At 76.0% G+C, this 57671-nt stretch carries 19 protein-coding genes, 1 tRNA gene and 4 pseudogenes (2 of these 24 cut by a window edge); 17 read left to right on the top strand and 7 right to left on the bottom strand.

Annotated features, from left to right (window positions below):
• The 9 genes and pseudogenes from ACOBQU_RS06105 to ACOBQU_RS06065 form a co-directional block, all read left to right on the top strand.
• Positions 1 to 4298: pseudogene (locus ACOBQU_RS06105) on the top strand (type I polyketide synthase) (its annotated part extends 4222 nt beyond the left edge of the window); the annotation flags it as partial.
• Positions 4299 to 8294: pseudogene (locus ACOBQU_RS06100) on the top strand (SDR family NAD(P)-dependent oxidoreductase); the annotation flags it as partial.
• Positions 8295 to 8464: 170 nt separating this feature from the next.
• Positions 8465 to 8611: pseudogene (locus tag ACOBQU_RS06095) on the top strand (hypothetical protein); the annotation flags it as partial.
• Positions 8612 to 8748: 137 nt separating this feature from the next.
• Positions 8749 to 10926, top strand: coding sequence for an acyltransferase domain-containing protein (locus ACOBQU_RS06090; RefSeq protein ID WP_423624866.1), 2178 nt, complete (start codon positions 8749 to 8751; stop codon positions 10924 to 10926).
• The gene (locus ACOBQU_RS06085; RefSeq protein WP_423624865.1) at positions 10923 to 14123 is read left to right on the top strand and encodes an SDR family NAD(P)-dependent oxidoreductase; all 3201 of its coding nucleotides are present in this window, start codon (positions 10923 to 10925) and stop codon (positions 14121 to 14123) included. The genes ACOBQU_RS06090 and ACOBQU_RS06085 overlap by 4 nt, the downstream gene beginning before the upstream one ends.
• 145 nt (positions 14124 to 14268) lie before the next feature.
• Positions 14269 to 18183 (top strand): type I polyketide synthase, encoded by a 3915-nt coding sequence (locus tag ACOBQU_RS06080; RefSeq protein ID WP_423624864.1) that lies wholly within the window; start codon positions 14269 to 14271, stop codon positions 18181 to 18183.
• Positions 18123 to 21278, top strand: a complete 3156-nt coding sequence (locus ACOBQU_RS06075; RefSeq protein WP_423624863.1) for a thioesterase domain-containing protein — start codon at positions 18123 to 18125, stop codon at positions 21276 to 21278. Before ACOBQU_RS06080 ends, ACOBQU_RS06075 begins: the two co-directional genes overlap by 61 nt.
• Positions 21279 to 21378: 100 nt before the next feature.
• Positions 21379 to 22083 carry a class I SAM-dependent methyltransferase gene (locus ACOBQU_RS06070; protein WP_423624862.1) on the top strand — a complete coding sequence of 235 codons (705 nt, stop codon included), beginning with the start codon at positions 21379 to 21381 and terminating at the stop codon, positions 22081 to 22083.
• A gap of 200 nt (positions 22084 to 22283) precedes the next feature.
• Positions 22284 to 23471, top strand: coding sequence for a thiolase family protein (locus tag ACOBQU_RS06065; RefSeq protein ID WP_423624861.1), 1188 nt, complete (start codon positions 22284 to 22286; stop codon positions 23469 to 23471).
• Between the two features lie 62 nt (positions 23472 to 23533).
• Here ACOBQU_RS06065 and ACOBQU_RS06060 read toward each other — a convergent pair whose 3' ends face one another.
• The 3 genes from ACOBQU_RS06060 to ACOBQU_RS06050 form a co-directional block, all read right to left on the bottom strand.
• Positions 23534 to 25543: an MDR family MFS transporter gene (locus ACOBQU_RS06060; RefSeq protein ID WP_423634286.1), complete on the bottom strand. Its 2010-nt coding sequence runs from the start codon at positions 25541 to 25543 to the stop codon at positions 23534 to 23536.
• A gap of 264 nt (positions 25544 to 25807) precedes the next feature.
• On the bottom strand, positions 25808 to 26590 hold the full coding sequence (gene cobF, locus ACOBQU_RS06055) for a precorrin-6A synthase (deacetylating) (protein ID WP_423624860.1): 783 nt from the start codon (positions 26588 to 26590) through the stop codon (positions 25808 to 25810).
• A 33-nt stretch (positions 26591 to 26623) separates the two neighbouring features.
• The gene (locus tag ACOBQU_RS06050; RefSeq protein ID WP_423624859.1) at positions 26624 to 27133 is read right to left on the bottom strand and encodes a DUF309 domain-containing protein; all 510 of its coding nucleotides are present in this window, start codon (positions 27131 to 27133) and stop codon (positions 26624 to 26626) included.
• A 91-nt stretch (positions 27134 to 27224) separates the two neighbouring features.
• Here ACOBQU_RS06050 and ACOBQU_RS06045 point away from each other — a divergent pair.
• Both ACOBQU_RS06045 and ACOBQU_RS06040 read left to right on the top strand, forming a co-directional pair.
• Positions 27225 to 27298 (top strand) — tRNA-Pro (locus ACOBQU_RS06045).
• Between the two features lie 1663 nt (positions 27299 to 28961).
• Positions 28962 to 29684, top strand: coding sequence for an FG-GAP repeat domain-containing protein (locus tag ACOBQU_RS06040; protein ID WP_423624858.1), 723 nt, complete (start codon positions 28962 to 28964; stop codon positions 29682 to 29684).
• 72 nt (positions 29685 to 29756) lie between these two features.
• Here the strand turns inward: ACOBQU_RS06040 and ACOBQU_RS06035 are convergent, their stop codons facing one another.
• From ACOBQU_RS06035 to ACOBQU_RS06025, 3 genes are read right to left on the bottom strand one after another with little or no spacing between them, the layout of a single operon-like run.
• Positions 29757 to 29969, bottom strand: coding sequence for an MbtH family protein (locus tag ACOBQU_RS06035; protein ID WP_423624857.1), 213 nt, complete (start codon positions 29967 to 29969; stop codon positions 29757 to 29759).
• Positions 29970 to 30025: 56 nt separating this feature from the next.
• The gene (locus ACOBQU_RS06030; RefSeq protein ID WP_423624856.1) at positions 30026 to 44905 is read right to left on the bottom strand and encodes an amino acid adenylation domain-containing protein; all 14880 of its coding nucleotides are present in this window, start codon (positions 44903 to 44905) and stop codon (positions 30026 to 30028) included.
• The gene (locus ACOBQU_RS06025; RefSeq protein WP_423624855.1) at positions 44905 to 51513 is read right to left on the bottom strand and encodes an amino acid adenylation domain-containing protein; all 6609 of its coding nucleotides are present in this window, start codon (positions 51511 to 51513) and stop codon (positions 44905 to 44907) included. The genes ACOBQU_RS06030 and ACOBQU_RS06025 overlap by 1 nt, the downstream gene beginning before the upstream one ends.
• Before the next feature lie 1509 nt (positions 51514 to 53022).
• On the opposite strand from ACOBQU_RS06025, the gene ACOBQU_RS06020 reads away from it, so the two are divergent.
• From ACOBQU_RS06020 to ACOBQU_RS05995, 6 genes are read left to right on the top strand one after another with little or no spacing between them, the layout of a single operon-like run.
• Positions 53023 to 53676: a bacilysin biosynthesis protein BacA gene (locus tag ACOBQU_RS06020; RefSeq protein WP_423624854.1), complete on the top strand. Its 654-nt coding sequence runs from the start codon at positions 53023 to 53025 to the stop codon at positions 53674 to 53676.
• Positions 53673 to 54947 (top strand): DUF6421 family protein, encoded by a 1275-nt coding sequence (locus ACOBQU_RS06015; RefSeq protein WP_423624853.1) that lies wholly within the window; start codon positions 53673 to 53675, stop codon positions 54945 to 54947. The genes ACOBQU_RS06020 and ACOBQU_RS06015 overlap by 4 nt, the downstream gene beginning before the upstream one ends.
• 23 nt (positions 54948 to 54970) lie before the next feature.
• A complete protein-coding gene (locus ACOBQU_RS06010; RefSeq protein WP_423624852.1) occupies positions 54971 to 55405 on the top strand; it encodes a nuclear transport factor 2 family protein in 435 nt (144 codons plus the stop codon).
• Positions 55402 to 56283 (top strand): branched-chain amino acid transaminase, encoded by an 882-nt coding sequence (locus tag ACOBQU_RS06005; protein ID WP_423624851.1) that lies wholly within the window; start codon positions 55402 to 55404, stop codon positions 56281 to 56283. Before ACOBQU_RS06010 ends, ACOBQU_RS06005 begins: the two co-directional genes overlap by 4 nt.
• Entirely contained in the window at positions 56280 to 57095 is an 816-nt protein-coding gene (locus ACOBQU_RS06000) for an AzlC family ABC transporter permease (RefSeq protein WP_423624850.1), read from the top strand. Before ACOBQU_RS06005 ends, ACOBQU_RS06000 begins: the two co-directional genes overlap by 4 nt.
• Positions 57092 to 57409 (top strand): AzlD domain-containing protein, encoded by a 318-nt coding sequence (locus tag ACOBQU_RS05995; RefSeq protein WP_423624849.1) that lies wholly within the window; start codon positions 57092 to 57094, stop codon positions 57407 to 57409. The genes ACOBQU_RS06000 and ACOBQU_RS05995 overlap by 4 nt, the downstream gene beginning before the upstream one ends.
• Here ACOBQU_RS05995 and ACOBQU_RS05990 read toward each other — a convergent pair.
• Positions 57402 to 57671, bottom strand: a pseudogene (locus tag ACOBQU_RS05990) (BTAD domain-containing putative transcriptional regulator); it runs 2705 nt beyond the window's last position. The gene ACOBQU_RS05995 and the pseudogene ACOBQU_RS05990 sit on opposite strands and share 8 nt — an antisense overlap.

Below are 57671 nucleotides of genomic sequence, written 5' to 3'. Positions count from 1 at the left end.
TCGACGGGCACGGCACCGTCCTGGTGACCGGCGCCTCCGGCGTCCTGGGGCGCGTCGTGGCCCGCCACCTGGCCGCCGCCCACGGCGTACGGCGGCTGCTGCTGGTCAGCCGCCGGGGCGCCGACGCCCCCGGTGCCGCCGAACTCGCCGCCGAACTCAAAGAGTTGGGTGCGACCGCCCGCTGGGCCGCCTGTGACGTGGCGGACCGGGACGCCCTGGAGCGCGTCCTCGCCGACGAGGTGCCCGCCGGGCACCCGCTGCGCGGCGTGGTGCACACCAGCGGCGTCCTCGACGACGGCACCCTCCCCGCGCTGACGGCCGAGCGGCTCGCCGCGGTGTTCCGGCCCAAGGCCGACGCGGTGGTCCACCTGCACGAGCTGACCCGCGACGCGGACCTCACCGCGTTCGTCGTGTTCTCCTCGGCGTCCGGCACCTTCGGCGCCGCGGGCCAGGGCGGCTACGCGGCGGCGAACGCCTTCCTCGACGCGTTCGCCGCCCAAAGGCGCGCCCAGGGGCTGCCCGCGCTGTCCCTGGCCTGGGGCCTGTGGGCCGACGCCAGCGCGATGACCGGCCGCATGTCGGACGCCGACCGCGACCGGCTGCGCCGCTCCGGCGTCCGCGCCCTGAGCGCCGACGACGGCACCGCCCTGCTCGACGCGGGCCTCGCCACCGGCCTGCCCGTCGTCGTCCCCGCACGGCTCGACCTGGCCGCCGTCCGCGCGGGCGCCGCCACCGACGGCGTCCCCGTGCTGCTGCGCGCCCTGGTGCCGCCCCCGGCCCGGCGCGCGGCGGCAGCCGACGACGAGAGCGGCGGCAGCGCCCTCGCCCGGGAACTCGCCGCGCTCACGCCGGACGACCGCACCGCGAAGGTCCTCGACGTGGTGCGCGCCCAGGCCGCCGCCGTCCTCGGCCACACCCAGGCCACCGCCGTCGAACCGGGGCGCGCCTTCCGTGACGTGGGCTTCGACTCGCTCACCGCTGTCGACCTGCGCAACCGCCTCGCCCGCGTCACCGGCCTTCGGCTGCCCGCGACCCTCGTCTTCGACCACCCCTCGCCGCGGGAGCTGGCCGCGCACGTCGCCGCCCGGCTCACCGGCCGGGACCGCCCCGCCCGCCCGGCCGCGCGCCGCCCGGCCGCCGCCGACGAGCCGATCGCCATCGTCGCCATGGCGTGCCGGTTCCCGGGCGGCGTGGCGGGCCCGGAGGACCTGTGGCGCCTGGTCGAGCGAGGCGGCGACGCCGTCGGCCCGTTCCCCGCCGACCGCGGCTGGTCCCTCGACCCCGGCCCGTACGCGGCCGAGGGCGGATTCCTGCGGGACGCCGCCGCGTTCGACGCCGACCTGTTCGGCATCAGCCCGCGCGAGGCCGTCGCCATGGACCCGCAGCAGCGGCTCCTCCTCGAAGCGTCCTGGGAGGCCCTGGAGCGCGCGGGCCTCGACCCGACGGCCCTGCGCGGCAGCCGCACGGGCGTGTTCGCCGGGCTGATGTACCACGACTACACGACGCGCCTCGGCACCATCACCGACGACATCGCCGGATACCTCGGCACCGGCGGGTCCGGCAGCGTCGCCACCGGCCGCATCGCCTACACCTTCGGCTTCGAGGGGCCCGCCGTCACCGTGGACACGGCCTGCTCGTCGTCCCTCGTGGCGCTGCACCTGGCCGCGCAGGCGCTGCGCGGCGGCGACTGCGACCTGGCGCTCGCGGGCGGCGTCACCGTGATGTGCTCGCCCAACGCCTTCACCGAGTTCCGCCGCCAGGGCGCGCTCGCCGCCGACGCCCGCTGCAAGCCGTTCGCCGCGGCGGCCGACGGCACCTCCTGGGGCGAGGGCGCGGGCGTCCTCCTCGTCGAGCGCCTGTCGGACGCCGAACGCGCCGGACACCGCGTCCTCGCCGTCGTCCGCGGCTCCGCCGTCAACCAGGACGGCGCCTCCAACGGCCTGACCGCGCCCAACGGCCCCGCCCAGGAACGCGTCATCCGCCAGGCCCTCGCGGGCGCCCGCCTCACCCCCGCCGACGTCGACGCCGTCGAGGCCCACGGCACCGGCACCACCCTCGGCGACCCCATCGAGGCGGGGGCCCTCCTCGCCACGTACGGCCAACAGCGCCCCGCCGAGCGGCCGTTGTGGCTCGGCTCGGTCAAGTCGAACCTGGGCCACACCCAGGCGGCGGCGGGCGTCGCCGGGGTCATCAAGATGGTCATGGCGCTGCGCCACGGCGTGCTGCCCAAGACCCTGCACGTCGACGCGCCCTCACCGCACGTCGACTGGGCGTCGGGCGCGGTGGAACTGCTCGACGAGGCCCGCCCCTGGCCGGACACCGGGCGCCCCCGGCGGGCGGCGGTGTCGTCCTTCGGCATCAGCGGCACGAACGCGCACGTCGTGCTGGAGCAGGGGCCCGAAGTGCCGGGCGGCGAGGCGGTGTTGGCGGCGACCGGGCCGGACGGCGGTGCGTCGACGGCGGCGACCGCCTCCGCCGCGGCGGCGGCCTCGGGCGCGCTTTCGGCGACCGCTCCCGGCGCGCTGACCACGGCCACCGCCGACTCCCCGGCCCCCGCCGCCGAGACCCCGTACGCCCAAGCCCCCGACTCCGAGGCGCCCAGCGCCGAACTCCCTTCGCCAGCCCGCCCCTTGCCCCTCCTGGTCTCCGCCCGGAGCGGCCCCGCCCTGCGCGCCCAGGCCGCCGCCCTGCGCGAGCGCCTGGCCGCGGCCCCCGGGCCGGACCTGGTGGACGTCGCCCACTCCCTCCTCGTGACCCGCGCCGCCCTCGACCACCGCGCGGTGGTCATCGGGGGCGACCGGGACGCGCTGCTCGGCGCGCTCGCCGCCGTCGCACGGGGCGAGGAGACGCCCGGCGCCGTCGAGGGCGTGGCCGGTGACCCCGGCCGGACGGTGTTCGTGTTCCCCGGTCAGGGCGCCCAATGGACGGGCATGGCCGCCGAGTTGTGGCGGTCCGCGCCGGTGTTCCGGGAGCGCCTGACCGCGTGCGCCGAAGCGCTCGCCCCGTACGTCGACTGGTCGCTGACGGACGTCGTACGCGACGCCGCTGGCGCCGGAGCCGACCTGGAGCGGGTCGACGTGGTGCAGCCCGCGCTGTGGGCGGTCATGGTGTCGCTCGCCGAGCTGTGGCGGTCGTACGGAGTGGAGCCCGCCGCCGTCGTGGGCCACTCGCAGGGCGAGATTGCCGCGGCCGTCGTCGCGGGCGGCCTGTCCCTGGCCGACGGGGCCCGCGTGGTCGCGCTGCGCAGCCGGGCCCTGACGGCGATCGCGGGCCGGGGCGGCATGGTCTCCCTGGCGCTCGCGCCGCCCGCGGCCGAGGCGCTCCTCGCGGACCTGGACGCCCGGGGCGCGGGCGGGCTGTGCCTCGCGGCGGTCAACGGGCCCGCGTCCGTGGTGGTGTCGGGCGACGTCGCCGCCGTCGACGCGCTGCTCACCCACTGCGAGCGGACCGGCGTCTGGGCCCGCCGCGTCCCGGTGGACTACGCCTCGCACTCGCCGCACGTCGAGGCGGTGCGCGAGCGGATCGCCCACGACCTCGCGGACATCCGCCCGCGCACGGGCCGCGTCGCCTTCCTGTCGACCCTCACGGGCGGCTTCCTGGACACCGCCGGTCTCGACGCCGCGTACTGGTACCGCAACCTGCGCGAGCCCGTCCGGTTCGAGCCCGCCGTAAGGGAGTTGATCGCCCAGGGGCACGGCGCGTTCGTCGAGGCCAGCCCGCACCCCATGCTCACCGCGGGCATCCGGGACGCCCTGGACGACACCCCCGGCACCACCGGCGCGGCCGTCGGCTCGCTGCGCCGCGACCAGGGCGGCCTGGGCCGCTTCCTGACGTCGGTCGCGCAGGCGTACGCCCACGGGGTCGCCGTCGACTGGGCGGCGGCCTGGGCGGGCCGCGCGCCCCGGGTCGTCGACCTGCCCACGTACGCCTTCCAGCGGCGCAGGTTCTGGCTCACGGCGCCCACCGGCGCCGGTGACGTGACCGCCGCGGGCCTTGACCGCGCCGGACACCCGCTCCTCGGCGCCCGCGTGGACCTCGCCGACGCGGGCGAGACCGTCCTCACCGCCCGCTGGTCCCTCGACACCCACCCCTGGCTCGCCGACCACACCGTCGGCGACACCGTGGTCGTACCGGGCACCGCCTTCCTGGAAGTCGCCGCGCTCGCCGGGGCCGAGACCGGCCGCCCGCACGTGCGCGAGCTGGTCCAGGAGCGGCCCCTCGCCCTCACCGGCGGCACGGCCGCCCGCGTCCAGATCCGCGTCGCCGCCGCCGACGAGGACGGCACCCGCGCCCTCGCCGTGTACGCGCGCCCCGACGACGCGCCCCCCGAAGAGCCCTGGTCGTGCCACGCCCGCGGCACCCTCGCCGAGGCGGAGGCGACGAAGCCGCCCACGCTCGACGGCCCGTGGCCGCCCCCGGGCGCCGAGCCCGTCGACCTGTCCGCGTTCTACGACCGGCTCGCCGACGCGGGCCTCGTCTACGGCCCCCTGTTCCAGGGCCTGCACACCGCCTGGCGGGTCGGGGACGACATCGTCGGCGAGGCCGCGCTGCCCGACGACGACCGCGCCGACGCGGACCGCTACCTCGCCCACCCCGCCCTCCTCGACGCCGCCCTGCACACCTGCCTGCTGCGCGCCGGTGACGGCGGCCCCGGCCGGGCCGCCATGCCGTTCGCGTGGAACGACGTGTCCCCGCACGGGCGTTGCGGCCCCGAGGTGCGCGTCCGCGTGTCGCCCGGCACCGCGAACGACGTCACGGTGACGGTCGCCGACGCCGACGGCACCCCCGCCCTGACGATCCGCTCACTGACCGCCCGCCCGGTCGACACCGGGCCCCCGAACGGCGGGCGGCACACCTGCCTGTACCGCCTGACCTGGGTGGAGCCACCCACCGCGAGCGGCACCGCACCGGGCACCTGGGCGGTCATCGGCGACACCGCCCTTGACCTGCCCGCATCCGCCGAGCGGTACGCCGACCTGCCCGCCTACCACACGGCGACCGCCTCCGGCGCGCCCGTACCGGACGCCGTGCTGGTGGAGGCCGCCGCGTACGGCGATGACACCGCGGCCGCCCACGACGGGCACGGCGCGGCCGCCCGTGCCCGGGAGCGGACCTGCCGGGCACTGGAACTGCTGCGCGCCTGGCTCGGCGACGAGCGGGGCGGTGCCGCGCGGCTCGTGCTCGTCACCCGCGGCGCCCTCGCCGCCGCCGACGGCGACCCGGCGGTCGACCCGGGCGCGGCGGCGGTCTGGGGCCTGGTCCGCTCGGCGCAGGCGGAGCACCCGGGCCGGTGCGTGCTCGTCGACGTCGACGGCCACCCGGCGTCGACCGCCGCGCTCGCCACCGCCCTCGCCCTGGACGAGCCCCAACTGGCCCTGCGCGCGGGCCGGATCCTCGTACCCCGGCTCGACCGCGCCCCCACGGCCGACGGCGGTGAGATGGCCGACGGCGGTGAGACGGTGTGGGACGCCGACGGCACCGTCCTGGTGACCGGCGCGTCCGGCACCCTCGGCCGGGCCGTCGCCCGGCACCTGGCCGCCACGCACGGCGTGCGCCACCTGCTGCTCGCGAGCAGGCGCGGCGGCGAGGCCCCCGAGGCGCCCGCCCTCACCGCGGACCTCGCCGCGCACGGCGCGCGGGTGACGTGGGCGGCGTGCGACGTCGGCGACCGTGACGCGGTGGCCGCGCTGCTGAAGTCGGTCCCCAACGCGCACCCGCTGACCGGTGTCGTGCACACCGCCGGTGTCCTCGACGACGGCGTGCTCGCGGCGCTGTCCCCGCAGCGCGTGGACCGGGTGTTCCGGCCGAAGGCCGACGCCGCGCTGCACCTCGACGAGCTGACCCGCGGCACGGAACTGACGGCGTTCGTGGTGTTCTCCTCGGCCGCCGCCACGCTCGGCAGCGCGGGCCAGGCCAACTACGCGGCGGCCAACGCCTTCCTGGACGCCCTCGCGCAGCGCCGCCGCCGGGCCGGGCTGCCCGCCGTGTCGCTGGCCTGGGGCCTGTGGGCCGAGACCAGCGGCCTGACGGCCGGGCTCGACGGCACGGACCGCGCCCGCATGGCGCGCTCCGGCCTCCAGGGCCTCAAGCCCGAGGACGGCCTCGCCCTCTTCGACGCGGCCCTCACCAGCGGCGAACCCCTGCTGCTGCCCATGCGCCTGGACCCGGCGGCGCTGCGGGCGCGCGGTGAGGCGCTGCCGCCGGTGCTGCGCGGCCTGGTGCGGGCCCCGGCCCGCCGGGGCGGCCGTGCGGCGGGCGCCGCCGCGCTGCGCCGCCGCCTCGCGACCCTGCCCGAGCAGGAGCGGAACCGGCAGCTCACCGACCTGGTCAGGGCCGAGACCGCCACCGTCCTCGGCCATGGCGACGCCGAAGAGGTGGGCCGCGAACGGGCCTTCAAGGACCTCGGGTTCGACTCCCTGACCGCCGTGGAGCTGCGCAACCGGCTCGCCGCCGCGACCGGCCTGCGCCTGCCCCCACGCTCGTCTTCGACCACCCCACGCCCACGGCGCTGGCCGCCCGCCTCGCCACCGAGTTCGCCTCCGCGTACGAGGAGGAGGGCGCCGGGAGCGCCGACGTGGAGCGGCGGGTGCGGGACGCCCTGGCCGCCGTCCCGCTCGCCCGGCTGCGCGACGCGGGCCTGCTCGACGCCCTGCTCGACCTCGCGGGCCGCCCCGCCGAGGCCCCGGCGGCCCCCGTCGACGGGGCCGGTGGTGGTCCCGGCGGCCATCCCGGCGGCGACGCGGGGCCGGGCGCGATCGACCGGATGGACGCCGAGGGGCTGCTCGCCCTGGCACTCAACAACGCGCACAACGCGCACAACGCGCACAACGCGCACAACGCGCACAACGCACACGGCGCGGACACCGCGGATCACGCGGGCGGCGCCGACTACGCGGACCTCGTGGTGCCGCACGCCGAGACGGAGGAGCACGATGCCGGTAGGTGACCAGCAGCTCATCGAGGCGCTGCGGACCTCGCTCAAGGAGGTCGAGTCGCTGCGCGCCCGCAACCGCGAGCTGGTGGCCGCGGCCCACGAGCCGGTGGCGGTCGTGGCGATGGGCTGCCGCTTCCCCGGCGGCGTCCGCTCCCCGGAGGACCTGTGGCACCTGGTGGCCACCGGCACCGACGCCGTCTCGGCCTTCCCCGCCGACCGGGGCTGGGACCTCGACGCGCTCTACGACCCCGACCCCGACCGGCCGGGCCGCACCTACGCCGTCGAGGGCGCCTTCCTCGACGACGCCGCCGGGTTCGACGCGGACCTGTTCGGCATCAGCCCGCGCGAGGCCGCCGCGATGGACCCGCAGCAGCGGCTGCTCCTGGAGACCGCGTGGGAGACGTTCGAGCGAGCGGGCGTCAACCCCGCCGCCCTGAAGGGCGAGCCCGTCGGCGCCTTCGTCGGCTCCGTCCTCATGACCCAGGGCGGCACCGCGGCGGCCAGCGAGGACACCGAGGGCCACCAGATGACCGGCGGCGCCGCCAGCGTCCTGTCCGGGCGCCTCGCCTACGCCTTCGGCCTCGAAGGCCCGGCGATCACCGTCGACACCGCGTGCTCCGCGTCGCTCGCCGCCGTGCACCTGGCGGCGCAGTCGCTGCGGCAGGGCGAGTGCACGCTGGCGCTGGCCGGGGGAGCGGCGGTGCTCACCACGCCGGGCATCTTCGTCGAGTTCAGCAGGCAGCGGGGCTCGCGCCCGACGGGCGGTGCAAGGCGTTCGCGGCGGCGGCGGACGGCACCGGCTGGGGCGAGGGCGTCGGCCTCGTCCTGCTGGAGAAGCTGTCGGACGCCCGCCGCAACGGCCACCCCGTGCTCGCCCTCGTACGCGGCTCCGCCGTCAACCAGGACGGCGCGTCCAACGGCCTGTCGGCGCCCAACGGCCCCTCCCAGGAGCGCGTCATCCGCCAGGCCCTCGCCGCCGCCCGGCTCTCCGCCGACCTGGTCGACGCCGTGGAGGCGCACGGCACCGGCACCACCCTCGGCGACCCCATCGAAGCGGGCGCCCTGCTCGCCACGTACGGCAGGGGCCGCCCCGCCGACCGGCCGCTGTGGCTGGGCTCCATCAAGTCCAACCTCGGCCACACGCAGGGCGCCGCGGGCATCGCCGGGTTCATCAAGACGGTCATGGCGCTGCGGCACGGCGTCCTGCCGAAGACCCTGCACGTGGACGAGCCGTCACCGCACGTCGACTGGGAGGCGGGCGCGGTGCGCCTGCTCACCGAGGCCCGCCCCTGGCCGGACACCGGGCGCCCGCGCCGCGCCGGGGTGTCCTCCTTCGGTATCAGCGGGACCAACGCGCACGTGATCCTGGAACAGCCGCGCCCCCAGGACGGCCCGGACGGGCGGGGCGGACCAGACACGCGGGGCGAGCGGACCAGCACGGAACCGGCGGGACCGCTTCCGCAGGCCCCCGCGCCCGACCCCGCGCCCACCCCCGTACCCACACCCACACCCACCCCCGTACTCGTACCCGTGACGATCTCCGCCCGAGGCGAGCAGGCCCTGCGGGAGCAGGCCCGGCGGCTCGCCGACCACGTACGGGACCGGCCCGACGCGCGCCCCGCCGACATCGGCTGGTCCCTCGCGACCTCACGCGCCACCCTCGACCAGCGGGCCGTGGTGTGGGCCGCCGACCGGGACGCGCTGCTGAGCGGTCTCGGGGACCTGGCCGACGGGCGCCCGGGGCCGGTCCTGGGCGCCGCGGCCGACGGGGGCTCGCCTTCCTCTTCTCCGGGCAGGGCAGCCAGAGCCCCGGCATGGGGCGCGAACTGGCCGAGGCGTTCCCGGTGTTCGCCGCCGCGCTCGACGAGGCCGCCGAGCACCTGGACCCGCTCCTCGACCGGCCGCTGCGCGACGTCATGCACGCCGCCGACGGCACCCTGACGGCCGCGCTCCTGGAGCGGACCGCCTTCACACAGCCGTGCCTGTTCGCGTACCAGGTCGCGCTGTTCCGGCTGCTCACACACTGGGGGCTCACGCCGGGCCTGCTGCTGGGCCACTCGATCGGCGAACTGGCGGCGGCGCACGTCTCCGGTGTGCTGTCCCTTCAGGACGCGTGCGCGCTGGTCGCCGCGCGGGGCCGCCTCATGGAGGAGGTGCCCGACGCGGGGGCGATGGTCGCGGTGCGGGCCACCGAGGCGGAGGTGCTGCCGCAGGTGGCGGCGTACGCGGACGAGGTGGCCGTCGCCGCCGTCAACGGCCCGGAGTCCGTGGTCCTGTCCGGCACCGAGAGCGCCGTCCTGGAGATCGCCGCGCACTGGCGGGACCAGGGCCGCAAGACCCGGCGCCTGCGGGTGAGCCACGCCTTCCACTCGCCGCACATGACCCCCGTCCTCGACGCCTTCGGCGACGTCGCCCGCAAGCTCACCTTCCACCCGCCGCGCATCCCGATCGTCTCCGACGTCACCGGGGACATCGCCACCGCGGACGAGCTGTGCTCACCGGAGTACTGGGTGCGCCACGCGCAGGCGACCGTGCGGTTCCACGACGGGGTGCGCCGCCTCGTCGCGGAGGGCGCCCGGACACTCCTGGAGGTCGGCCCGTCCGGCACGCTCACCGCGCTCGCCCAGGACTGCCTCGCCGACGCGCCGCGGGGCCGCGGCACGGCGGTGATCCCGGTCGCGCGGTCCGCGCGGCCCGAGGCCGACACCGCGCGGGTGGCGGTGTCCGAGGCGTTCGTCCACGGCGCCGGGGTCGACTGGCCCGCGTTCTTCACCGGCACCGGCGCCCGCCGCGTCGACCTGCCCACGTACGCCTTCCAGCGGCGCCGCTTCCCATGGAGCGCGACGACCGCCGAGGCCGACGTCGGCGCCGTCGGCCTCGCCCGGCTCCAGCACCCGCTGCTCGGCGCGGCCCTGCACCTCGCGGACGCCCAGGGCCTCGCCCTGACCGGGACGCTGACCCGGCGCACCCAGCCGTGGCTCGCCGACCACGTGATGCTGGGCACCGCCCTCGTGCCCGGCACCGCCGTCGTCGAACTCGCCCTGCGCGCCGGTGCCGAGGCGGGCTGCCGACGCCTGGCGGACCTCACCCAGGAGGCGCCGCTCGTGCTGCCCGACCGGGGCGCCGTCCACCTCCAGGTGCGGGTGGCGCTCCCCGGCGACGACGGGCACCGCGCGGTCGGCGTGTACTCCCGTCCCGAGGACGCCGCCGCGGACGAGCCCTGGACGTGCCACGCCCGCGGCACCCTCGCCCCGGACACCGCCGCCGCCCCGCCCGCCCCCGGCGCGGCCTGGCCGCCGCCCGGCGCCGAGCCGCTGCCGCTCGACCGCTTCTACCCGCGCCTGGCCGCCGCGGGCTTCGCCTACGGGCCCGCGTTCCAGGGCCTCACCCGGGCCTGGCGGCACGGCGACGAGGTGTACGCGGAGGTGACGCTGCCGGAAGCGGCACGCTCCGGCGGCCATGACCTGCACCCCGCGCGGCTCCACCCGGCGCAGCTCGACGCCGCCCTGCACGCCGCCCTGCTCGCCGGGGACGGCCCGGACATCGGGGCGTCCCGGGTGCGGATCCCCTTCGCCTGGCGCGACGTGTCCCTCCACGGGCCGGGGGCGCCGTCCCTGCGGGTGCGGATCGCCCCGGCCGGGACCGACGCGGTGTCCGTCGCCCTGTGGGACGCGCACCACACCCCCGTGGCGTCCGTCGGCTCCCTGGTCACCCGGCCCGTCTCCGCCCGCCACCTGCGGGCCGCCCGCACCCACGAAACGCTGTTCCACGTCGACTGGACCCCCGCTGCGCCCGCCCCCGCGGCCGCCGCCGCGCGCCGCGCCGTCCTCGGCGACCGGGACACGGCCGACCTGCTCGCCGCCCACGCGTACGCCGACCTCGGCGCCCTCCAGGCCGCGGTCGACGCGGGCGGGCCGGTGCCGGACCTGGTGCTCCTGCCCTGCCGCGGCGGCCCCTCCGGGACGGCCGGGCGGGCGCCGCGCGCGCCGTGACCGCGGCCGTGCTCGACACGCTGCGCGCCTGGCTCGCCGACGCCCGGCTGCGCGAGGCCCGGCTCGCCGTGGTGACCCGCGGGGCCGTCGCCGTCGCTGCGGGTCACCACGGCGAGCCGCAAGCCGACCCGGCCGCCGCCGCGGTCTGGGGCCTGGTGCGCGCCGCGCAGGCCGAACACCCGGGGCGGTTCGTCCTCGCCGACACCGACGGACGCCCCGAGTCGACCGCCGCGCTCGTCGACGCGCTGGCCGGTGACGAGCCCCAACTCGCCCTGCGCGCACGCGAGACGTTCGTGCCGCGCCTGGCCCGCGGCGTCCCGGCGGGCACGCTGGTGCCGCCCCCGGGCACACGGGAGTGGCGGGTCGACCTGGCCCCCGGCGGCACCGTCGACGACCTGGTCCTCACGCCCGCCCCCGAGGCCGCGGCGCCCCTCGCGGCGGGCCAGGTCCGGGTCGCGGTCCGCGCGGCCGGGCTGAACTTCCGCGACGTCGTCATGGCCCTCGGCATGGTCGCCGACCAGCGGGCCCTGGGCGGCGAGATCGCGGGCACCGTCACCGAGGTCGCCCCCGACGTGACCGGACTGGCCCCCGGCGACCGGGTGTTCGGCCTCGCGTCGGCCTGCCTCGGCCCGGTCGCGGTCGCCGACCACCGCCTCCTCGCCCCCATCCCCCGGGACCTGACGTGCCCTCAGGCCGCTTCCCTGCCCGTCACGTTCCTCACCGCGTACGAAGGCCTGGTGGACCTCGCCGACGTACGACCGGGGGAGTCGGTGCTCGTGCACGCGGCGGCGGGCGGCGTCGGCATGGCCGCCGTGCAGCTCGCGCGGCACTTGGGCGCCGAGGTGTACGCCACGGCGCACCCCGCCAAGTGGGACGCCGTGCGGGCGCTCGGCGTCGACGACGCGCACCTCGCCTCGTCCCGCACTGACGCCTTCGAGGAGCGGTTCACCCGGGCGAGCGGTGGCCGGGGCGTCGATGTCGTCCTGAACTCCCTGGTACGGGAGTTGGCGGACGCGTCGCTGCGCCTGGTGCGGCCGGGCGGCCGGTTCGTCGAGATGGGCAAGACCGACGTCCGGGACGCGGCCGAGGTCGCGGCGCGCCACGACGGCGTCGCCTACCGGGCGTTCGACCTCATGGACGCCGGTGTGGAACGGGTCGCCGAGATGCTCACGGCCCTGGTCGCGCTGTTCGAGCAGGGCGCGCTGCGGCCGCCGCCGGTGACGACGTGGGACGTGCGGCAGGCGCCCGCGGCCTTCCGGCACCTCGCCCAGGCCCGGCACGTCGGCAAGGTCGTCCTCACCGTGCCGCCCGCCCTGGACCCCGAGGGGACCGTCCTGGTGACCGGCGCGTCCGGGGCCCTCGGCACGGAGCTGGCCCGGCACCTGGTGCGGGCCCACGAGGTCCGCCACCTGCTCCTCGCCAGCCGCCGGGGCCCCGCCGCGCCCGGCACGGCGGAGCTGGTGGCCGAGCTGACCCGCGCGGGCGCGGCGAGCGTGCGGCCCGTGGCGTGCGACGTGGGCGATCGGGCCGCCCTTGCGGACCTGCTCGCGTCGGTCCCGGCGCGGCACCCGCTGACCGCCGTGATCCACACCGCGGGCGTCCTCGACGACGGTGTCCTGGACGCCATGACCCCCGACCGCCTCGACGCGGTGTTCCACCCCAAGGCCGACGCCGCCTGGCACCTCCACGACCTGACCCGCGACCAGGACCTCTCCGCGTTCGTCCTCTACTCCTCGGCCGCCGCCACCCTGGGCTCCCCGGGCCAGGCCAACTACGCCGCCGCCAACGCCGCCCTCGACGCCCTCGCCCACCACCGCCACGCCCAGGGCCTCCCCGCCACCTCCCTGGCGTGGGGCCGCTGGACCGGGGCCGGGGGCATGGGGGACCGGCCGGGGGCACCACCGGGCGGCCGGGCCCTGGCGGACCCGGCCGCGGACGGGAGCCTTCCGGCCGCGGACGGGTCAGGGTCCCTGGGCGCGGGCTCCCCGGCGGGTGGGGCGGCGGCGGGCCACGGCTCGGCCGACCACGGCTCGCTCGACTGCGACCCGATCCCTCAAGGCTCGGCCCCTCAAGGCTCGGCCCCTCAAGGCTCGGCCCCTCAAGGCTCGGCCCCTCAAGGCTCGGCCCCTCAAGGCTCGGCCCCTCACGGCGCGCCGGGACCGACCGTGAACGGGCGGGCCCCGGCCCTGGTGGGGGAGGGCGCGGATGGCCACGAGGCCGCCGGGCCGGGACCGGCGGCGGCGGACCCGCCGGGCCAGCCCTCGCCCGCGCGCGACGCGACCGCGCCGGAAGCGACCGTGCCGGGGGCCACCGCGCCGGGGGCGACCGTGCCGGAAGCGACCGCGAGCGGCACCGCCGGGCCCGGCCCCGTCAGCGCGGGCGCGGCGGAAGGCCGTACGGCCGGAGGGCGCCCGCCCGCGCGGAGTCAGGCGGGGCCCGTCGGCGGGGCGTCGGTGGGGGGCTTCGGGCAGCGGGGGCTGGCCGTCGACGAGGGGCTCGCGCTCTTCGACGCCGCGCTGGCCGCCGGGCATCCGCACTGGGTACCGGCCCGCCTGGACCCGGCGGAGCTGGGCGCCGCCGCCGACCAGGGCGCGCTGCCCCCGCTGCTGCGGGGCCTGGTCCACGACGCCCCCGCGGCCCAGGGCGCCGGGCCCGGCGCCGTCGACGCGCTGCGGGAGCGGCTTGCCGCCCTCGGCCCCGAGGAGCGCTCCGCGGCCGTGCGCGACCTGGTGCGCGCGCAGATCGCCGCGGTCCTCGGGCACGCCACGCCCGCGACCGTGGACCCCCAACGCCCCTTCCAGGACCTCGGCTTCGACTCGCTGACGGCGGTGGAGCTGCGCAACCGCCTGGGCGGCGCCACCGGTCTGACCCTGCCCACCACGCTGGTCTTCGACCACCCGACCCCGGCCGCGCTCGGCGACCACGTCGAGGCCGAGCTGCTGTCCGGCCTCGGCTCGCCCGTCGACTCCGCGCTGACCCGCCTGGACGACTGGGCGGAGCGGCTTGCGGCGGCCCCGCTCGACGACGGCGACCGGCGGCGCGTCGCCGACCGGCTGCGCGCCCTCGCCCAGCGGTGGAGCGGGACACCCGCCCCCGCCCCGGACGCCCGCACGGGCACGAGCGTCGCCGACGACCTCGACCGGGCGACCGACGACGAGGTCATCGACTTCATCAGCACGGAACTGGGCATCTCCTGACCCCGCAGCGCCCCGGACGCGCCCCGACCCCTCCCTGCCGCCGCGACCTCCCCAGACTTCCCGACACTCCGAACTCCCGACGCTCCGACGCTCCGACGTCACGGCGCCCCGCCGCCGTGACGACGTCTCGACGAGGTGGACTCACATGGTGACGGACGACCAGATCCGGTACTTCCTCAAGCGGGTGACCGCCGATCTGCACGAGACCCGCGGCCGCCTGAGGGACCTCGAGGAGGCCGCGGCGGAGCCCGTCGCGGTGGTGGCCATGGGCTGCCGCTTCCCCGGCGGCGTCGCGTCGCCCGAGGACCTGTGGCGGCTCGTCGCGTCCGGCCGCGACGCCGTCACCCCGTTCCCCGACGACCGCGGCTGGGACGCCGACCGGCTCTACGACCCGGACCCCGACCGGCCGGGGACGACCTACGCCCGCGAGGGCGGCTTCCTCGCCGACGTCGCGTCGTTCGACGCGGGCCTGTTCGGCGTCAGCCCGCGCGAGGCGCTCACCCTCGACCCGCAGCAGCGCCTCCTCCTGGAGGTCTGCTGGGAGACCTTCGAACGCGCCGGGCTCACCCCGGCCTCCGTACGCGGCAGCCGCACCGGCGTGTTCGTCGGCACCAGCAGCCAGGAGTACGCGCTGCTCCTGAACGCCGCCCGCGAGACCTTCGAGGGCTACTCCACGGGCATCCTCGCCAGCGTCCTGTCCGGGCGGCTCGCCTACGCCTTCGGCCTCGAAGGCCCCGCGCTCACCGTCGACACCGCCTGCTCGGCGTCCCTGACGGCCCTGCACCTGGCCGTGCGGGCGCTGCGCCAGGACGAGTGCTCCCTGGCCCTCGCGGGCGGCGCGTCGGTGATGACGACGCCCAGCATGTTCGTCGAGTTCAGCAGGCAGCGGGGGCTCGCGCCCGACGGGCGGTGCAAGGCGTTCGCGGCGGCGGCGGACGGCACCGGCTGGGGCGAGGGCGTCGGCCTCGTCCTGCTGGAGAAGCTGTCGGACGCGCGCCGCAACGGCCACCCCGTGCTCGCCCTCGTACGCGGCTCCGCCGTCAACCAGGACGGCGCCTCCAACGGCCTGACCGCGCCCAACGGCCCCGCCCAGCAGCGGGTGATCCGCGCCGCCCTCAAGGACGCCCGGCTGTCCCCGGCCGACGTGGACGCCGTCGAGGCGCACGGCACCGGCACCACCCTCGGCGACCCCATCGAGGCGCAGGCGCTCCTCGCCACGTACGGCAGGGAGCGCGCGGACGGACAGCCGCTGTGGCTCGGGTCGCTCAAGTCCAACGTCGGCCACACCCAGGCCGCCGCCGGGGTCGGCGGGATCATCAAGACGGTGATGGCGCTGCGGCACGGCGTGCTGCCGCCGACGCTGCACGTGGACGAGCCGACGCCGCACGTCGACTGGTCCTCGGGCGCGGTGGAGCTGCTGACTCGGGCCCGCGACTGGCCGGACACCGGCCGCCCGCGCCGCGCCGGGGTGTCGTCCTTCGGCATCAGCGGGACCAACGCCCACGTGATCCTGGAACAGCCGGACACCGACCCGTTCCCCGCACCCGCCGCGGGCCCGCCCGCCGCCGACGCCCGCGCGCTGGTGCCCTGGCTGGTCACCGCCCGCACCGAGCGCGGCCTGCGCGACCAGGCGGCCCGGCTGCGCGACCACGTGCGGGCCCGCCCCGACCAGGCACCCGCGGACATCGCCCACGCGCTCCTGACGACCCGCACCGCCTTCGACCACCGCGCCGTCGTCCTCGCCGACGACCGGGAGGCGTTCCTCACCTCCCTCGACGCGCTCGCCGGGGGCGTCAGCGGACCCGGGGTGGTGACGGGCACGGCACGGGACCCGGGCGGGCCGGTGTTCGTCTTCCCCGGCCAGGGCGCCCAGTGGCCGGGCATGGCCGCGGACCTCTACCGGGACGCGCCGGTCTTCCGCGACCGGCTGCGCGAGTGCGCCGACGCCGTCGCCCCGTACACGGACGTCCCGCTCGTCGACGTCGTACGCGGCGTCGACGGCGCCGCGTCCCTGGACCGCGTGGACGTGGTCCAGCCCGCGCTGTGGGCGATGATGGTCTCCCTCGCGGCGCTGTGGCGGTCCTACGGCGTGGAGCCGGGCGCCGTCGTGGGCCACTCCCAGGGCGAGATCGCCGCCGCGTGCGTCGCGGGCGCCCTGACCCTGGACGACGGGGCGCGGATCGTGGGCCTGCGCTCCCGCCTGGTGCGCGAACGGCTCGCCGGGAGCGGCGGCATGGCCTTCCTCGCCCTCCCCGAGGACACCGCCCGCGAGCGCCTGGCCCGGTGGGGGCCCCGCCTGTCCGTCGCCGCCGTCAACGGCCCCGCGTCCGTCGTGGTGTCGGGCGAGTCCGAGGCCCTGGACGAGCTGCTGCGCGCCGCCGAGCGGGACGGCGTGCGCGCCCTGCGCGTCGCGGTGGACTACGCCTCGCACTCGGCGCAGGTGGAGACCCTGGAGGCCGAACTCCTCGCGGCCCTCGACGGAATCGCGCCCCGCCCCGCGGAGATCCCGTTCTTCTCCACCGTCACGGGCGGCCCCGCCGACACCACCGGCCTCGACGCCGCCTACTGGTACCGCAACCTGCGCCGCACCGTCCGCTTCGGCCCGACCGTGCGGGAACTCCTCGTGGCCGGACACCGCACGTACGTGGAGCTGAGCCCGCACCCGGTGCTCGCCGTGTCCGTGCAGGAGATCCTCGAAGACGGCGCGGGCGCCGAGGGCGGCACCGTCCTGACGTCGCTGCGCCGCGACGAGGGCCACCTGCGGCGCTTCCTCACCTCCCTCGCCGAGGCCCACGTCCAGGGCGTCGCGGTGGACTGGTCGGCGTGCGTCGGCGCGGCGGCCCGTCCGGTGGAGCTGCCCACGTACGCGTTCCAGCGGCGCCGCTACTGGCCGGACGGGCCGACGGCCACGGGCCCCGCGCAGGAGGGCGACGACAGCGCGGCCGCCCTGTTCCGGCAGCGGCTCGCGGAGCTGCCCGAAAGCGGCCGGGAGCGGCTTGTCCTGGACACGGTGTGCGAGCACGCCGCCGCCGTCCTGAACCGCGGTGGCGCCGCGGGGATCGACGCCACGCAGGCGTTCACCGACCTCGGCTTCGTCTCCATGACGGCGATGGAGCTGCGCAACCGGCTCGCCACCGCCACCGGCGTGCGCCTCGCACCGGTCGCGGTGTTCGACCACCCCACGGCGGAGCGCCTTGCCGCGCACCTGCTCACCCTCCTGACGGGCAGTCAAGAGCGGTACGCCGAGCCGGAGTCGGCGGCGCCGGTCGTCGCCGACGAGCCCATCGCCGTCGTCGCGATGGGCTGCCGCTACCCCGGCGACGTGGCCTCCCCCGAGCAGCTGTGGGACCTGGTCGCCGCGGGGCGCGACGCGACCTCGGCGTTCCCCGCCAACCGCGGCTGGGACACGGACGGCCTGTACGACCCGGAGCCGGGCCGCCCCGGGCGCACCTACGTCCGGCACGGCTGCTTCCTGCACGACGCCGACCGGTTCGACCCGCTCCTGTTCGGCATCAGCCCGCGCGAGGCCCTGGCGATGGACCCGCAGCAGCGCCTGCTGCTCGAAGTGGCCTGGGAGGTCGTCGAGCGCGCCCGGCTCGCCCCCGATTCCCTACGGGGCAGCCGCACCGGCGTGTTCGTGGGACTCAGCGGCCAGGACTACCTGTCGCTGCTCGCCGCGGACCCCGACGGCGGCGCGGGCCACCTGATGACCGGGACCTCGCCGAGCGTCGCCTCCGGCCGGATCGCCTACGCCTTCGGCCTCGAAGGGCCCGCGGTGACCGTCGACACCGCGTGCTCCTCGTCCCTCGTCGCCCTGCACCTGGCGGTGCAGGCGCTGCGGCAGGGCGACTGCGCGGCGGCCCTGGTGGGCGGGGCCACGATCCTGTCCACGCCGGGCGCGTTCGTGGAGTTCAGCCGCCAGGGGGCGCTCGCGCCGAACGGGCGGTGCAAGGCGTTCGCCGCCGCGGCCGACGGCACCGGCTGGGCGAGGGCGTCGGCATGCTCCTCGTCGAACCCCTGTCGGCGGCCCGGCGCGCGGGCCACCCCGTCCTCGCCCTGATCCGCGCCACCGCCACCAACCAGGACGGCGCCAGCAACGGCCTGGCCGCGCCGAGCGGCCGCGCCCAGCAGCGCGTCATCCGCCAGGCCCTGGCCCACGCCGGGCTCGCCCCCTCCGACGTGGACGCCGTGGAGGCGCACGGCACCGGCACCACTCTCGGCGACCCCATCGAGGCCGAGGCCCTGCTCGCCACATACGGCAGGGGGCGGCCCGCGCACGCACCCCTGTGGCTGGGCTCGCTGAAGTCCAACGTCGGCCACACGGCGGGCGCGGCCGGGGTCGGCGGGGTCATCAAGACGGTGATGGCGCTGCGGCACGGCGTGCTGCCGCCGACGCTGCACGTGGACGAGCCGACGCCGCACGTCGACTGGTCCTCGGGCGCGGTGGAGCTGCTGACTCGGGCCCGCGACTGGCCGGACACCGGGCGCCCGCGCCGCGCCGGGGTGTCGTCCTTCGGCATCAGCGGGACCAACGCCCACGTGATCCTGGAACAGGCCCCGGAGCCGGACCGCGCACCGGAGGCCGAGGGGCAGCCCCCGCGCCCCGCCGACACCCTCCCCGCCGTCCCGTGGATCCTCTCCGGAAAGACCGCGGACGCGCTGCGCGAACAGGCCGCCCGGCTGCGGGAGTTCCTGGCGGAGCGCCCCGGCCTCGCGCCGGTCGACGTCGCCCGCTCCTTGGCGGCCACCCGCGCCGCCCTCGATCACCGCGCGGTGGTCATCGGCGATGACCGGGACGCCCTCCTCGCCGCCCTGGCCCGCGTGGCCGAGGACGCCTCGGAGCCGGGCGCGATCCGCGGCGCGGCCACCGCGCGGGGCCGCCTCGCGCTGCTGTTCCCCGGGTGCGGCGATCAACAACACGGCCTGGTACGGGAGTTGGCGACGGGCGTGCCGGTGTTCGCGGCGGCGATGCGCGAGGTCGGCGCCGCGTTCGCCGCGCTCCTGGACCGGCCGGAGCGGGACGTCCTGCCCCCGGCCGGGGAGACGTCCACGGACCCGGTCCTCGCGGCGGGCGCGCGGTTCGCCGGGGAGGTGGCGCTGTTCCGGCTCCTGGAGCACTGGGGGGTCGCGCCCGGCTTCCTCCTCGGGCACGGGTCCGGTGAGGTGGCCGCCGCGCACTGCGCGGGCGTGCTGTCCCTGGCCGACGCGGCGGCCCTGGTCGCCGCCCTCGCCGAGAAGGCCCCGGACGGCGAAGCGGGCGACACCCTGCGCCGGACCGTCAAGGACCTGACGTTCCGCCCGCCGACGCTCCCCCTCGTCTCCGGCCGCACCGGCAGGGCCGCGACGCCCGAGGACCTGGCGTCCCCGGAACACTGGGCGCGCCCGGCCGGGAGCGCGGCGTCCACCGCCGACGCCGTACGCGGGCTCCTGGCCCAAGGGGCCACTGAACTCCTCCAGTTGGGCCCCGACCAGGCGCTGGCGCAGACGGCCCGGCAGTGCCTCGCCGAAACCGGCCAAGCCGCCGGAACCGGCCAAGCCGCCGGAACCGGCCAAGCCGCCGGAACCGGCCAAGCCGCCGGAACCGGCCAAGCCGCCGGAACCGACCGAGCCGCCCAAACTGGCCAAGCCTCCGCAGCCGCTGAAGCCGTCGGAGCCGTCGAAGCCCCCGCCGCCGCACTCCTCGTAACGACGCACGACGAACCGCACCCCGCCCCGCTCTCCCCGTCGGCCGCCCTCCTCGCGGCCCTGGCCCGGCTGCACGTCAGGGGCATCCCGGTGGGCTGGCGGCGGATGCTCGCCGACCGGGGAGCGGACCTGGTGGAGCTGCCCACGTACGCCTTCCAGCGCCAGCGGTACTGGCCCGAGACGGCCGGGGGCCTGCCGCTCGGCTCGGCGGCCCGGCCCGCGGGCGGCACGGACGAGCGCGGAGCCGAGCGGAGCCGGGAGTTCCGGCGGCGCCTGGCCGAGGCGGCGGGGGACGACGCACGCGCGCGGCTGCTCGCCACCCTGGTGCGCACGCACGTCGCCGCGGTGCTGCGGCTGCCGGACGCGGACGCCGTGCCGGACGAACAGCCGCTGCCCGAGCTGGGCTTCGACTCCCTGACCGCGGTGGACCTGCGCAACCGCGTCGGCGCGGACACCGGCCTGCGCCTGCCCCCGGCGCTCGTCTTCCAGTACCCGACCGTCACCGCGCTGGCCCGCCACCTCGCCAAGGAGTGGGCGGCGGCGGATCCCGCCGACACGGAGGACGCCACCGACCCCGACGGCACCGCCGAGGAGCGGCGCACGCTCGGACCGCTGCTCGCCCGCGCCAGCGCCCTCGGCCGCACGGACGAGTTCCAGGAACTGGTGCGCGGCATCGCCCGGTTCCGCACCGTGTTCGACACGCACGACGCCATCGGCTCCCCGGAGCGCCCCGCACCGGTCCGGCTCGCGCGCGGCACGGGCGCCGCGCGGCTGCTGTGCTTCCCGACGTTCGCGGCGGGCGCGGGCGCGGCCCAGTACGCGCGGCTCGCCGCCGCGTCCGGCGGCGCCCATGACGTGTGGGCCCTGCCCGCGCCCGGCTTCGCCTGGCGGGAGCCGCTGCCCGCGTCCGTGGACGCTCTCGCCCGCCTCCAGGCGGACGCCGTCGAACGGTGCGCGGACGGCGCGGAATCCGTGGCGCTGCTCGGCTACTCGGCGGGCGGCTGGATCGCCCACGCCACCGCGGCGGAACTCCAGGCGCGCGGCGCCGGACCCGACGCGGTGGTCCTCCTCGACAGCTACTGGCCCGACAGCCCGATGATCCCCCGCCTGCACGCCCGGATCGAACGGGCGCGCGCGGCGGGGGAGCCCACCGTGCTCGGCCCCGGCGAGGCGGGCGACGACGCGTACCTCACCGCCCTCGCGCACTACGCCGGGCTGTTCCGGGCCTGGACCCCGCCGGAGACCGGTGTGCCGACGCTGCTCGTGCGGGCGGCACGCCCCGCCGTCGACGACCCGCCGGACGACTGGCGGGCGCGCTGGCACCTGCCGCACAGCGCCGTCGAGACGTCCGGTACGCACTTCACCCTCGTACGCGAGGACAGCGCCGCCGCCCTCGACGCGGTCCGCGCCTGGCTCGCCGGACTCCGCCCGGACCGCGCCGCCGCGTCGGCTCCGCCGGGTGAACACTGAGAGCAGCCACGGCACTTGAGGAAGCCCGGGGCTCCTGGGAGGCGCGGAAAACGCCCCCGGCGCCTCGACCGCGGGCACCGCAAGCGACGACCCTAGGAGCATGATGACGCCCCACGGCACCAGCGACCCCACGCCGCTCGACCACCTCGACCAGGCCGTCGTCGACGGACAGGCCGGATACTCGAAGCCATTCCTCCTCAGCCTCTACGACCTCGCCGTGTACCGGGGCACCGCGCCCCTGCTGTGGCGCTGCCCGCCCGCGGTCTCCCGGCGGCTCTACGACACCAGCGTCGGCGAGCGCCACGCGGACATCGGCGTGGCCACCGGCTACCTCCTCGACCACGCCCACTTCCCGGTGCCCGACCCGCAGATCACCCTGGTCGACCTCAACCCCGACTCCCTGGCCCGCGCCGCCCACCGCATCCGCCGCTACCGGGTCAGCACGGTCCGCGCCAACGTCCTGGAGCCGCTGCCCCTGCCGCCCGGCTCCCACGACTCGGTGGGGATGAGCTATCTGCTGCACTGCGTGCCGGGCAGCCTGAAGGAGAAGGGCGTCGCCCTCGCGCACGCGGCGGCCGTGGTCCGGCCCGGCGGCACGGTCTTCGGCGCCACCGTGCTGTCCGGCGGCGTCCCCGTCTCCGCCGGGGCCCGTCGGGCCATGCGGTACCTGAACAAGAGGGGCGACTTCCACAACGCGCACGACACCCTCGACGACCTCCGTGACCAACTGGAGCGGCACTTCGCACGCCACGAGCTGACCGTGCACGGCTGCGTCGGCGTCTTCCGCGCCTGGACGGCCGCCTGACGTCGGCGCCGGGACGCCCCGCGTGACGTCCGCACCTGGCTGGCTCCTCCTGGCGTCCGCGCCCGGACGGCCGCCCGGCCTGTGAGCCTGGACGGTCGCCCGAGCCGCACGTACACTCCGAAACTAGCAGCGCTAATTAAGTGCTGGCGGTGCCGGTCGCCGACAGTGCTCATCACACCGCTCACGCTTCGGAGTAGCCCGTGCGCACCGTCCACTTCGCCGCCGCCCGCCGCACCCCGATCGGCAAGCTCAGGGGCGCCCTGTCCACCGTACGGCCGGACGACCTCGCCGCCACCGTGGTGCGCGGGCTGCTCGGCGACGCGCCCGGGCTCGACCCGGCCCGGATCGACGACGTCTACTGGGGCGCGGCCAACCAGGCGGGGGAGGACAACCGGAACGTGGCCCGGATGGCCGTGCTCCTCGCCGGGCTCCCCGAGTCCGTGCCCGGCGCCACCGTGAACCGGCTGTGCGCCTCCGGGCTCGAAGCCGTCACCCTGGCGGCCCGCACCATCGCCGCCGGTGAGGCGGACGTCGTGGTCGCGGGCGGCTCCGAGTCGATGAGCCGCGCCCCCTTCGTCCTGCCCCGCCCCGACGAGGCGCTGCCGCACCAGCTGGCGACCGCCGACACCCGGCTCGGCTGGCGCCTGGTCAACCCGAGGATGAAGGAGCTGCACGGCCTGCTGTCCATGGGGGAGACCGCCGAGGAGGTGGCGGCCCGCCACGGCGTCTCCCGCGAGCGGCAGGACACCTTCGCCCTGCGCAGCCACCAGCGCGCCGCCGCCGCCCGCAAGAACGGCCACTTCGACGCCGAGCTGCTGCCCGTCACCACCCCCGACGGCACGGTCGTCGACGCCGACGAATGCGTCCGGGAGAACACCTCGTACGACAAGCTCAGCGCGCTGCGCCCGGTCTTCCGCGACGGCGGCACCGTCACGGCGGGCAACGCCTCGCCGATGAACGACGGCGCCGCCGGGCTGCTGCTGGTCAGCGAGGAGGCGCTGCGCGAGTTCGGCCTCACCTCGCTCGGGCGGTACGCGGCCGGGGCCAGCGCGGGCGTGCACCCGGACGTGATGGGCCTCGGCCCGGTGCCCGCGACCCGCAAGGCGCTCGACCGGCTCGGCTGGTCCCTCGCCGACGTCCAGGAGGCCGAGTTCAACGAGGCGTTCGCGGCCCAGGCGCTGGCCTGCGTGGACGCCCTCGGCATCGACCCGGATCTCGTCAACCCCGACGGCGGCGCCATCGCCCTCGGCCACCCCCTCGGCTGCTCCGGCGCCCGCATCCTCACCACCCTGCTGCACCGCATGCGCCGCACCGGCGCGCGCCGCGGCCTCGCCACGATGTGCGTGGGCGTCGGCCAGGGCAGCGCGCTGCTCGTCGAGCGGGACTGAGCCCGGCCGCCGCGCGGAGAATCGGCGGAGGGCGAACCACCGGATGGTGAACGGCTGTTGCCCTACGCCGGGGCGGCGGCCCGCCCCGTGGCGGGCGCCCGCTCCAGGGTCAGCCCCTGCGCCAGGTCCTCCGCGAGCAGCTTCTTCGCGATCGCGTCGACCGCCGCCCGCAGCTGCCGCTCGTCGTCGCCGCCCGCGGGCCGGTCGCCGTCCTTCGCCAGCTCCTCGGTGAGCCAGCGCGTCCACTCCCGGCCGATCACCTCGGCCTCGCGTCGGCCCGCCGCCGTGTGCTGGAACATCGTGCCCGTCCGGCTGAGGTAGCCCTCCTCCACCATGCGGTCGAAGACCGGCACCAGCACCTCCGGCGGCAGCTGGCGCCGGGCCGCGATCAGGTTGAGGTTCGCGTGCCCGACCAGCCGGGTGAACAGGGCGACCTGCATCACCGCCCAGGCGCCCGCCATGTCCAGGCGCGTGTCCGACCCGGCGATGACGGCCCGCGCGGTGCTCCGGTCCTTGCGGCGCAGGATGTTGCCGACGGCCAGCTCCAACAGGCGGGCCGAGTCACCCGTCGACGACGGCGACGCGAAGCCCTCACCCAGGTCGGAGGAGCTCATCCGGGCGCTGTCGCGCAGCTCCACCTGCTTCAGGAACAGGGCCACCACGAACCCGATCAGCGCCACCGGCACCGTCCACAGGAAGACGGTCTGGAGGGTGTCCGCGTACGCGTCGACGATCGGCCCGGCCGCCGCCGACGGCAGCTCGTGCAGCCCCTCCGGGCTCTGCGCCGCCTTGGAGACCACGTCCGGCGGCGCGGCCCCGGTCCTCGCCGCCTCCGCGACCCCGTCCCGCAGGTTCGGCGCGAGCGTGTTCGCGTAGATCGTGCCGAACACGGCCGTGCCGAAGGAGCTGCCGAGCGTGCGGAAGAACGTCACACCGGACGTGGCGGTGCCGAGGTCCGCGTACGCCACGGTGTTCTGTACGGCGATGGTGAGCACCTGCATGCACAGGCCGATGCCGGTGCCGAGCACGAACATGTACAGCGACTCCAGCCAGGCGCTGGTGCCGCCGCCCATCAGCGACATCAGGAACAGGCCGAGCGCCATCACCAGGGCGCCCACGATCGGGAAGATCCGGTAGGTGCCCGTCCGGCTCACCACGTTGCCGCTGAAGACCGACGCGATGAGCAGCCCGGCGACCATCGGCAGCGTCCGCACGCCGGAGATCGTGGCGGAGTCCCCGTCGACGTACTGGAGGTAGGTCGGCAGGAACGTCATCGCGCCGAGCATCGCGAAGCCCACGATGAAGCTCAGCACCGAGCACACCGTGAACACGGGGTTCGCGAACAGCCGCATCGGCAGCATGGGCTCCGCCGCGCGGGTCTCCGCCCAGCAGAAGCCCGCGAGCGCGGCGAGGCCGCCCGCGAACAGGCCGATGATCACGCCCGAGCCCCAGGCGTACTCGTTGCCGCCCCAGCTCGTGGCGAGGATCAGCGCGCTGGAGCCGATCGCGACGAGCGCGATGCCCAGGTAGTCGATGACCGGCCGGGACGCCGACCGCACCGACGGGATCGTGCGGGCGGCGGCCACCACGACGAGGATCGCGATGGGCACATTGACGTAGAACGCCCAGCGCCAGGTCAGATGGTCGGTGAACAGCCCGCCGAGCAGCGGTCCGACGACCGTGGACACACCGAAGACCGCGCCGATCGCGCCCTGGTACTTGCCGCGCTCCCGCAGCGGGATGACGTCGGCGATCAGCGCCATCGCCGTCACCATCAGACCGCCCGCGCCGATGCCCTGCACCGCCCGCCAGGCGATGAGCAGCGTCATGTTCGTCGCCAGGCCGCACAGGAACGAGCCGGTGATGAACACGACCGCCGACACCTGGAAGACGACCTTGCGCCCGAACAGGTCGCCGAACTTGCCGACCAGGACCGTCGCGACCGTCTCCGCCAGCAGGTACGAGGTGACGACCCACGACATGTGCGCGGCGCCGCCCAGGTCCGACACGATGGTCGGCAGGGCCGTGCCCACGATCGTCTGGTCGAGCGCGGCGAGCAGCACGCCCAGCATGATCGTCACGAAGACCACGTTGCGACGGCGCCGGTCCAGCACGGGAGGCCCGGGGGCCGGGGCGGTCGCGGAGGCGTCGGTAACGGTCACAGGGACACCCTCACACCGCTGCCCGGCCCGTGCATGCGGGGCCGTCCGGTCCGGTGACGGCCCGGTGGGGGGCGCGGGGCGGTGACGGCCTGGAGGAGGGCGAGGGGCGGAGGCGGCCCGGCGGAGGGCGCGGGGCGGAGGCGGGGCGCGGCGGGCGGAGGACGGGGGCGGGGCTCAGGCGTCGTCGCGGCGCCGCAGCAGATAGGTGTCCATGATCCACCCCTTGCGCTCCCGCGCCTGTTCCCGCAGCCGCTCGATGCGCGGCGCGGCCTCGGACACCGGCCCGGAGGCGAGGATCTCGTCGGGCGTGCCGATGTACGCGCCCCAGTAGATGTCGATGTCGTCCCGGTCCGCGTACCGCTGGAAGGCCTGCCGGGCGTCCAGCATCACCACCACGTCGTCGACGCCGTCGGGGATGCCCTCGTCGGCCAGGCGGCGGCCGGTGGTGATCTGGAAGGGGCGCGCCACCCGGTTCAGGCCGACGCGGTGCCGGGCGGCGAGCGCCGACACGCTGCTGACGCCCGGTACGACGTCGTAGTCGAACGCCACCCTGCCGTGCCCGAGCACCTCCTCCAGGATCGCGATCGTGCTGTCGTACAGGGCGGGGTCGCCCCACACCAGGAACGCGCCGGTCCCGTCGTCGCCCAGCTCGTCGGTGATCATGCGCTCGTAGACCTCGGCGCGCAGCCGCCGCCAGTCGTCGACCGCCGACGCGTACGCCGTGCCGCCCGCCGACCGGTCGCGGTCGCGCGGCGGGTCGGTGGCCTCGACGACGCGGTAGGCGCCGTCCGGGCGGTGCGCGTCGAGCATGCCCCGGCGCAGCTCCACCAGGTCCGCCTTCTCCTCACCCTTGTCGAGGATGAAGAACACATCGGTGTCCTTCATCGCCTTGACCGCCTGGAGGGTCAGGTGGTCCGGGTCGCCCGCGCCGATGCCGATGACATGAATCTTTCGCACCCGGTGAGTGTGCCACCCCGCCCCCGGCGCCGCTCAGGGGGCCAGGGTGGGGGCCGCCGCCACCGGGTCGAGCGGCACCTCACCGCCCTCCACGCGGCGGGCCAAGTCCTCCGCCCACGCCGCCAGTTCCGGTACGCCGATGCCGTACGGCCGCGCGCGGCCCGGCGCCGCGTCCGCCCACGCCACGACGGCGGCCGCGCCCCGCCGCAGCAGCCGGGCCCCGCCGGTGGCGTTGCCGCGCGCCGCGTGCGTCAGGCCCACGGCGAGCTGGGCCAGCCCCTTCCACAGGCCCCGCTCCTCCTTTGGCCCCGACTTCCAGGCGTCCTCGAAGACCTCGTGTGCGTGGAAGGGCCGCCCCGCGTCAAGCAGCGCCTGCGCCTCCGCGACGCTCCGCTCCGGCGTCCGCACCACGCCCTCCGGCTGCCGCGCCACCCCTTCGGCGCCGTACGGCAGCGGCCGCCCGAGCCCGTCCCGGGGCCGCGCGTTCCGCGCCCGCCCCTCCGCGTCCCGATCCCGCCCGTCCGCTCCCGGCACCTCACTCATGCCCCCATTGTCCCGCCGCGTCAGAGCACCCGCAGACGTGCGGTAGAGTTCTACCTGCGTGATCACGCGGAACACACCGCGCGAACCGCACCGGGACGTGGCGCAGCTTGGTAGCGCACTTGACTGGGGGTCAAGGGGTCGCAGGTTCAAATCCTGTCGTCCCGACGGTGCAGTGACAGACGAGAGGGGTCCTTCGGGACCCCTCTCGCCCGTTTCCCGGCTGGCCGTCGTACGAGGTCGCGCGAAACGCTGCCGCTCGGGACCAGCCGAGCCGCCCGACGACAGTCTCCGAACCCGAAGCCGGTTTTGCCTTCGGCTTCCGCTTCCGCTTCGACTTCCACGCCCGCGCATTGCGGTGCCGCACGTGCGGTCGCTGACGTCGGGTGCGGTGACGGGCGGTCAAGACGGTGAGCCAGCTCTCCGTGACCACTCGACGCGACGGCCGCCGCGACCGGATCCAGGGCCTGTTCGCGCCCGGGACCGAGCGCACCGGCCATACCGCCTACGCGGGCGAACGGGCCGTCACCAAGCGCGTTGCGCCCCGCTGCGGGCCAACCGGTTCGGCCCGCCTGCGCCGACGGGAGCCTGAACGCAGTTGCCGGGTTGGGGGGCAGGGCGGCTGGCCGAAGCTGGGGGAGCCCCCTGTTGCTTGTGCTGCTCCTCAGCGCTGCCGTGCTCGCGCCCATGGGTCTGCTGCCGCCGCACGACCGGGGGGACTGCCCTGCGGGGCCACGTCGGTTGGCGCGCCTGCGTGCGGTTCGCCGCGGGCGTCTTCGGCCGCTGGTTTCGCGGTACGGGACCTTGATGCGGCCTTCGTGCCCGCCGTCCCCTTCGGCCCGGGGCCTGCGTCACGGTCGGCCGACTCCTCTACTACCACGTGAGCTGCCGTGATGAACGAGCGCCGACGTCGCCTGCCCCGCCGCTGCCCTCGCCCGCCGAACTCCCCCTGAGCGGGCCCGCTTCCACCTCGCCTCAACAAGGAAGCCAAGCCCGCTCAGCTTAGGCCACGGTGGGCCGCCTGCTCCGTGGCTGGGGCGTCATCAGGAGACGGGAGGAAGGGCCGACAGGAATGGGTTCGCCGCGTTCGTGGGAGCACCCCCGCACGCGCGGGGACCGCCCGACCGAGGCGGCGACGTCGACGGTGCGGCTGGGACCACCCCTGCACGCGCGGGGACCACCTGGCCCTTGTGCTTCGGGTTGGGCAGCACGGGGGCACCACCCCCGCACGCGCGGGGACTACTCCTCGCGGGCGGCTACTCGGAGGACCGGTACGGGACCACCCCCGCACGCGCGGGGACTACACGAGCTGACCAGGCGCTTTAGCGGCGAGGTGCCTGGTTTTCGCTTAGTTTCAGAGAAACGGACATTTCCCTCCCCCTTGGCCTTGGCCTTGGCCCTGGCCCTGGGGCTTGGTCGTGTCGGACGAGTCGTCAGTCAGTATCCCTAGGGAGCCAACCGGGGGGCCAGCGGTTCAGGTGAGCCCGGCCGTGGTGGTGGCCTTTCCGAGGGGGGCCGTTGCGGTTGGGCGGGACGACGACGCCGCAGACGGCGAGGGTGGCTGGCCGCATGTCGCCCAGGGCCAGGCGGTGGGCGGCCCGCGCGGCGGTGGGGCTCGGGGGCGCCGTGTAGGCGCGCGGCCCGGCCAGGCGCTCGGCGGTCGAGGCCTCGGGGCGTCCCAGGGCGGCGTTCCAGGCGGGCCGCATCGGCGCTGGTCAGAGGGGGCGTACGCGTTCCAGCGTCCCGGGATTTCGGGGATGGGTGGTGGGTGCAGGGATCGGGGGCACACGCTGGGGTGGTGTTCGTTCTCCGTCAACTGAGGAGTTGCCTTATGGTTCGTCAGCGTTCACGTGCGATTGCCGTTTCGGGTGCGGCCCTCGCCGCCTTCGCCCTGGCCTTTACCGCCACCGGCACCGCAACCGCCACCGCCACCGCCCACCAGGCCAGCGCCGCCGGGTGTCTGGCCGGGCCCACCACCCTGGTCGGGGACCTCGACGGTGACGGGCGGCCCGACAAGGTCGTCAACCCGGGGCACACCGGGACCAAGATGACCGTCCAGTGGGGCACCGCCAGCGGCGGCTTCGGTACCAAGCACGCCGTCAGCGAGCTCGTCGGCACCCGGCAGGGCGAGGTCACCACGGCCGCGGTCGCCGACTTCCAGAACGACGGCAGGCTCGACCTCGTCGTCAACATCGTCAAGCCGTCCGGCGGGGACGACCCCGCCACGGCCCGCGTCGCGGACTATCGCCCCGGTCCGCTCAAGCGGACCAACCTCACCTCCGCCCACCCCCGGCACCTGGACATCGGCGACTCCAGCGAGGCCCGCCAGCTCCGCGTCGCGGACTACGGCGGCGACGCCTACCCGGACCTCGCCATCCTCAGCAACGCCGGGGACGGCGTCCTGGAGCGCAACGTGCGCCTGTCGAAGGCCGCCAGCGGCCCGGGCAAGTACAACGCCGACGACGAGCGGAAGTACGGCGACTGGGGCACCCCGGCCGAGCCGCCGTCCATGCCGAGCGACGGGTGGAGCCACTTCTACAAGGCCTGCTCCTGACGGCGGGACACAGCGACGGCGGGTGCCCGGCACGGCTCAGCCGTGCCGGGCACCCGTGCGCATACGGCTGCGTCAGCCCGCCATCGCCTCGCGGAGGCTCCTCGGCCGCAGGTCGGTCCAGTTCCGCTCGACGTACTCCAGGCACTTCTGGCGCTCCTCGGCGCCGAACACGACGCGCCAGCCCTCGGGCACGTCCGCGAACGCGGGCCACAGCGAGTGCTGCTCCTCGTCGTTCACCAGGACGTAGAACGTGCCGGTCTCGTCGTCGAAGGGGTTGGTGCTCATGGGGGTTCGCTCCTCGGTGTCGTCTGTGTTGTGAGGTTGCTTGGTCGTGCGGTGTCTCACGGTTCCAGGTGCTGGTTGATCACCTGGCAGACGCGGGACGCCGGGTCGGGGTCGGTGAGGCCCATGTGGGTGGCCTCGATGTCGTACGCGTGCACGGTGCCCTGGACGTGGGGCTCCCACAGCGGGGCGTACGAGTCCTGGGGGCTCAGCGTGGCGTTGAAGAACAGCAGGTCGCCGCGGTAGTCCCGGGGCTGGGCGAAGTCCCGTACCAGCCTGGCGTGTTCGACCATCAGGGCCGCGCCGTTCTCGATGAGGGCCTTGCGGTCGCCGTCGTCCTCGCCGCCCGGGAGATAGCCCGCGAGGAAGTCGCGGGCCTCCGCCGGGTCCACCTCCAGGGCCAGCTCGGCGAGCAGCGTGCTCGGCGCCGAGTCCAGGACGGCGACGAACGGCACGTGGTGGCCCCGGCGTTGCAGCTCGGCGGCGATCGCGTGCGCCAGGGTGCCGCCGATGGAGTGGCCGACCAGGTGGAACGTGCCGTCCGGCTGGACGGCGAGGATCTGCTCCACGTAGTCGAGGACCATCGCCGCGAACGTCTCCGGCAGCGGCGAGCCGTCGAAGCCCCGCGCCTGGATGCCGTACGCGGGCCGGTCCCCGAGCTGGCCCGCCATGCCCAGGTACGACCACGACAGGCCGCTGCCCGGGTGGATGAACCACACCGGAGCGCCCTCGCCCCCGGCCCGCAGCGGCAGGACCACGCCGTACGGGTCCGTGGGGCCGGTCGCCGACACGCCGGACGTCAGCGCCCCGGCGAGGGCCGCGACCGTCGGGGACTCGAAGACGAGCCGTACCGGCAACTCCGCGCCCAGCGTCCGGCGCACCCGGCTGACCAGGCGCGTCGCCGCAAGGGAGTGGCCGCCCAGGTCGAAGAAGCTGTCGTCGACGCCGACCGTGGCGACGCCGAGGACATCGGCGAACAGCTCCGCCAGGACCTCCTCCTGCGGGGTGCGCGGCGCCACATAGGCGCGCGCGGCGGTCAGTTCGGGCTCGGGCAGCGCCCGGTAGTCCAGCTTGCCGCTGGGGTTCAGCGGCAGCCGCTGAAGGGTGACGAACGCGGCGGGCACCATGTGCGCTGGCAGCCGGTCGGCGGCGTACGCGCGCAGCGCGGCGTGGTCCACCGCGTCACCGGCGGCGGGCACCACGTGGGCGACCAGGCGCTTCGCGGTGTCCTGCGCGCCGCCCCTGGCGGTCACCACGGCCTGCGCGACGGCGGGGTGGGCGACCAGGACGGCCTCGATCTCGCCCGGCTCCACGCGGAAGCCGCGGATCTTCACCTGGGCGTCGGCGCGCCCGTGGAACACCAGGCGGCCCTCAGCCGTCCAGGCCACCACGTCACCGGTGCGGTACATGCGCTCACCGGCCGGTCCGAACGGGTCGGCCACGAACCGCTCCGCCGTGAGGCCGCCCCGGTTCAGATAGCCCCGGGCCAGCCGGTCACCGGCGATGTACAGCTCGCCGGGCACGCCGGGAAGGACCGGGCGCAGCGCCGCGTCGAGCACATACAGGCGGGTGCCGTCCAGCGGGCGGCCCATCGGGACGACCTGGCCGATCTCGTCGGGTGCCGTCATGCGGTGGGTGGCGGCGGCCATGGTGGCCTCGGTGGGGCCGTAGCCGTTGACCACCGCGATGCCCGGCGACGCGGCCATGATGTGCTCCACCGCCGCCGGGGACACCACGTCGCCGCCGGACCACAGCTCGCGCACGCCCGCGAACGCCTCCGGCTGCTCCTCGGAGATCACCTTGAACAGTCCCGCCGCGAGCAGCACCGACGTCACCTCGTGCTCGGCCACGACCCGGGCCAGCGAGGCCGCGTCCAGGCGGCCGGGCGGCGCGACGACGAGGGCGCCGCCCCGCAGCAGCGAGACCCACAGCTCGTAGGTGGAGGCGTCGAAGGCCTGCGCGGAGTGCAGCAGCACCCGTTCGTGCGCGTCGGTGTCGAAGCCCCGGTCCGTGGCCAGGCGCACCAGGCCGCGGTGGGTGACGCCGACGCCCTTGGGCCGCCCGGTGGAGCCGGACGTGTACATCACGTACACCAGCTGGTCCGGGTGGCCCGCCCGCGGCGCGTCGAGCGGCGCCGCCGCGGCGATCTCCGCGGCCGTGTCCGGGGCGTCCAGGACGAGCCGCGGGCAGTCCGCGTCCGGGAGCGCGGCGGCGGTCGCGGAGTCCGTCACGACCAGGGCGGGCGCGGCGTCCGCGAGCATGTACGCGAGCCGGTCGGCCGGGTAGTCCGGGTCGAGCGGCAGATAGGCGCCGCCCGCCTTGACGATGGCGAGGACCGTGGTGACCTGGTCGGCCGAGCGGGGCAGGGCGTAGCCGACCACCGCGTCGCGGCCCACGCCGCGGGCGGCCAGGACCCGGGCGACCCGCTCGGCGCGCTCGTCCAGCTCCCGGTAGGTCAGCCGCCGCTCGCCGTCGACGAGGGCGGGCGCGTCGGGCGTCTCGGCGACCCGGGCGGCGAACAGCTGGTCCACGGTCCGGTCGTCGGCCGTGACGCCGGTGTCGTTGAACTGGCGCAGCAGCAGGTCGCGTTCGGTTCCGGCGAGGACGTCGACGCGGCTGAGCGGCGTGTGCGGCTCGGCCACCAGGCGCCCCACCAGGCGGACGAACCGCTCGCCGAGGGCCTCGGCCGTCGACCGGTCGAACAGGTCGGTGGCGTACTCCAGGGCGCCCACCACGCCCTGGCCCGGCAGCTCGGCCAGGTTGAAGGACAGGTCGTACTTCGCGGTGCCGTTGTGGACCGCCTCGAACTCCGCCTCCAGGCCGGGCAGTTCGATGGGCGTGCGGTCGAAGTTCTGCCAGGCGAACACCACCTGGAACAGCGGCGAGTACGCCGTCGACCGCTCCGGCCTCAGGATCTCCACCAGGCGCTCGAACGGCACGTCCTGGTGGTCGTACGCGGCCAGGGACTTCGCCCGGACCTGGTCGACGAGGTCCGTGAAGGAGGCCCCGCCCGCGAGCCGCGCCCGCAGCACCCAGGTGTTGACGAAGAAGCCGACCAGGTCGGTGAGGCCCTCGTCGGTGCGGCCCGCGATCGGCGAGCCGATGGTGACGTCGTCCTCGCCGCTCAGGGCGCCCAGCAGCACCGCGAGCGCCGCCTGGAGCACGATCGACGCGGTCGCGCCGCGCTCCCGGGCCAGCTCCTCCACGCGCGCCACCACGTCCGGCGCCAGCGGCGGCAGGTCGACCGCGTCGCCCCGGTAGCTCGCCCGCTCCGGGCGCGGCCGGTCGGCGGGCAGGTGCAGCGGCTGCGGCACCCCCGCCAACTCCTCGCGCCAGTAGCCGAACTGGGTGGACAGCAGGCTGCCGGGGTCGTCCTCGGAGCCCAGCAGCTCCCGCTGCCACAGCGCGTAGTCGACGTAGCTCACCGGCAGTTCGGCGAACGCCGGGGACCGGCCGTCGCGGCGGGCCGCGTACGCGGTGGTCAGATCGCGGAACAGCGGCGTCATCGACGAGCCGTCACTGGCGATGTGATGGGTCATCAGGGCCAGGACGTGGTCGTCGTCGGCCACCCGCAGCAGCACGGCCCGCACCGGGATCTCCCGCGCCAGGTCGAAGCGGTGGGCCGAGAACGCGGCGATCGCCGCGCGCACCCCGTCGGCCGGGACGTCCTCCACGGGCACGTCCAGGCGCACCTCGGCGGCGGGCAGCACCCGCTGGTAGGGGGTGCCGGTGTCGTCCTCGGCGAACACCGTGCGCAGGCTCTCGTGCCGCACCACCACGTCCCGCACGGCCGCCGCGAGCGCGCCGGTGTCGAGCGCGCCGCGCAGCCGCAGCGGGAACGGCGTGTTGTACGTGGCCGAGGGGCCCTCGAACCTGTCGATGAACCACAGCCGCTGCTGGGCGAAGGACAGCGGCACCCGCTCCGGGCGCGGCTCGACCCGGGCCAGCGGCGTCCGCACCCGCCCGCCGCCGCCCAGGTGCGCGGCCAGCTCGGCGACGGTGGGCGAGGAGAACACGACCCGGATGGGCAGCTCCGCCCCCAGTTCCGCGCGGACCCGGCTGACGAGCCGCGTGGCGAGCAGCGAGTGCCCGCCGAGGTCGAAGAAGTGGTCGTCGATCCCGACCCGCTCGACGCCGAGGACATCGGCGAACAGGCCCGCGAGGACCCGCTCCTCGGCGGTGCGCGGCGCGCGGTAGGCCGCCGTGCCGGTCAGCTCCGGCGCGGGCAGGGCCCGCTGGTCGAGCTTGCCGTTCGGGGACAGCGGCAGCCGCTCCAGGGTGACGAACGCCGACGGCACCATGAACTCCGGCAGCCGCTCCGCCACGAACGCCCGCAGCTCGGCGGCGCTCGGCGCGGCGCCAGCGGCCACCGTGTAGGCCACGAGCTGCTTGCCGCCCGCGCCGCCGCGCGCGACGACCGCGGCCTGCGCGACGCCCGGGTGGGCGGCCACCGCGGCCTCGACCTCGCCGGGCTCGACGCGGAAGCCGCGGATCTTCACCTGGGAGTCGGCCCGGCCCACGTACGCGAGGAGTCCTTCGGCGCTCCAGCGGGCCAGGTCGCCGGTGCGGTACATCCGCTCACCGGTCGGGCCGAACGGGTCGGCGACGAAGCGCTCGGCGGTCAGCGCCGGGCGCCCGTGGTAGCCGCGGCCCACCCCGGCGCCCGCCAGGTACAGCTCGCCGACGGCGCCCGGCGCCACCGGGTTGAGGCCCGGGTCCAGGACGTAGGCGCGCAGGTTGCCCAGGGGGCGGCCGATGGGCACGCCCGCGGTGTACGCGCGGTCCTCGGCCAGGGTGTGCGCGGTGACGTAGTACGTCTCGCTGGGGCCGTAGCCGTTGACGACGCGGGCGTCCGGCCAGAGGGCGCGGACGCGCTCCACCAGGGCGGGCGGCAGCGCCTCACCGGCGAACACCAGCGACTTGGGTGCGATCCGGTCACCGAGCTGGTCGACGAGTTCCGCGAACGCCGACGGCACCGAGCTGATCACGTCGATGTCCCAGTGGTCCCGGTCGGCGAGCGCGAGCACGTCGCGGACCAGTTCCACCGAGCCGCCGGTGGTGAGCGTGGCGAACAGCTCGAAGGCGGCCACGTCGAAGCCGATCGACGTGCTGGCCAGCATCTTCCAGCCCCGGTCCACGCCGACCGCCGTGACCAGGCCGTGCAGGGCGTTGGCGACGTTGGCGTGGGTGATGCCCACGCCCTTGGGCAGGCCCGTCGAGCCGGACGTGTACACCTGGTACAGCAGGTCGCCGGGCAGCAGCGGCCGGGTCCGCTCGGCGTCGCCGAGGTCGTCGTCGGCGTACGCGGAGACATCCGTGGCGTCCAGGAGCAGCCGCTCGGCGGGCGCGTCGGCGGGCAGCACGGCGGCGGCGCCGGAGTCCGTGACGATCAGCGTGGGCTCGGCGGTGGCCAGGATGTGCGCCAGGCGCGTGCCCGGGTAGCCCGGGTCGATCGGGACGTACGCGGCGCCCGTCTTGAGGACGGCGAGGAGCGCCACCACCAGGTCGGGGGTGCGCGGCAGGACCACCGCGGCCAGGCGGTCCGCGCCGATGCCGCGCCCGGCCAGGTGCCGGGCGAGCCGGTTGGCGCGGGCGTTCAGCTCCGCGTACGTCAGGCGCTCGCCCTCGTGGACCACCGCGGTGGCCTCGGGGGTGCGGGCGGCCTGCTCCTCGAACAGGGCGATGACGGTCCGCTCGGGCACCTCCGTGGCGGTGGCGTTGAACTCCCTGAGCACCAGGTCGCGTTCGGCCTCCTCCAGCAGGTCCAGGCGGGGCAGCGGCGTGTGCGGGTCGGCGGCGAGCCGGGTCAGGACGCGAGCGAGCCGCGCGCCGATCCGCTCGGCCTGCTCGGCGGTGAACAGGCCGTCCTGGTACTGGAGCGCCACCCGCAGGTACGGGTCGGCCATGCCGAACACCGCGAGCGGGTAGTGGGTGCCGTTGGACGGGCGGATACCGGTCACGGCGACGCCCGCCTCGGCGTGCGCGTCGGCCATGCCCTCGCGGTCCACCGGGTACGACTCGAAGACCACCATGGTGTCGAAGAGCGTGCCGAGGCCCGTGGCCTCGTGGATCTCGCTGAGGCCGTGGTGATGGTGGTCCATCAGGGCGGCCTGCCGCTCCTGGAGGGCGGCGAGGACCTCCGCGAGCGTGGCGCGCGGCGAGAACTCCACCCGCACGGGCAGCGTGTTGATGAACAGGCCGACCATGTCGTCGGACCCCGCCACCTGCGGCGGACGGCCGGAGACGGTCGCGCCGAACACCACGTCCTGACGCCCCGTCAGCGCGCCGAGCAGCACGCCCCAGGCGCCCTGGAGCAGCGTGTTGACGGTGACGCCCAACTCGCTCGCGCGCACGGACAGCTGGCGGGACACCTCGGGGTCGAGGGGCACGTCGAGCTGGCCGAGCCCGGTCTGCTCACCGGCGGGCGCGGCGCTCGCGGCGGGCGCCAGCATCGTCGGCTCGTCGAGACCGGCCAGCTCCGCCGCCCAGGCGCGGGCCGCCGCCGCGCGGTCCTGCCGCCCGAGCCAGTCCAGGAAGTCCCGGTACGGCCGCACCCGGGGCAGCGCCGAGACGTCGCCGTCCGCGGCGTACCCGCGCAGCAGGTCCTTCAGCAGCAGCGGCAGCGACCAGCCGTCGAGCAGCGCGTGGTTGGCGGTGAGCACCAGCTCCGCGCGGTCGTCGGCCATCAGGACCAGGGTCATCCGCAGCAGCGGCGGCACGGCCGGGTCGAAGTGCGCGGCCAGGTCCCCGGCGAGCAGCCGCTCGAACCGCTCCTCCCGGTCGCCCCGCGGCACGTTCCGCAGGTCCACGGCCAGCCACGGCAGCGCCACCCGGCCCAGGACGAGCTGCACCTGCTCGCCCGACGAGCCGGTGGCGAACGCGGTGCGCAGGTTGGCGTGCCGGTCCAGCAGGCCCTGCGCGGCGGCCCGCATCCGCTCCGCGTCCACGGCGCCGGTCAGGTGGAACACGAACTGCATGTGGTACGCGTCGAAGGACACGTCCGCCAGCATGCTGTGGAACAGGATGCCGGACTGCGTCGCGGTCAGCGGCCACACGTCCTTCAGGCCCGGGTAGCGCGCCTCCCAGCGCTCCAGGTCGCCCTGGGTGACCTCGACGAGCGGCACGTCCGACGGGGTCAGGCCGCCCGCGCCCGGCGCGGCCGCGTGCCGGGCCAGGCCCTCCAGGGCGGTGCGCCACAGCTCCGCCAGCTCCCGCACGTCGTCCGCGGCGAGCAGCCCGGCGGGGAAGCCGAACTCGGCGGTCAGGCGCGGCCCTTCGGCGGAGTCCAGGACGTACGCGTTGATCTCCACGGACGCGAACGCGGGCATGTCGGCGTCCAGGCCGACGGCCAGGTCCTGGGCGTCGGGGGACAGCGTGAAGCCCAGGCCCCGCAGCGACTGAGGCATGTCCTCGGTGGTGAACCGGCCCAGGTAGTTGAAGGTGATCTGCCCGTCCCCGCGGCCCGCGAGGGCGTCGGCGGTCGCGGCGTTGAGGTGGCGCAGCAGGCCGTAGCCGATGCCCTTGTCGGGCACGGCGAGGAGTTGCTCCTTGACCGCCTTGACGGCGGCACCGGCGGCCGGTCCGCCCGCGACGGCGTCGGCCAGGTCGCAGCCGCCGACGTCCAGGCGGACCGGGTACACGCTGGTGAACCAGCCCACCGTGCGGGACAGGTCGGCGCCGGGCACGGCGCCCTCCTCGCGGCCGTGGCCCTCCAGGCGGACCAGCGCGGACGTCTCGTCGACGCCGCGCCGCGCCCGCCAGGTGGCGAGCGCCAGCGCGAGGCCGGTGAGCAGGCCGTCGTCGACGCCGCCGTGGAACGCGGCGGGCACCGCCGTGAGCAGCGCCTCGGTGGCGTCCGCGGGCAGGCCCACCTCGACGGTGTCCATGGTGGCGCGCGTGTCCACGGCCGGGTCCAGCGGCCGGGACCCGAGCAGCGGGTCGGGGCCCTCGACGACGGACCGCCACAGCTCCAGCTCCGCCGCCCGCTCGGGGCGCGCGGCCTCCTCGACCAGGGCGTGCGCCCACTGGCGTACGGAGGTGGAGACCGGCGCGAGCACCGGGGTGCGGCACTCGCGGACCGCCGCCCAGGCCTCGGCGAGGTCGGGCAGCAGAATGCGCCAGGACACGCCGTCGACCACCAGGTGGTGCAGGACCACGATGAGGCGCCCCGCGGTGTCCGGGCCCGCGTCGAACCACACGAACCGGGCCATGGCGCCGGACTCCGGGTCCAACTCGGCGGTGGCCGCGTCGAGTTCGGCGGTGGCGGAGCGCCGCCACACCGGGTCGCCCCAGGCGCCGTCGCACGCCACGCGGCGGACCAGGGCGGCGGCGTCGACCGTGCCGGGCGCGGCGACCTCAAGGCCGGGCCCGGCGTCCTGCTCGGCGGTCACCAGCCGGGAGCGCAGCACGTCGTGGTGGTCGAGGACCGCCGCGAGCGTCGCCGTGAGGCCCGCCTCGTCGATGCCCAGGGGCAGGTCCACCACCATGGCCATCGAGAACCGCCGGTGCCCGCCGTCCCGCTCCAGGAGGTAGCGGGCGACCGGCAGCAGCGGCGCGAAGCCCACGCCGCCGCCGTCGATCTCCGCGAGCACCGGCACGGCCGCACCGGACGCCTCCGCCGCCTCGGCGAGGCGGGCCACCGTACGGCACTCGAAGATCTGCCGCGGCGTCACCTCCACGCCCAGCGCGCGGGCCCGCGACACCACCTGGATGGAGCGGATGGAGTCGCCGCCGACGGCGAAGAAGTCGTCGTCCGCGCCGACCCGTTCCAGGCCCAGGACCTCCGCGAACACCGCGGCGAGCGCCCGCTCGGCGGCCGTCGCGGGCTCCCGGTACCGCCCGCCGGTGAACTCCGGCTCGGGCAGGGCCGCCTTGTCCAGCTTGCCGTTCGGCGTCAGCGGCAGCCCGGGGAGGACCACGAACGCCGACGGCACCATGAACTCGGGCAGCCGGGACACCGCGAACGCGCGCAGCTCCTTCACGGACACACCGGCCGTGAGGTCGATGTCCGCCGCCTGCGTGCCCGCGGGCACCACATAGCCGACCAGCTGCGCGGCGCCCCGGTTCTCCCGCACCACCACGGCCGCCTGCGCGACCCCGGGGTGTTCGGCGAGCGCCGACTCGATCTCGCCCGGCTCGATGCGCAGGCCGCGCACCTTCACCTGGTCGTCGCTGCGGCCCAGGTACTCCAGCTGCCCGTCGGCGCCCCGGCGCACCACGTCACCGGTGCGGTACATCCGCGAACCCGCGGGACCGTACGGGTCGGCCGTGAAGCGCCCCGCGGTCAGGCCGGGGCGGCCCAGATAGCCGCGGGCCAGGCCGGGGCCCGCCACGTACAGCTCGCCCGGCGAGCCCGGCGGCACCGGCGTGAGCCGGTCGTCGAGGACAAGGAGGCGGGTGTCGACGACGGCCGTGCCGATGGGCACACCGGCCCCGGTCAGGGGCGCGCTCGCCGCCGCGCACACGGTGGTCTCGGTGGGCCCGTAGGCGTTGATGAGGCTGCGTCCGGGCGCCCAGCGGGCGGCGAGCGCGGGCGGGCAGGCCTCGCCCGCGACGCTCAGCACGCGCAAGTCGGTGAGGGCGCCCGGCGCGTCGTCGGGCAGGGTGCCCGCCACGCTCGGCGGCAGCGTCACATGGGTGACGCGCCGCTCGGCGAGCGCCCGCGCCAGGTCCTCGCCCACGATCCGCCCGTCGCCCGGCACGACGAGCGTCGCCCCGGTCGCGAGGGCCATGGCCAGCTCCCAGAACGCCGCGTCGAAGCTCGGGGACGCGGTCGCCAGGACCCGCGCGTCCGCGGTGACCTCGAAGCGGGCCTCATGGGTGGCGCTGAGCGCGGCCAGGCCCGTGTGCGTGACGACCACGCCCTTGGGGCGGCCGGTGGAGCCCGACGTATAGATGACGTACGCCGGGTGGGACGGCTCCAGCGGCACGGCCGGGTCGGTGCCCGGCTGCTCGCGCCACGCCTCGGCGACCTCGGGCGCGTCAACGGCGACGACGTCGGTGGGCAGGCCCTCGGGGAGCCGCCCGGCCGCGTCCCGGGTGCTCAGCAGCACGGCGGGGGCCGCGTCGCCGACCATGTACGAGATCCGGTCGGCCGGGTAGTCGAGGTCCACGGGCAGATAGGCGGCGCCCGCCTTCAGCACGCCGAGCACGGCGGCGACCTGGTCCGCGGAGCGCGGCAGGGCCACGCCGACGCGGGACTCCGGGCCGATGCCGCGCGCGCGAAGCCAGTGCGCGATCCGGTTCGCCCGCTCGTTCAGCTCCGCGTACGACCACGTCACCGCCGCGGACTCCACGGCGGGGGCAGCAGGCGCGGCCTCGGCACGCGCCCGGAACAGCGCCGGGAACGTGGTCGGCGCGACGTCGAGCCCGGCCGTGGCGTGCCCGCCGAGCAGTTCACGGCGCTCCTCGGCGCTGAGCAGGTCGGCCTGGCTGAGGCGGCGCGAGGGGTGGACGACGGCGGTGGCGAGCAGACGGCGCAGCCGGTCCACGGCGGTGGCGATCGTCGCCGCGTCGAACAGCTCGGTGGAGTACTCGGCGGTGATCTCGACGCCCGCGGGCCGCGCGCTGTCGGTGAAGGTCTCGCTGAGGCTCAGGACGAGGTCGCAGCGCGAGGTGCCGGTGGCCGCGCCCTCGGCCTGGATGCGCAGGCCCGGCAGCTCGAACGGGGCGCGCTCGGTGTTCTGCAGGACCAGCACGATCTGGAACAGCGGGTGGTGCGACGTGGAGCGCTCCGGGCTGAGCTTCTCCACCAGCGAGTCGAACGGGATGTCTTGGTGGGTCAGGGCGGCCAGGCCCGTCTCGCGCACCCGGCCGAGGAGTTCGGCGAACGTGGGGTCCCCGGAGGTGTCCGTGCGGATCACCTGGAGGTTCACGAACATGCCGACGACGTCCCTCAGGGCCTCGTCGGTGCGGCCCGCGATGCCGCTGCCCAGCGCGATGTCGTCGCCCGCGCCGAGCCGGGTCAGCAGCCCGGCCATCGCCGCCTGGAACACCATGAACGGCGTGGCGCCGTGGGCGCGCGCCAACTCCACGACGCCCTGGTGCAGTTCGGCGTCCAGCTCGAAGTGCAGCAGGTCGCCGCTGTGGTCGAGGACGGCCGGGCGCGGCCGGTCGGTCGGCAGCGTGACGCGCTCGGGCAGCCCCGCGAGCTGCTCGCGCCAGTACGCGTACTGCTCGCTGAACAGGCTCTGAGGGTCGTCCGCCGAGCCGAGCAGCTGGTGCTGCCACAGCGTGTAGTCGGCGTAACTCACCGGAAGCGGCTTCCAGTCGGGCGCGGCGCTCTGGGAGCGGGCCGTGTAGGCGGTGGCCAGGTCGCGGGTGAGCGGCGCCAGCGAGAAGCCGTCGGCGGCGATGTGGTGCATCAGCAGGACGAGCACCGCGTCGGCCGGGCCCGAGCGCAGCAGCCAGGCCCGCACGGGCAGGTCCGTGGCCAGGTCGAAGGCGTGCCGCGCGGCCTCGGCGACGGCCGCCGCCAGCGCGTCGGCGCCCCCGGACCCCTCGGCCCCTTCGGCCGCGAGCTGCCGCTCGGTGAAGGTGAAGGCGGCGCGGGCCCGCTCCGGGTCCAGGACGTGCTGGTAGCTGGTGCCGCCCGCGGTCGCCGGGAACACCGTGCGCAGCGCCTCGTGCCGGGTGACGAGGTCGTCGAGGGCGGCCCTGAGGGCCCGCGCGTCGAGGTCCCCGGTGAGCCGCAGCACGAGCGGCATGTTGTACGTCGCCGAGGGGCCCTCCAGCTGGTGCAGGAACCACAGGCGCTGCTGGGCGAAGGACAGCGGCAGCCGCTCGGGCCGCTCGGCGGCGGGCACCAGCGGCGGCCGGGTCCGCTCGCCGCCGTCCGTTCCGTCGAGGTGCGGCGCGAGCGCGGCCACCGTCGGGTGGGTGAACAGGGCGCGCAGCGACACCTCGACTCCGGCCGCCTTGCGGACGCGGCTGATGAGCCGGGTCGCGAGCAGCGAGTGGCCGCCGAGCGCGAAGAAGTCGTCGTCGATGCCCACCCGCTCCAGGCCGAGGACCTCCGCGAACAGCGCGCACAGCAGCTCTTCGCGCTCGGTGCGCGGGGCCCGGCTCGTGGCCTGGGCGGCGAAGTCCGGGGCGGGCAGCGCCCGGTGGTCGACCTTGCCGTTGGCGGTCAGCGGGATCGCGGGGATGGCCACGACGGACGCGGGCACCATGTGCGCGGGCAGCCGGTCCGCCAGATGGGCGCGCAGCGCGGCCGGGTCGCTGTCGCCGCCGTCGGCGGGGACGACGTACGCGACGAGCCGCTTGCCGCTGTCGTGAAGGTCGGCGCGGGCCGTGACCAGGGCCTGGGCGACGCCCGGGTGGGCGGTGAGGGCGGCCTCGACCTCGCCGGGCTCGATGCGGAAGCCGCGGATCTTGACCTGGGCGTCGGCGCGCCCGTGGAAGACGAGGTGCCCCTCGGCCGTCCAGGCCACCACGTCACCGGTGCGGTACATGCGCTCACCGGCGGGCCCGAACGGGTCGGCCACGAACCGCTCGGCGGTCAGGGCGTGCCGGTGCAGATAGCCGCGGGCCAGGCCCGTGCCCGCCAGGTACAGCTCGCCCGGGACGCCGGGGAGCACCGGCTTCAGGGCGCCGTCGAGGACATAGGCGCGGGTGTTGTCGAGAGGGCCGCCGATGGGCACCGCGGAACCGGTGCGCCCGGGGGCGGTGACCTTGTGGGTGGCGGCGGCCATGGTGGCCTCGGTCGGCCCGTAGGCGTTGACGACGGCGGTGCCCGGGCAGGCGTTGAGGACCCGCTCGACGGCGGCCGACGGGACGACGTCGCCGCCGGACCACACCTCGCGGACGCCGGTGAAGGCCTCCGGCAGCTCGTCCGCGACGACCTTGAACAGGCCCGCCGCCACCAGGAGTCCGGTCACTTGGTGGTCGGCGACGAGGCGCGCGAGGCCCGTCGCGTCCAGGCGGCCGGGCGGCGCCACGACGACGGTGCCGCCGCGCAGCAGGGGGATCCACAGCTCGTAGGTGGAGGCGTCGAAGGCCTGCGCGGAGTGCATCAGGACCCGCTCGTGCCCCCCGCCGTCGAAGCGCCGGTCGAGCGCCAGGTGCACCACGCCGCGCTGGGTGACGCCGACGCCCTTGGGCCTGCCCGTGGAGCCCGAGGTGTACATGACGTACGCGAGCTGGTCGGGGTGGTGCGTCGGCGTGGCGGTGGCCTGCGCCGTCTGGTCCGGGGCGTCCAGGAGCAGCCGGGGGCAGTCGGCGTCCGGGAGCACGGCGGCGGTGGCGGTGTCGGTGACGACCACCACGGGCGCGCTGTCCTGGAGCATGAAGGCCAGGCGCTCGGCGGGGTAGTCCGGGTCGAGCGGCAGATAGGTGCCGCCCGCCTTGAGGATGGCGAGGACCGTGGTGACCTGCTCCAGGGAGCGGGGCAGGGCCAGCGCCACGATGGCGCCCGCGGTCACGCCACGGGCGGCCAGCAGCCGCGCGATCCGCTCCGCGCGCTCGTCCAGCTCGCGGTAGCTGAGCCGCCGTTCGCCGTCCACGACGGCCGGGGCGTCCGGGGTGCGCGCGGCCCGCTCGGCGAACACCTCGGGGATCGTCCGGGGGTCCGCGTCGACGGCGGTGTCGTTGAAGCGGCGCAGGACCAGGTCCCGCTCGTCCGCGTCGAGGACGTCCGCGAGGGCGACGGGCCGCGCCGGGTCGTCCACGAGCTGGCGTACGAGGCGCAGATAGCGGTCGGCGATGGCCTCGGCCGTGGACCGGTCGAAGAGGTCCGTGGCGTAGCCGACGTAGATCTCCACGTCCCGCGCGGCGGTGTCCGCGAAGAAGTGGAACTCCAGGTCGAACTTGACCGTCGCGGTGGCCAGCGGCTTGAACGAGGCGGTGACGCCGGGGAGTTCGAACGCGATGGTGCCGCCGTAGTCCCAGGTGAACACCGTCTGGAACAGCGGGTGGTAGGCGGTGGAGCGCTCCGGGTTGAGGATCTCCACCAGGCGCTCGAACGGCGCGTCCTGGTTGTCGTACGCCGCCAGGGCCTTGCCCCGCACCTGGGTGAGGACCTGCTCGAAGGAGGGGCGGCCCGACAGGTCGGTGCGCAGGCCCCAGGTGTTGACGAAGAAGCCCACCAGGTCGGCGAGTTGCGGGTCGGGGCGGCCCGCGATGGTGGCGCCCACGGTCACGTCGTCCCCGGCGCCGAGCTGCTGGAGCAGCACCGCGAGGGCGGCCTGGAACACCATCGGCGCCGAGGCGTCCGCGCGCAGCGCCAGCGCCTCGACCCGGGCCAGCAGCTCGGGGCCCACGCTCAGGCGCACGCCGTCGCCGCGGTGGCTCGCCACCTCGGGGCGGGGCCGGTCGGTGGGCAGCGGCAGCGGCTGCGGGACGGCCGCCAGCTCGGTGCTCCAGTAGGCGAGCTGGGGCGCGAGGACCCCGTCCGGGTCGTCGTCGAGCAGCTCGCGCTGCCACAGCGTGAAGTCGGCGTACTGCACCGGCAGTTCGGGCCAGTCCGGCTCGCGGCCCGCCGCCCGCGCGGTGTACGCGGTGGCCAGGTCGCGGGAGAGCGGGCCCATGGACTGGCCGTCGCCCGCGATGTGGTGCACGAGCAGCAGCAGGTGGTGCTCGCGCCGCCCGGAGCGGAACAGGGTGGCGCGCACCGGTATGTCCTCGGACAGGGTGAAGGTGGTGGCGGCGGCCCGTGTGACGGCGGCGTCCAGGTCCTCGGGCGCCACCTCGACCAGCGGTACGTCCAGGGTGAACTCGCCGGGCTCCAGGATGTGCTGGGCCGGGACGCCGTCGGGGGTCTCGGCGAACAGGGTGCGCAGGCTCTCGTGGCGGGTGACCACGTCGCGTACGGCGGCGGTGAGCGCGACCGCGTTCAGGTCGCCGGTCAGGCGCACCAGGAAGGGCACGTTGTAGGTGGCCGACGCGCCTTCGAGGCGGTCGACGAACCACAGGCGCTGCTGTGCGTAGGACAACGGGATCATTACTTGCCACTCCTGTTCATCCTGCGCAGACGGGGGCGGCCGGTGGTGGCCGCGGCTTCCTTCACCGTGTGCGACAGTTCAGCGATCGTGTGTCGGTCGAAGACGGCCCGGATGGGCACGCGGACGCCGAGCTTGTCGGCGATGAGGCCGGTCAGTTGGGTGGCGAGCAGGGAGTTGCCGCCGAGCGCGAAGAAGTCGTCGTCGATGCCGACCTTCTCGACGCCGAGGACCTGCGCGAACAGCCCGGCCAGGGTCTCCTCCCGCGCGGTGCGCGGGGCCCGGTAGGCGGTGCCGTGGAACTCGGGGGCGGGCAGCGCGGCCGTGTCCACCTTGCCGTTGGCGGTCAGCGGCAGCGCGTCGATGGTCAGGAACGCCGCCGGGACCAGGTACTCGGGCAGGGCCCGCGCCAGGTGCGCGCGCAGCTCTTCGGTGGGCACCGGGCCCGCCGCGGGCACCGCGTACGCCACGAGCTGCTTGCCCGAGCCGGTGGCGTCGGCGACCGGGACCACGACGGCGTGGGTGACGCCCGGGTGGTCCTCCAGGGCGGCCGCGATCTCGCCGGGCTCGACGCGGAAGCCGCGGATCTTGACCTGGGCGTCGGTGCGGCCGTGGAACAGCAGCCGCCCGTCGCCGGTCAGGGCGACCACGTCACCGGTGCGGTACATGCGCGCCCCGGGAGCCTCGCCGTACGGGCAGGCCACGAACCGCTCGGCGGTCAGCGCGTGCCGGTTCAGATAGCCGCGGGCCAGACCGGCGCCGGTCAGGTACAGCTCGCCGGGGACGCCCGCGGGCACCGGCCTCAGGCGCGCGTCCAGGACATAGGCGCCCATGGAGTCCAGGGGCCGCCCGATCGGCAGCGGGTCGCTGACCTCGGCGGCGCCGGACACCGGGTGGTAGGTGGCGAACGTGGTGGCCTCGGTGGGGCCGTAGACGTCGACGACCTCGGTGCCGGGGCAGGCCGCGAGCACCCGCTCGACCGCGCCCGGCGCGACCACCTCGCCGCCGGTCCACACCTCCCGTACGCCCGTGAAGCACTCCGGGCGCACCTCGGCGACCACCTTGAACAGGCCCGCGGGCATGAACAGCGCGCTGATCCGGTGCTCGGCGACGAGCGCGGCCAGGGTGTGCGGGTCGAGCAGTCCGGGCGGCGCCACCACCACGGTGCCGCCGCCGAGCAGCGGCACCCACAGCTCGTACGTGGAGGCGTCGAAGGCCAGCGGGGCGTGCTGGAGGACGCGTGCGTGGGCGCCGTCGTGGAAGCGCCGCTCCACGGTCAGCGACACGACGTCCCGGTGCGTGGCGGCGACGCCCTTGGGGGTGCCCGTGGAACCCGAGGTGTAGATCACGTACGCGAGCTGGTCAGGGTGGCCGGGGCCGGTGTCCGGGCGGGTGGCGGGCGCCGCCGCGAGGACGGCGGCCGTCTCCGGAGCGTCCAGGACCAGGCGGGGGCAGTCGCCGCCGGGCAGGGACGGCGCGGTCGCCGCGTCGGTCACCAGGGCCGCGGGCGCGGCGTCGCGGAGCATGAACGCCAGGCGCTCGGCGGGGTAGGCGGGGTCGAGCGGCAGATAGGCGCCGCCCGCCTTCAGGACGGCGAGGACCGTCACGACGTACTCCACCGACCGCGGCAGCGACACGCCGACGACCGACTCGCGGCCGACGCCGCGCTGCCGCAGCAGGTGCGCCAACCGGTTGGCGCGCTCGTCGAGTTGGCGGTACGTCAGCTCGGTGCCGCCCAGGCGCAGCGCCACCGCGTCGGGCGTGCTGTCGGCGCGCCGGGCGAACAGGGCGGGCACGGTGGCCTCCGGCACGTCGGCGGACGCCGTGCGGTCCAGGCCCGCAAGGAGGGCCGCGCGCTCGGGGGCCGCGAGCAGGTCGACGTCGCCGACGCGGACCTCGGGGTCGGCGGCGACCTGGCGCAGGACGCGGGCGAACCGGTCCGCGATGTCCGCCGCCCGCTCGCCGTCGACCAGATGCCGCTGGTGGTGCAGGGTGAGCCGGGGCCGCGGGCCGTCCGGGTAGACGAACACCGTCACCGGGTAGTGGCTGGTGGTGAAGGCGCGGATGCCGGTGACGGAGATCCCGGCGGCGGCGCTCGCGTCGGCGATGCCCGCCCGGTCGAGGGGGAACGACTCGAAGCCGATCAGCGTGTCGAACAGGGCCTGCCCGCCCGCGCCGCGCTGGATCTCGCTCAGGCTCAGGTGGTGGTGGTCGAGCAGCGCCGCCTGCCGCGCCTGGAGGCCGGTGAGGAGCGCGCCGAGCGAGTCGCCGGGCGCGCACGGGACGCGCACGGGAACGGTGTTGAGGAACATGCCGACCACCGCGTCCGCGCCGGGCAGCGCGGGCGGGCGCCCGGCCACCGTGGTGGCGAGCACCACGTCGTCGCGGCCCGTCAGACGGCTCAGGAGGATGCCCCAGGCGCCCTGCACCAGCGTGTTGAGCGTGACGCCCAGGTCGGCGGCGCGGCGGGCCAGGTCCCGGAACGCCTCCGGCGGCAGCGGGACGTCCACCTGGTCGACGCCGGTGCCGTGGGCGGCGTGGCCGTCGGCGCGCGGCGCCAGCAGCGTGGGCTCGTCGACGCCCGCCAGCTCCTCGGCCCAGGCGCGCGCGGACGGGCCGGTGTCCTGCTCCGCCAGCCACGCCAGGTGGTCCCGGTAGCTGCGGGCGCGCGGCAGCGGCCCGGCGTCGCCGTCCCCGGCGTACAGGTGCAGCAGATCCTGCGCGAGCAGCGGCAGGGACCAGCCGTCGAACAGGGCGTGATGGGCCGTCAGGACCAGCTCGTGGCGGTCGTCGGCCAGCGTGACCAGGGCCATGCGCAGCATCGGCGGCGCGGCCGGGTCGAAGTGGACGCGCAGGTCCGCGGCGAGGAACTCCTCGAGCGCCGCCTCCTGCTCGTCCCGGCCGAGCGCCCGCAAGTCCCGTTCCTGCCATGGAAGTTCCACACCGTCGACGACCAGCTGCACCAGCTCGTTGCCGGGGCCGGGCACGAAGGCGGCGCGCAGCGCGGCGTGCCGGTCCAGGAGCGCCTGCGCGGCGGCGCGCAGCCGGGCCGCGCGCACCGGGCCCGACAGGTGCAGCACGTACTGCACCTGGTACGCGTCGAACGCGGCCCCGGACTCCTTCGCCATCCGGGAGTGGAACAGCAGGCCCGACTGGAGCGGCGACACCGGCCACACGTCGGCCACGCCACCCGGGTAGCGCCGCTCCCACGCCTCGATGTCGCCCTGGCCGACCCGCACCAGGGGCACGTCCGACGGGGTGAGGCCGCCCGCGCCGGGTGCCGCGAGGTGACGGGCGAGCCCTTCGAGGGCGGCGCACCACAGCTCCGCCAGCTCCCGCACATCGGCGGGGGCCAGAACGCCGTCCGGTGCCTCGAACAGCGCGCCCAGGCGGGGCCCTTCGGGGCCGTCGGTGACCGAGGCGTTGATGTCCAGCTCGGCGAGCGCGGGCATGCGCGGGTCGTGGGCGGCGTCGAGCACGTCCAGGTCGGCGACGTGCGCCTGGGTGAAGCCGAGGCCGCGCAGGTGGGCGGGCATGTCGGCGTCCGCGGAGAACCGGCCCAGGTAGTTGAAGCTGATCTGCCCGGTGCCGTGCGGGGCGAGGACCGCGCCGGTCTCGGCGTTCAGGTGGCGCAGCAGGCCGTAGCCGATGCCCTTGTCGGGGATGGCGCGCAGCTGCTCCTTGACCGCCTTCACGGCCCGGCCCGCCGCGGCGCCCCCCGCGAGGGCCTCGGCGACGTCGAGTCCGGCCACGTCGAGGCGGACCGGGAAGACGCTGGTGAACCAGCCCACCGTGCGGGACAGGTCGGCGCCCGGCGCCGCCGCCTCCTCGCGGCCGTGGCCCTCCAGGCGGATCAGCGCCGACGGCTCGTGGACGCCGCGCGCCGCGCGCCAGGTGGCCAGCGCCAGCGCGAGGGCGGTCAGCAGGCCGTCGTTGACCTCGCCGTGGAAGGCGGCGGGCAGCCGGGTCAGGACCGCGTCGGTGACCTCGGGCGAGAGCTGCACCCGCGTCTCGTGCACCCGGCCGCGGACATCCGTGGCCGGGTCGACGCGCCGGGCGCCGAGGACCGGGTCGGGCCCCTCGACGACCGACCGCCACAGCTCCAGCTCGGCCACCCGCTCCGGGCGCTCCGCCTCCCGCACCAGGGCCCGCGTCCAGCTCCGTACGGAGGTGGCGACCGGCGCGAGGCGGGGCAGGGCGCCGGAGCGCACCTGCCGCCAGGCCGCGGCGAGGTCCGGCATCAGGATGCGCCAGGACACCCCGTCGACGACCAGGTGGTGCAGGGCGATCAGCAGCCGCCCCGGCCCGTTCCCGGCGCCCGGGTCGAACCATACGAACTGGGCGACGACCCCGCCCGCCGGGTCCAACCGGCCCGCGGCGGCGTCCAGTTCGGCGAGCAGCAGCTGGCGGAAGTCCTGGGTCTCCCACAGGCCGTCGCAGCCCACGCGCTCCAGCAGCGCGTCCACGTCCACCGCGCCGGGCGGCGCGACGACGAGCCCGGGGCCGCCGTCCCCGGCGGGCTCCTCCTCGACGAGGCGGCAGCGCAGCAGGTCGTGCCGGTCGACGACCGCGGTGAGGGTGTCGACGAGGGCGGCCCGGTCGACGCCCTCGGGCAGGTCGAGGACCATGGCCTGGAGGAACCGCTCGAAGCCTGGGCCGTGCTCCTTCAGCATCCGCGCCACCGGCAGCAGCGGCATGAAGCCCACGCCGCCGCCCTCCGGTTCGGCGAGCACCGCGGCGCCCTGGGCTCCTTGCGCGGCGACCGCTTCCGCGAGGGCGGCCACGGTCCGGTGCTGGAAGATCTGCCGCGAGGTGACCTCCACGCTCCGCGTCCGCGCCCGCGACGCCACCTGGAGGGCCTGGATGCTGTCGCCGCCGAGGGCGAAGAAGTCGTCGTCGACGCCGACCCGGTCCACGGCGAGCACCTCGGCGAACGCGCCCGCGAGCACCTCCTCGGTGACGGAGGCGGGCGCGCGGTAGGCCGCGCCCCGGAACTCCGGTTCCGGCAGCGCCCGCTTGTCGACCTTGCCGTGCGGGGTCAGCGGCAGCGCGTCGAGGACCATGACCACGGCGGGCACCATGAACTCCGGCAGCCGCTTCGCCACAAAGTCCCGCAGCTCACCGGGGGCGAAGCCCGCGTCGTACGACAGGTGGCCCACGGCGGCGCCGGACGCGGCGCCCCCCTCCGCGGCGCCGTCGGCCCGGGGGACGACATAGCCGACGAGCTGCTTGCCGCGGCCGCCGCGGCCCTCGCGGGCGACGACCACGGCCTGGCGGACCTTGGGGTGGGCGGCGAGCGCCGCCTCCACCTCGCCGGTCTCGATGCGCAGGCCGCGCACCTTGACCTGGTCGTCGCCGCGGCTCAGGTACTCCAACTGGCCGTCGGGGTCCTCGCGCACGATGTCGCCGGTGCGGTACAGGCGCGCACCGGGCGGGCCGTAGGGGTCGGCGGTGAAGCGGGCGGCGGTCAGGCCGGGGCGGCCGAGGTAGCCGCGGGCCAGGCTCGGGCCCGCCACGTACAGCTCGCCGGGGGTGCCCGGCGGGACCGGGGCCAGCTTGTCGTCGAGGACGAGGACCCGGTTGTCGGCGACGGCCGTGCCGATGGGCGCGCGGTCCGCGCTGAGGGGGCCGCTGACGGCGGCGCACACCGTGGTCTCGGTCGGTCCGTAGGCGTTGACGAAGCGCCGCCCGGGTGCCCAGCGGGCCACGAGCGCGGGCGGGCAGGCCTCGCCGCCGACGGTGAGGGTGCGCAGCTCGGTGAGGGTGCGCGCGGTGTCGTCGGGCAGGGTGGCGAGGACGCTCGGCGGCAGCATGGCGTGGCTGACACGGCGCTCGGCGAGCAGCGCGGCGAGGTCGGCGCCCACCACGCGCCGCTCGCCGGGCACGACGAGGGTGCCCCCGGTGGTGAGGGCCATGACCAGCTCCCAGAAGGCCGCGTCGAAGCTCGGCGAGGCGAACTGCAGGACGCGGGAGCCGGGTTGGAGGTCGAGGCGGTCGCGGGTGGTGGCGCTCAGGGCGGCCAGGCCGGTGTGCGTGACGGCGACGCCCTTGGGGCGGCCGGTCGAGCCGGAGGTGTAGATGACGTACGCCGTGCGGGCGACGTCGGCCGCCGCCGTGCCGCCCGCGGTGGCCGGGTCGCCGGTGGGCGCCTGGCTCCGCGCCGCCTCGTGTTCCGGGGCGTCGAGGGCCAGGACGTCGGTGGTGAGGCCGCCGGGCAGCTGTCCGGCGGCGGCGCGGGTGGTGAGCAGGGCGGCGGGGGCGGCGTCGCCGACCATGTACGCGATGCGCTCGTCGGGGTAGGCGAGGTCGACGGGCAGGTAGGCGGCGCCCGCCTTCATGATGCCGAGGACCACGGCGATCTGCTCGGCCGAGCGGGGCATGGCCACCGCCACCAGGTGCTCGCGGCCGATGCCGCGGCCGCCGAGCCAGTGCCCGATCCGGTTGGCCCGCTCGTTCAACTCCCGGTAGGACCAGCGGTGTTGTTCGCACTCCACGGCCGGGGCGTCGGGGGACTCGTGGACCCGTGCCTGGAACAGGGCGGGGAAGGTGGCTGGGGGGCGGGGCCCTCCGGAGGGGACGGGGGCAGGGGCAAGTCCTTGGACGTCGGTCACGGAAAGCTCCAGAAGCTCAACAGGGCGTTGCGGGGCCAGGCGATGGGAGACGCGCGGCACGGGCCGTGCGGAGGACGCGGGGGTGGGGGGTGGCGCAGAAGGGTGAGGGCAGGGGTGGGGGGTGAGGGGGCGCGCGTGGGTCAGCCCGCCACGCCGGGCTCGGGGCCGGTGTGCGGGCGGCGTCGGGTACGGGGGGTGCGGGCGGCGGCGGGTGGGCGGCGGCTCAGGCGCGGTGCCCGCGCGCGCCGCTGGGCGCGGGAGGTCGTACGGACGGGCGTCGTGCGGACAGGCGCCGTGCGGACGGGCGCTGTCCGGACGGACAGGGGGCCGCGGGCTCGGGGGCGCCGCGGCGGGCGCCGACGTCGCGTGCTGGCTCAGTCACGTGCGTGCAATCCGCTGGCCGCCGACCGTTCTCCCGGAACGTGTGCGGCGAATTGAGACGCCGTCATATCGCATTTACAAAAAGCCTGTGCGTCCAGTGCTCCGGAGGATCGCTCCGGAAACTCATCCTGGCAGGCCCAGACCGGTGCCATGGAACGAGCGCTCCTTTGTGGGGTCGCCGATTAACTCGATGGGGTGACCATCTGCGAACTAACCGTAACTGATCAAGTGGCGGTCAATTGTGAGACAAGCGAGCTATGTCCCAGTTGAATGCCCGTCCTGTTTATCCGGAGTGCGCTGCTCCGGGCCTCTGACCTGCATGTTTGCTATGGGTGATCGTTATCAGTCAGGAAGCGAAGAGATCAAGCCGAATCGTCCGCGTGGTGAGACGGGGCTCTGAACTGGGGCCTTGGGGGTTGTTTACGCCATGTCCAAAAAGCCGGTGCTCTCGACTCGGCATGTGTATACGGGAATACGCATACGCGCTTCACTCAGGGTTCTCCGAGCCGCCATGGGCGCGCCGTAAGGACGTCGGGCCGCGGCCACCGTAAAGGGCGCGTGAAAATTCCCGCTATTGCCGTCAGCGACGCGTCAGTTGGCGGCGCCCGCGTGACGGCGCTCGGTGGCGCCGCTCGGTGGCGGCGGGCAGGCGCGGGCGCGGGGTCGGTGGCCGCCCGGGTGTCGCCGAGGGGTGGACGGCAGCGGATCGAGCGCCCAGGGGGTGGGCGGGACGGCGTCGAAGGGGCGTGCGGCGCGTCCGGCTCCCCGGGTGCCCCGACGGGCACCCGACGGATTCCGAGCGCTCGTCCGAGGCAGGGGGGTACGTGAGTGACGGGTGGGGCGACGACACGCGCCCGCCCTGACGGGATGCGTGCGGCATCCGCCCCGTACATCGATGAAAGCGGCGCGATTGCTACCGGGCACGACGGTTTTGTCGCCGGATTCCCGGAACCCCGGGCGCGTCGAAATGGCCACCGTGCCGAAAACCGGTCGGTCCGCCCCGGATTCGTTGGCCGCCCCCTGCCCGGCCACCTAGGATCGCCGACGCGGACCGCACACCGACGCGTCGACCGCGCGTCACCGCAGCACGACCGGAGAATTTCAACGGAAATTCATGGGGGAGTGGACATGGTGACGGGGGAACAGGCACACGGCGCTGCCCGGACGGCGGCGCCGATCGCCGAGATCCGCTATCTGCATACGCTGGGCCCGACCGGGACGAACCTGGAAGCGGCGGCCCACCTGTGGTTCAGGAACCACGGCCTGGAGGACGAGGGGCACGTCGTCCTGCACGCCTCCCTGGAATACGCCATGGAGACCGTGCCCAGGACCGGCGCGCACGCCCTGCTCGCCTGCGCCGTCTACCCGGAGCTGCACACGCTGGTCTTCGGGCACCTGCACGACTGCCGCATGGTGGACTCCTTCCTGTGGCCCACCCACGAGATGGTCCTCGCCGCCGCGCCGGACACCCCCGGCGAGCCGCGCACCGTGGCCACCCACCCGGCCCCGGCCGGACTCGTCCCGGCCGCCAGCGAGCGGCAGCTGGTGACCAGCAACGCGCAGGCGGCCATCGACTGCGCCGACGGCAAGGCCGAGGGCTGCGTCACCACCGTCGTCGCGGCGCGCGCCCACGGGCTGCGGATCGTCCGCAGCTTCGGCGAGGTCCCGATGGTCTACACCGTCCACCACGTATGGGAACGCGACGACCGGGGCGACGGCGGGGGCGAGGACCCGCACCGCCTCCCTGACCCGCACCGCCTCCTCAGGGAGCCCCGGTCGTGACCGGCACGAACGGCGTCCGCCGCCTCGCGGACCCGCTGCTCGACGAGGCCGCACGGCTCGGGCGCGACCTGCTGCCCCGCGTCGACGCCTTCCGCGTCCGCCAGCGCGACGACGGCACGGTCCCCGCGCCCGACGACGCGGACCGCCACCGGCTGCGGACGCTGACCCGCGACGCGGTGCGCTGGTTCACCGAGCACGGCCGGGCCGCACAGGCCGACGCCCTCGCCGCCGACGTCGACGACTGGCTGGGCGCCGGGCTCGACACGCCCCCGCACTTCGCCCGCAGCCGCGACGCCCTCACCGCACCCGCCGACGGCGACTGGGCGGCGTTCCTCGCGCCCGTGCAGACCACCAACAGCGTCCCGCCCGTCGGCAGGCGCCTGGAGTTCTTCCTCGTACGCCGCAAGGAACCCGACGCGCTGCCCGACCTGGCCCGGCACTATCCGCACCCGAAGAACAACTGCCAGGCCACCGTGCTCCTCGCGGGCAGCGCCGGTTTCACGGAAGGCAACTGCCTCGTCTTCTTCCCGGAGAATGTCGCCGCCCACGACAAGGTCACCGAACAGGCCTACGCGATCTTCTTCTTCAATAAATTCCGCCGGATTCACGAGACGTTCGCCGTGCCGTCCGCGCGAGCCGTGCTCACTCCCGAATCCGTGCCGCTTTCCTCCAGCGGCCTCGACCCCGAAGTCTGCTATCAGGCCCGGTCCGTCTGGGGATATCTGCACGACTACTTCCACCATCAGGGGAAATGGCCCCTGGACCAGCACGTCAAACTCAAGATGAACTGGTTCATCGGGCTGCTCGAAGAGACGAAGGTCGACGCCCGGACCGTGCTCGCCTGCCACGCGGACGACACCGTCCCCCACGCGGACGAGCAGATCGCCATGGTCCTGCTGGAGCGGATGTTCCGCTATCCGCTCGACGCCCACGCCGTACGCAACTTCGACGCGGGCACCGGCGTGTTCCTCTACTCCTGGCTGCGCGAGCGCGGCGCCCTCACCGGGGACCGCGCCGGGCGCCTGCGCCTCGACCTCGGCCGCACACTCGACGCGCTCCGGGAGTTGGTCGAGGCGATCGAGGGTATGGAAGCGGCGGTCAGCACCCCCGCGGAGTACCGCGCGGCCGCCAAGGCGCTCGTGCGGACGCAGCTGCGCGAGGGCGCGGAGGGCGACCGGTACGCCTTCACCGACGACCAGCGGGTGCTGGTGCGGGCCCGCGAGCACCTGGCCTCGGTGCCGCCGCCCCGCTTCGCACCGGCGGAACTGTGAACGAGACGAAGGGAAGTGCGGCCATGGCCAGCCTGGACCGGGACGCGATGGAGGCCGCGGTGCGGCTGTACTTCGAAGCGTGCAACAAGGTCGACCGCGACCTGTTCGCCCAGTGCCTGTCCGAACGCGTCGTGCACTACCTCGCGCACGGCATGTCCGGCCCCCTCCACGGCATCGACCCGGTGGTGGAGCGGTGGGGCGCCGATGTGCGCGCCAACGGCTCGCACTGGGCGGTGGACGCCGTGTACGCGGACGAGAAGGGCCGGGCCGCGCTCTGCGAGTGGACCGCCTTCAAGCCCCGCCTCGGCAAGGTGCTGCGCGGCGCGGAGGTCTACCGCTTCGACGAGTCCGGCCTGATCGACGAGGTCCGCATCTACTACGCCTCCCGCCGCGACGACACCATCGCGACCAACGAACTGGAGGGGTTCCCGTACGCCGAGCGGGGGTTCGCCACGTGAGCCCCGCCCCGTACGCCTCCCCGCCCCTCGACGACCGCGACGGCGTCATCTGGCTGGACGGCGATCTCGTGCCCTGGCGCACCGCCCGCCTGCACGTCCTCAGCCACGGCCTGCACTACGGCGGCAGCGTCTTCGAAGGCGAACGGGCCTACGGCGGACGGGTCTTCAAGCTCGCCGAGCACAGCGCCCGCCTCGTCGCCTCCGCCCGCGCGATGGGCTTCGAACTGCCCTGGAAGGCCGAGGAACTGGACGACGCCACCCGCGAGGTCGTCGCCGCGAGCGGCCTCGACGACGGCTACGTCCGCCCCGTCGCCTGGCGCGGCAGCGACACCCTGCGCCTGGTCGCCCCGGACAACCGCGTCCATGTGGCCATCGCCGCCTGGCCCTGGCCGCGGATCTTCGCCGACGGGCCGCGCGGCATCCGCCTCGGCACCGCCCGCTGGCGCCGCGCCGCCCCCGACACCGCGCCGGTCCAGGCCAAGACCGCGGCCCTGTACGCCCTCGGCTCCCTCGCCGGGCAGCAGGCCGAGGCGGCGGGCCACGACGACGCGCTGCTCCTCGACCACCGCGGGCGGCTCGCCGAGGCCACCGGCGCCAACCTGTTCCTGGTGATCGACGAAGCCCTGCACACCCCGCCACCGGACTGCGTCCTCGACGGCATCACGCGCCGCACCGTCAGGGACCTCGCCCACGACCTCGGCCTCACCGTCGTCGAACGCCACCTCGCTCCGGCCGAACTCGACCGCGCCACCGAGGTGTTCCTCACCGGCACGGCGTACGAGGTGCAGCCGGTCACCGCCGTCGACGAGCGGGAGTTCCCGGTCGGCCCGGTCGGCACGGCGCTCGCGGCGGCGTACGCGCGACTGGTGCGTGCATGACCGGCACCGAATCCGAGCCGGAGTCCGACCCCGTGCCCCGGCCGCCCGACCCCGACCCGGAACACGCCCCCGAGCCCGAGCACGACCCTCGCGGCGCGAGCGGGCCCGGCGGCCCCGAGCCCCCGGCCGGGCGGCGCGCGGCCTGGGCCGCGGGGGCCCGCGCGGCGGTGCCCTTCACGGTCGCCATCTTCGCCTTCGGCATCTCCTTCGGCGTGCTCGCCAAGGGCGCGGGCTTCGGCGCGCTCGCCGCCACCTCGATGTCCGGCCTGGTCTTCGTCGGCTCCTCGCAGTTCGCCGCGGTCTCCGTGATCGTCAACGGCGGCGGCTGGGCGGCGGCGGCCGTCGCCGGAACCCTGCTGAACCTGCGCTACCTCGTCATGGGCTTCGCGATCCTGCCCGCGCTGCGCGGCGGCCGGGCCCGGCGCGCCGTCGAGTCGCAGCTCGTCATCGAGGAGTCCTGGGCCATCGCCAGCGACGCCGACGGCCGCTTCGACCGCGTGCGGCTGCTGTCCTCCGGCGTGGTGCTCTGGCTGGGCTGGGTCCTCGGCACGCTCCTCGGCGCGCTCGGCCCGTTCGAGGCCGTCGACATCCTCACCTACGGACTCGACGCCGTGTCACCCGTGCTGTTCTTCCTGCTGCTCGCCCCGCACCTGGGGACCGCGCCCAAGCGGTCGGCGGCCGCCACCGCCGGAGCCTGCGCCGCCCTGCTCACCGCCGTCGCCCTGCCCGACACCGCCATCGCCGTGGCCTGCCTCGTCGCCGTCGTGTGGACCTGGCGGGCGGCCCGGCCCCGCACCCGGAGGCAGCGGTGAGCAGCGACCCCTGGCTCGTCGTCGGCGCCCTCGTGGTGACCACGTTCCTGATCAAGGGCGCCGGTTCCCTCGTCATGGGGGACCGCGAACTGCCCTCCTGGTTCCCGCGGTTCGTGGAGTACCTGACGCCCGCGCTGCTGGCCGTCCTGGTCGTCACCCAGCTCGTGGGCTCCGCGGGCGCGCACGGAATGACCTTCGACGCCCGGCTCGCGGGCTTCGCCGGGGCGCTGGCCGCATGGCGGCTCAAGGCGCCCGTCCCCCTCGTCGTCCTGGTCGCCGCCCTCGTCACGGCGGCGGTACGGGCGCTCAGCTGACCCCCGGCCGCGGCAGCGCCGCCGCGACCTCCTCGGCCCGCGCCAGGCCCGGCACATGGCCCGCCGCCCGGTGCAGCCGCCGGGACCGCTCCACGGCCTGCGCCGCCTTCGTGTGCTGCCCGAGCGCCAGGTGCACCCGCGCCAGCTCCGTCTGCGCCTCGCCCTCGGCGAGCCGCAGCCCCGCCGGGCGCGCCGCGCTCAGCGCCCGCCGGGCACACGCCAGCGCCTCGCGGTTCTCGCCCAGCTGCCGGTACACCGCGGA

The organism is Streptomyces sp. G45, assembly GCF_049542095.1.
Lineage (GTDB): Bacteria > Actinomycetota > Actinomycetes > Streptomycetales > Streptomycetaceae > Streptomyces.
The sequence above is the reverse complement of the archived record's forward strand: the minus strand, read 5'-3'. Positions and strand labels throughout refer to the sequence as shown.

Coding starts and splice junctions, on each gene's coding strand:
- ACOBQU_RS06020 (WP_423624854.1), top strand. CDS start 53,023: ATGGTGACGGGGGAACAGGCACACGGCGCTGCCCGGACGGCGGCGCCG.
- ACOBQU_RS06080 (WP_423624864.1), top strand. CDS start 14,269: ATGGTGACGGACGACCAGATCCGGTACTTCCTCAAGCGGGTGACCGCC.
- ACOBQU_RS06040 (WP_423624858.1), top strand. CDS start 28,962: ATGGTTCGTCAGCGTTCACGTGCGATTGCCGTTTCGGGTGCGGCCCTC.
- ACOBQU_RS06030 (WP_423624856.1), bottom strand. CDS start 44,905: ATGATCCCGTTGTCCTACGCACAGCAGCGCCTGTGGTTCGTCGACCGC.
- ACOBQU_RS06010 (WP_423624852.1), top strand. CDS start 54,971: ATGGCCAGCCTGGACCGGGACGCGATGGAGGCCGCGGTGCGGCTGTAC.
- ACOBQU_RS06050 (WP_423624859.1), bottom strand. CDS start 27,133: ATGAGTGAGGTGCCGGGAGCGGACGGGCGGGATCGGGACGCGGAGGGG.
- ACOBQU_RS06000 (WP_423624850.1), top strand. CDS start 56,280: ATGACCGGCACCGAATCCGAGCCGGAGTCCGACCCCGTGCCCCGGCCG.
- ACOBQU_RS06070 (WP_423624862.1), top strand. CDS start 21,379: ATGATGACGCCCCACGGCACCAGCGACCCCACGCCGCTCGACCACCTC.
- ACOBQU_RS06075 (WP_423624863.1), top strand. CDS start 18,123: ATGCTCCTCGTCGAACCCCTGTCGGCGGCCCGGCGCGCGGGCCACCCC.
- ACOBQU_RS06035 (WP_423624857.1), bottom strand. CDS start 29,969: ATGAGCACCAACCCCTTCGACGACGAGACCGGCACGTTCTACGTCCTG.
- ACOBQU_RS06090 (WP_423624866.1), top strand. CDS start 8,749: ATGGGGCGCGAACTGGCCGAGGCGTTCCCGGTGTTCGCCGCCGCGCTC.
- ACOBQU_RS06060 (WP_423634286.1), bottom strand. CDS start 25,543: ATGCTGGGCGTGCTGCTCGCCGCGCTCGACCAGACGATCGTGGGCACG.